Raw genomic sequence first — 57,671 nt, 5'->3', positions numbered from 1 at the left:
GACAAACGATCAACTTAATGTCTCTTTCAGGATTGGCTCTTGCAATTGGTATTTTGGTGGATGAAAGTACGGTAACGATCGAAAATATTCACCAGCATCTCGACATGGGAAAACCCAAGGCACTCGCCATTTGGGATGCCTGTCAGGAAATCGCTTTGCCTAAATTATTGATTTTACTTTGTATTCTAGCCGTATTTGCACCAGCATTTACCATGGTTGGTATTCCGGGAGCGTTGTTCTTGCCGTTGGCTTTGGCAATTGGATTTTCAATGGTGATTTCATTCTTGCTTTCGCAGACATTTGTTCCTGTAATGGCCAACTGGATGATGAAAGCTCATGCAAAACACGAACACGAACCGAATATTACAGATGATGAAGCCGAATTTAACGATAGCGGTATCACTCCAGAATCGGAGCAAAATCTGATTACTCAGAAAAAAGGTTATGTAGAAAAAGACGATACCAACAACAACGGAAAAATTAGTGGATTCGAACGTTTCAAGATTCGTTTCATGCGAACTTTAGATCGTTTGTTTGTTCATAAAAAAGCGACTACAATTATTTATTTAAGTGGTTCAATTCTTTTGGCTGTTCTGTTTATTGGATTTATCGGAAAAGATGTTTTCCCAAGAACTAATTCAAGTCAGTTTCAGTTGAGAATGCGCGCTGTTGACGGAACGCGTCTGGAAAGAACAGAAGAACAAGCCAGAATTGTTTTAAAAGAATTGGAAAAAATGGTGGGTAAAGACCATATCGGAATCACATCTGTTTATGTCGGTCAGCACCCTTCTCTATTCTCGATCAACCCGATTTATTTGTTCATGGCAGGCTCTCACGAAGCGGTTTTTCAAGTGAGTTTAAAAGACTATCACGAAGATATGGATGATTTTAAAGATGAATTTAGAGCAAGACTGAAAAAAGTATTGCCAGATACTAAACTTTCTTTTGAGCCAATCGAATTGACAGACAAAGTTTTAAGCCAAGGTTCTCCTACTCCAATTGAGATTCGAGTGGCCGGAAAAGACAAAAAACGAAATGAATTATACGCTACTCAAATTGTAGACAAACTAAAAGCAATTTCGTATTTCAGAGACGTGCAGATTGGTCAGCCCATTCATTATCCAGCAATGAATATTGATATTGACAGAACCCGTGCTGCCGAATTAGGAGTTGATATGAATGATATTTCGCGTTCATTGGTTGCTTCAACCTCATCTTCACGTTATACCGAAAAAAATAACTGGGTCGATGAAAAAGCAGGATTATCGTATTCTGTTCAGGTTCAAGTTCCGTTAAACAAAATGAAAAGTAAAACCGATATTGGAGAAATTCCAGTATTAAAAAATTCGCTTCGTCCTGTTTTAAGCGACGTTGCCAAAATTACACCGGGATTTGTAAGCGGTGAAAATGACAATTTAGGAGCCATGCCATACATTACCGTTACAGCAAACATCTACCAAACCGATTTAGGTACGGCTACAAAAGATGTAGGCAAAACAATTAGCGCTTTGGGCGAATTACCTCGTGGTTTGTTTATTACGCCAATTGGACTAAGTACTGTATTGACCGAAACATTAAGCAGTTTGCAAACAGGATTATTGGTTGCCATTTTTGTAATCTTCTTAATGTTGGCTGCTAATTTCCAATCGTTTAAAGTTTCGCTGATTATTTTAACGACAGTTCCTGCGGTAGTTTTAGGATCTTTATTAATGCTTACGATCACAGGTTCAACGTTGAATTTACAATCGTATATGGGAATCATCATGTCGGTTGGAGTTTCTATTGCCAATGCCGTTTTATTGGTTACGAATGCCGAACAGCTTCGAAAAATAAACGGAAATGCCTTAGAATCTGCACGTGAAGCAGCTGCATTGCGTCTTCGTCCAATTATCATGACTTCGGTTGCGATGATTGCAGGAATGTTACCAATGGCAATTGGTCACGGCGAAGGAGGCGATCAGGTTTCTCCGTTAGGAAGAGCGGTTATTGGCGGCTTATTATTTTCTACTTTTGCCGTATTATTAATCCTTCCGCAGATATTTGCGTGGGCACAAGAAAAAACATCGACACAATCTGTTTCTTTAGATCCTGAAGACGAAGAAAGTATCCATTATATCTCATCAATAAGTAAGTCGAAAGTTGGAAAGTCATAAAGTCGAAAGTTGAAAGTCATAAAGTCGAAAGTCAAAAGTCGTAAAGTCGAAAGTCGTAAAGTCGAAAGTTACAATCGCGAAAACACTTTGATACACTTTTATACTTTTCGAATACTTATAAAACATATATAAAACCAAAAAATGAAAAATAACATTATAAAATCTACAGCGATACTATTTACAGCTTTAGTTGTACTAAGCTGTGAAAAGAAAAAAGAAGAAACTGCGAAAGCGGAAATCGAACCTAAAGTAGAAACTTTCGCTTTAGCGAAAGAAAAACTAACAACAGAATTGCGTTTACCAGCCGAATTAACCGGTTTCCAACAAGTTGATTTGTATGCAAAAGTGAGCAGTTTCGTAAAATTATTGAAAGTTGATATTGGTACGAAAGTAAAAAAAGGACAGCTTTTAATTGTTTTAGAAGCACCAGAAATCAGTTCGCAATTGGCTGCAGCCGAATCGAGATTGAAATCTATGGAAGCGATTTACGCTACCAGCAAAAGCACTTACAACCGTTTGTACGAAACAAGCAAAGTGGAAGGAACAATTTCTAAAAACGATTTAGAAATGGCAAGCGGTAAAAAGAATTCTGATTACGCACAATACCAAGCAGCAATTGCAGCACACAAAGAAATCTCGATTATGAGAGGTTATCTAGAAATTCGTGCTCCATTTGATGGCGTTGTAGCAGCTAGAAATGTGAATTTAGGAACATTTGTTGGCCCAGCAGGAAAAGGTTCAGATTTGCCTTTATTAACGATTCAGGAGCAAAGCAAATTACGTTTGGCGGTTTCTGTACCAGAATTGTACACAGGATATTTACATCCAGGCGACGAAATGAGTTTTAATGTAAAATCGTTACCAGAAACTTTTAGCGCTAAAATTACCAGAATGTCTGGCGCTTTAGATTTAAAACTGCGTTCTGAAAGAGTTGAAATGGACGTTCACAACACCAAAGGAAATTTATTGCCTGGAATGGTTGCCGAAGTTTTATTACCGCTTAACGCGAAAGACAGCACATTTGTAGTACCAAAATCAGCAGTGGTGAATTCTGCAGAAGGTTTATATGTGGTAAAAGTAGTAAACCACAAAGCCACAAGAGTTGACATTAAAAAAGGAAGAGAAATCGAAGATAAAATCGAAATTTTCGGCGATTTGACTCCAAACGATAAACTGGTAAAAATTGCCAGCGAAGAAACTAAGGAAGGCGATGTCATAAACGAATAACCTGCGTTTAGTCTTCATTTTAGTGATTACCAAAAACTGTACGCATTCTTAGGAATGCAAATTTAAAAATTTGCCTAAAAGGGCAGTTCTTCTTTTTGAAGAGCTGTCCTTTTTTTTGTTATCCATTTAGAAACTTTATAAACACCCCCTTCAAATTAACCTTATTCTAATACTCTTTTGTCTTATAGTAGCTATTTTTCTATAATACTCTATTTACTTTTAGCATTCTCCTAAATTAAAATATTGATCAAATAATATAAACTATGAGCAAAATAACAATAGTTGAAGGAACACTTACCGAAATTGCTACAGGTAATATTGAAATACATGCCACAGAAGGAGATCTTACTATCGTGGCAGCTAAACATAATATACAGTACGGAAAAAAAGGCGTTAATTATTATGACTATGAACCTTTACATCCTTCTGACTCATTGGCTACTGACATCGATATCACATTAAACATTTTTTTCGATGGCACACAAAACAATAAAACCAATACAGAAGAAGGTAAAGATCATGCAGCTTCCAATCACGAAGACGACAGTTACACCAACGATTATAGCAATATAGCACGTGGTTACGATTCTATAGATACTACCATTTTCAATCAAGTGTCTGTTTATGTGGAAGGAATTGCCACTGAGGATTTAAAAAAAGATGACGTTGTACCTGACGTAGCAATGGGTATGGGAAGCCGTGGAATTGTTGCCAAAGTGACAAAAGCTTGTATTCAAGCTGGAAAAAAAGTTGGAATAGACGAATATAAGAATAAAAGAATAGATGAAATTAAAGTAAATGTTTTTGGGTTTAGCCGTGGAGCTGCGGCTGCCAGACATTTTTTACATATAGCCAATAGTCCTGCTAAACTGCTAGTGATTGATCGTGAATATTGTTATGCTGAACCTCCTTTTGTAAGCGATACAAACCCAGATTATATAAAAATAAAAAGAGATGAACCTCTTGTAAACAAACATGGCTATTTTGCCGCCTGTCTTTTGGATAATGAGATAAAACCCGAAAAAATCAACTTTAATTTTGTTGGTTTATACGATACAGTTGCCTCCCACGGAATTTATCATCGCAACGATGTTAAAGATTTGCATCTGGATGCAGTGGAAAAAGCTCATTTTGTTTTTCAGCTCTCAGCAGATGATGAATACCGTGAGAATTTTGATTTAACAGATATTATCTCTGCTGGTATTAATGGACTTGAATATACACTGCCTGGTGTACATTCAGATATTGGAGGTTCTTATAAAGATCGTGCTTTTGAAAGAGCTGTTTTGTATTATAAAAAAGAATCGCTCTACAATGAAATGATCCATAATTCTAAAGAAGAAGTAGCCAAATTTAAAGAAATTGTCATAAAGGAAGGCTGGTACAAGGATTATCAAATTAAAGCCGGGACATTTGCTGAATCTTTTATTAATCCAAAAAAGGAAAAAGAAAAATTTGAACATATGGAAGATTCCTATTACAGTGTAATAGGCTCACGTAAAATGCGAAACACCTATGATAAAATCCCGCTCAAAAAAATGTTTTTTTATTCCAAACAGTTTGGGGTAATTTATAATGAGAATAAGAGAAGTAAACTTCATGAAATTGAAGATCCTTTTTTACAAAAGGTCTACAATCAACTTTTAAACTACATGGTGACCTGCAATGATTTACGTAACAGTTACGTAAAGCAAAACTCTTGGGATTCTGAAAAATATTTGGCTGAACTAAGACAAATATCCTATTTAGATTATATTGATTTTGAAGATTTAAAAACACTAAGAAACGAATACTTACACTGGTCTGTAAAAGCCAATGAATTTGGATTAGGATCAAGAGAAAGTCAGGCGCCCACAAAAGAAGGAGCATTAGAACATCAGTACCGAAAAAGAGAAATTCATCATGGTTAAGAAAACAAACACACTATTATATTCCATACTATCAATTATTTTATTTCATCCATTAATAAGCTGCCAAATGAAAAAAGAACTGCCTGAATTTCACGTACAAATATCCCATCCCGAAAATAAATACCTAATCGAATTTGTATCTGACAGCATAAGGACACTTGAAGGTGTCAGAGCAGGATTACCATATGGTGGTACTTCTGGTGAATGGGGAGAATCACGCAAAGTATGGACGGAACAACATGGCACTCCCATTGGTGCTGATATTACATATTATGCAGGTTACGAAGATGCTTTTTATCATTTAGATGTAAATTTTCCTATTGACACTATAAAAGACTGGACAAAAAGATTTTATCCAAGTACAGAAGTTGAAGAAAATCATGATGAACTACAAGAATATATTTATGATCGAAAACCATCACAAAGAAGAGCTTACATAGAATTTAGGGATCTTGTTTTTGGTTTTGCACCAAAAGGCATGGTAGTGGTTTGGCTATGTTATGGCGGAACTCAAAAAGAAGTTGGACGTTACCAGGCACAAAGGGTTGAAGACGATCAGGCTTTAGAAGCTAAACTTTTTGCTTCATGGTCTATGAAAAGACCGGAAGTTAGAAAAATGTCGTTAATTCAAGATGCAAGTCCAGAAAAATGGGACAACTATCGTATTAAATACTTTTGGAAACCAGCAATTACTTCTGAGAATAAAAACTTCAGGCTTTTTTGGGTTTTGACTGAGTATTTTAATGCTGAATATGAAAATAAGTTACGCCCAATGGTATTACATCCTAAAAAAGAAAAAAGAGCTATTCCGAGTCTTATTACTTTTTTCTGGGAAACCGGTAAAGGAGAAAAATACGAAGGAAGAGCATTTTTTAATTGGCAGACGACCAACGAACAATTTAAAAATGAAGATAACAGAGATAATGAAATTCAAATAAAAATTGATGCCGACAATAGAGATTTTGAAGTTTTATTAAATGGTAAATCTTTAGAAACTGTTAATAAAAGAGTTTTTACAACAGATAGGGAGTTTAAAGAATCTTATAGATGAAAAATTTCTGCAAGATTTTGAATATTTAGCAAAACCTCGATTTATTTAAAATCGAGGTTTTTCATTTTTACAATTTACTCCCCCGCGCTGTGCGAAGTCTCCTGACTTCGTACACATCCCAATATTCCATTCCTAGTTGAAAACTTTCTAAAATTTGCCTAAAAGGGCAGTTCTTCTTTAATTGGAGGGACTGTCCTTTTTTTAGAAGCTAAAATAGCTCTTCAAATATTTGCGACGAATTACTCCAATTGTTTTGGCCAACCAAGTTTGTTTATTTGCTCAACAAATTCTTCTGCTTCTTTATTTGTTTCAATTACAAAGTCATATAATGAAAAATCAATTGATGGTTCTTTGGTTATTGCACCAAACTTAATGTCATGGTCTGTAATTTCAATTGATAATTTATGTTTACAATCCTCAGAAAAACAGTCTATCTCAAAAAAAATTAAAAATTCATTAAATTCTTCATAGTATGTTATTCTTGATTGATAAACATCATTTAAATAATTTTTAAAACTTTCCTTATTGATTTTTTTCATGTTACTAAAGTACTATATTTTTGAATGCATGTAGTTTGCATCTACATTTTTAAGTTAAAAAACACAAACGTGAAGCTATAGCTAGCTAGTGAAAATTGACATTAAAAAAGGAAGAGAAATCGAAGATAAAATTGAAATTTTCGGCATTTGACTCCAAACGACAAACTGGTTAAAATTGCCAGCGAAGAAATTAAGGAAGGCGATGTCATAAACGAATAACCTGCGTTTTAGTCTTCAATTTAGTGATTACCAAAAACTGTACGCATTCTTAGGAATGCAAATTTAAAAATTTGCCTAAAAGGGCAGTTCTTCTTTTTGGAGGGACTGCTCTTTTTTTGTTAAAATAAAATTTGAATTTGATATTAAAATGTTTTGAAAATTCTAAAAACATTCTTAGAATTTATTTTTGAGATGTTTTTTACATCTATTTATCTAAATCAGATTTAAATAATCAAGTAAAAATACCTACAACCGTTATAAAGAAAAAAAATATATTTGAAACCAATACCAAATGTTTCCTCTAACAATACAATCTAAGAAGAACTATAACTTTTATATAATCATCCCTTCAAATGAATTACAAAGTTTATTATATAATTATTTTAAGCATTCTGCTAATCTATTTAGTAAAAAGAAAGCAGAAAATAAATAAAGAAAGAGAGCGTGTAAGAATAGCGAAAGAAAAAGAAAGATTCGAACAAGAAAAAAGAAGACTACAATTAGCTGATATTGAAAGATTAAAAGAAAAAGAATATGTTAGTTCATTAATTAAAAAAAATTCAAATTTAAATAAAGAATTTGATTCATTTCTTGTATACAAAAATGGATACTTTAATAATAAAAAGATTTTCTCATGGAAGACAATTGCTAAATCACTTTATACAGATTTAGTAAAAAGAAATATTGAATCACTCGGTTTAGATCCAATTGTGTATTCGGAAATTAACATATTTAAAAAAAAATACCAACAAGGTGAAAAATTAAGGAAAGCATATAATCAATTATTTATAGAAATTGAACTTAAAGAATGTGAAGCTCTATTTTCAAATATTGATAATGCTTCTTTAGACAAGCAACAAAGACTTGCAATAATTAAAGATGAAGATAATAATTTAGTTATAGCAGGTGCTGGAAGCGGAAAAACAACAACTGTTGCTGGTAAAGTTACTTATATAACGGAACGCCTAAAAATAAAACCCGAAGAAATTTTATTAATCACTTTCACAAAAAAAGCAAGTGATGAAATGAAACAAAGAATTAGAAAAAAAATGAATATTGATATTGAAGTAAATACATTTCATTCATTTGGAAGAAAAGTTATTGGAGCCGTTACAAATGATATGCCGTCTGTGGTAGAGGAAAAAAAATTTTACTCCCAAATGAAAAGTATTTTTACTGAATTAATGAAAGAGCCATTATATGCAGAAAATGTCATCAAATTCGTCACAGAATATAATATTGAAACGAAAGATGTTAATGACTTTAAAAGTCATGGAGAATATATTAACTACATTAAAGACAATAATATAAAATCTTACAAGACAGTTGAAAAAATAATTAATGGAAAAACCACAATTTTAAGAGAAACCTGCAAAAGTATTGAAGAAGTCAAAATTGCAAATTACTTATTTCTTAATGGAGTTGATTATATATATGAAGCTGACTACAAGTTCAAAACTTCTGATGACAAGTATGCTCAATATAAACCAGATTTTTATTTACCCAAATATGATATCTATATAGAACATTTCGGATTAATTGATAGAAACAATAATGTTCCTAACTGGTTTAGTGGATCAGTTAACTTATCTGCTAAAGAAAAATATAATTCAGATATAGCTTGGAAACGCGAAACACATAAAAATTATCAAACAAAATTGATTGAAACATTTTCTTATGAAAATAACGAAAATGATTTATTCCAAAAATTAAAATCAAAATTAGAAAAAGCCAATGTTCAATTAAAACCTAGGAGTTCTGAAGAAATTTGGGAAATTTTAAATTCAATTGCAAAGGATGATGTTTCTGCTCTTGATACATTGATAAATACTTTCTTGAATCTTTTTAAATCAAATAATTTTGAAATTATCAAAATAAAAATGCTAATTGATAAAATTATTGACAACAGTACAAGGCTTCGATATTTTTTATTTCTATCAATATTTGAACCTATACTTGAGAGATATAATTCATTTCTTAAATCTAATAATCTAATAGACTTTAATGATATGATAAATGAAGCATCAAACTACATCTCTAAGAATAAGTTTAATAACAAATTTAAATATATTATTATTGATGAATTTCAAGACACATCCGTTGGACGTTTTAATTTAATTAAGGCATTACTAGATAATAACAAAAATTGTAAACTTTTCGCTGTTGGTGATGACTGGCAAAGTATTTATCGTTTTACAGGTAGCGATATTTCTTTATTCACTGAATTTGAGAAATATTTCGGTTTTACTGAATTTTCTAAAATTGAAACTACTTACCGCTTTAATAAAAACATGATCGATTTAAGTAGCAAATTTATTCTCGCTAACCCAAATCAAACACATAAAGAATTAAAACCTTTTTTTACTAATGATACTAATCCTTTAGAAATCCTATATAGTAACAGTTTTAAGAATGATGATCCTTTTCCATTAATTACAATATTAAAAAAAATTAACGATGAAAACTCCATAGACAAATTTAAAGTAAAAATAATAGCTTTATCACGCTACAATCACTTTATAAATTTATATAAAGAACGTAGAGATTTATTTTCCGTAACGTATAATGAAAATGAGAAAAATTATATTATAACTTGCTTAGCATTTCCAAATATGCCTATCGAATTTTTAACAGTTCATAGATCAAAAGGATTACAAGCTGATTATGTTATAATTTTAAATTGCGTTTCAGGCCATTATGGCTTCCCATCTGAACAGGCAGATGATCCAATTTTAAATTTACTACTTTCAAAATCTGATCAATTCAAAAATGGCGAAGAAAGACGTTTATTTTATGTTGCGATAACTAGGTCAAAAAGAAAGACTTTCATTATAACTAACAACACTTATAAGTCTAAATTTATTGATGAAATAGATCCTACTTACATTGAAAATCCCAGTATTAAATGTCCAAAATGTAAATTAGGTGATAAATTACGTAAAGAGGGTATTTCTCAGTTTGGTAAACCATATGTTAGATACACATGTTCAAATTGGAACTACGATTGTGATTATATTGAATGGAATAATAACTAATTTTTGTTGAAAACAAAAACCTCGATCATAAAATCGAGGTTTTTAAATTTAATTCTTATTCCTCACTCAAATAAGGATTCAAAATCTCCGCCAATTCATTGAGCCAATAATAATTGTTTTCAAAATTGGTTAGTCCAATTTTGAGGGTTTGGTGTTGTCGTATTACGCCGAGAGCTAAAATGCAATTTACTTGTATTACTATTTTAGTCCTATCTTCGGGATCTATGACATGGTTAAAAAATCTCTATCCTATTCTAAAAATTAAGGCCTGATTTTCATTTACTGCTATTTCATAAGCCTCTTTAATATTTTCAAAATATTTTACGACGAAAGCTCTATCCTGAGGTCTTGCATGGGTAAAATTTTCTTTTTCACCAGTTTCCCAAAATTCTAAAAACTTTTCAATTGTAATTTTGTCTAATATCGTTTCTTTATTTTTTTTAACTTCTTCAGAGCTTGAATAACCGATATAACCATCTTCGGGAGAAAATGAATTATCACCTTGAATTATCTTTCCTACTGCTTCACTGCCAAGTCCTGAGAACTTATTTAATATTTCTAGTAAATCAATCGCATAGTAGCTTAAATCTGCAGTTTCTTTCAAGGATTCTAACTCCGAAAATTTATTCTTTCTTTGGTTTTTTAATTCCTCGTTTGAAACTTTGTATAGTGAACCTGTTAATGCCATAATTGTTTTTTAATTAATAGTTTTTACAAAAGGTTAAAATGTCTAATAAGCAAATATAATATTTACAGTAAGACATTCATATTATTCATTTCTAATTTGGATTATGGTCACGAGCGGGCAATCGCGCAAGTATTACGAAACATACAAAAGGATTGCAAATAAAAAACCTCGACTTTCAAAAATCGAGGTTTTATCATTCTATAATCTCTACTCCTCACTCAAATAAGGATTCAAAATCTCCGCCAATTCATTGAGCCAATAATAATTGTCTTCAAAATTGGTTAGTCCAATTTGGAGGGTGTCGTGTTGTCGCATTACGGCGAGAGCTAAAATGCAATTTACTTGTCTTAATATTTTAGCCATATCTTCTGGATCTATAATATGGTTAAAAAAATCAATCAGCCTTGTTTCGGCTTCTTTGGAAAGGGTGTTGTTTTTCATAAAGTGAAGAATTTAAGAAAAAACCCTCATGCCTTAGTAGTCTTACGCTTCTTCACGGCGTCAAAGTCCTTTCGGAGCTTTACTACATAGCACGAGGGCAAATTTTATGTTGTCTTAATGTGAAGATTTAAGAGCTTCAAATGTAAGAAAAACTTCTTAAAAAAAGTAAGAAAAATATTATTTTAAAATAGTTTTAAAAAATAATTAAAATCTCTAACCATATATAAGAGAATAATCACGCCATGCTTCAAAAATCGTTGTAAAATGAAGAGTTAGGTATAATAAGATCAGGTTCGATAGCATTATCATTTTGCCAAGCTCTTGCATCTTTGTATATTTTTGTTTCCAAAATATTAATATCAGCAAAATATTGGCTTTCTGTAATTTCCCCACCTCTTTCTATTTCTCCATTTATAACGGTATAGATATTTTCGTCTAAAAATTTCTGAACTTCCTCTAATTCCTTATAGTTATTTATGTAAGCTGTTAACCATGTGTATTTAGTATTAATCATTTTACCCCACATAATATAGAATTGTACTTCATAGTCGCTGAGTATATCCATAGTTTTAGATTAAAATATACTACAAATATAAATTAAATATAAAATCTTATTTTTTACAAAAGAGAGAAAGTAGAAAAATGAAATATTGTAGTGATGTATATTCCGTTCATTAGTTTCTACGCTTGAGCGCTAGCAAGGGAAAATCTACATTACAGCAGGTATTTATAGCATTTTTGTCATTTCGACGTAAGGAGAAATCACACTAGGAACTCTGCAAAGTATTTCGACAATCTTTGTCGATATACGCGTGTGATTTCTCCCTTCGGTCGAAATGACAAACTAGACGTAAGACAGGAACGCTAACACTAGTAAAAGGCAAAAAAAATCACAAGAAACTCCACAATCATTTTAAAACATAGCCTCTGGTTTCAACCAGAGGAACGCAAAGATTGATCCTCAATTAATTAAAAGAATCAATTGCCTCCAGCTTTAGCTGGAGGTATAAATAAGAATCATAATAAGGCTTTAGCCAAAATGCGCGTTTTGGCTAAAGCCTTATTACCATTCAATCTTTTAGTCCCCTAGTTAAAACTAGGGGCTATTCAATAAAAAAATGCAAGACCAAAATTGATCCTGCATTTTTATATAATTTGATAAATCTAAATAGAAATTTCTTTTTTAGACTCCTTGGCGCTCATGTATTCCTTCTTTAATTTCTTCCACCATTTTTTTATTAAAAGCGGGTAAATCATTCGGGTTTCGGCTGGTAACTAATCCATTGTCTACGACAACTTCTGAGTCTTCCCATTGTGCTCCGGCATTTTTCAAATCGTTTTTAATAGAGAAGAACGACGTTACTTTTCGGCCTTCTAAAACGTCAGCATCTACCAGAATTTGAGGTCCGTGACAAATAGCGGCTACAGGTTTTTTACTTTCAAAAAAGGAACGTACAAAATTTACTGCAGCTTCTTCTCTTCTCAATAAATCAGGATTTATTACTCCTCCCGGAATAACCAAAGCATCGTAATCTGCTTCATTTGCCTGATCTAATACGACATCAACATTATATTCGTTACTCCAATTTCCGTCTTTCCAAGATTTGATTGTTCCAGATTTCAAACTGACGATATCTGCATTCCAACCTTGCTCTTCCAGATAGGCTTTTGGTGATGCTAATTCTGATTCTTCAAAACCGTTTGTTGCTAATATGGCGATATTCTTTTTCATAATTATACTATTTAAAATGTTATTAATTTTGATTTAAGATAAAATTAGTTATTTCAAACAGTGAGCGGAAACAGACGCTGTTAAAGCTTTCTTTAATAAAAGTTAATTAATTGGAAATCAAATTTTTATTAAAAATTAAACTGAAATTATGTAAAACTCCTATCAATTTGGTTTACTATTTTATACCATGAAAGCTAAAGAAATGATTGTATAAATTATGCCGCTCCGCTGGAGCTTTTGGTACGGTATGTTTTTATGAATCTATAAATATTTCATTCCTCCGGAATTCTCTTTTGCAGATTTAAAAAATCACATTTTAATTTAGAAAATCAATTGCCTCCATCTTTAGATGGAGATTCATTTGATCATGTATAAAAATGGCTTTAGCCAAAAAATATGCATTTTGGCTAAAGCCTTCTTATTGTAAATTATCAAATCCCCTAGTTAAAACTAGGGGCTATTCATTGCCAATCTTTGCGGAGTTTCTCGCGAAGATTTCTCCTAAGTCGAAATGACAAACTAAACCAATAAACAAACTGAATGAATTTGTCAGGCTGAGCGAAGTCGAAACCCCGAAATCATTTTAAAACATAGCCTCTGGTTTCAACCAGAGGAACGCAAAGATTTATCCTCATTTTAATTAAAAAATCAATTGCCTCCATCTTTAGATGGAGATTCATTTGATCATGTATAAAAATGGCTTTAGCCAAAAAATACGCATTTTGGCTAAAGCCCTATAGGGTGCAAATCTTTCAAACCTCCAGCTAAAGCTGGAGGCAATTCAATTAAAAACTTCAATAACTTCCCTGCACTTATATGGTTCAAAAAAATAAATGTTACTTTTGATAATCCTTATTTTTTTGAAAACAACTTATCAGAAGATTAAAACATTTCCGTTTTAGTCAAAACAACAACCATTATAATATACCATTTATGAATGTTTTACTCATTGAAGATGATAAACGCATCAGCGAATTTATAGTAAAAGGTTTGGAGGAAAACAACTTTACGGTGCATCTGGCCGAAACGGGCGAGATTGCCAGAGACCTCATCCAACAAGATATTTGGGATATTATTTTAATGGATATTATGCTACCGGGAATTGACGGCATTCAGTTGGTAAAACTAATGCGTTTCAAAAAAAATCATACGCCCGTTTTGATGTTAAGCGCTTTGAGCGATACCGATGATAAAGTAAATGCTTTAGATTCTGGAGCCGATGATTATTTGGTAAAACCGTTTCATTTTAAGGAATTAATTTCGAGAGTCAACGCGCTTACGCGAAGAACAAAATTTAATTATGACAAAGTAGAAACCTTATACAAATTAGGAACATTAACCATAAATCCTGAAGAACATAAGGTTACCGAAAATGATAAACTAATCGATTTATCGCCAAGAGAATATAAATTGCTGTTGTATTTATTAGAAAACAGAAACAAAGTAATTCCGAGAACGCAAATATTAAATGCCGTTTGGGGCATTAATTACGATAACAACACCAATGTTGTCGATGTTTATATTTCTTATTTAAGAAACAAAATTGAGCAAAACCATAAATTTATCCATACTATAAAAGGAACGGGATATATGCTTAAAGAAGAATCATGAAAATACGCAATAGGTTTACCTTAATATCGTCTCTTACGTTTAGCGTTGTCTTTGTCATTGCTTCCTTTATCACGTATTTTTCTTTCTACAGTTATTCGGAAAAAATTGTATATAACGAACTTCAAAAAACGTGTTTACTGACGGGCATTTTCTATCTCGAAAAAGATGAACTGCCCGAAAATCAGCATTTGCTAATCGGACAGCAATTCAGGGAAAATTCGCTTGAAATCATTACGCGTGTATACGACAATAAAAATCAGATTGTATATGGCGACAAAACGATCGACAACAATATCAATGTAGAAAGACTGGATTATATTCGGAAAAACAGAAAGCTTAGTTTTAAATCGAAACATCATTTCTATTTTGGAAGTTATTACCATGACAATCAAGGGGATTTTGTAGTTTTCGTAAAGAAAAACGACGTCGAATTTAAAACCATGACCGACCGATTACAAATCATTATGATAATGGTTTTAATCATCGGATTGATTACGATTTATATTGTGAGCCGTGTACTTTCTAATCTCGCTTACAGTCCGATAAAAAATATTATCGATCAGGTAAACGAAATTCAGGCTTCGTCGCTGGATCGCCAGATTGTTTCTCCAAATACCAAAGATGATATTCAGGAATTGGTAGAAACGTATAACAATTTGTTTACGCGTTTATCGGATACTTTTATCATTCAGAAAAACTTTATCAATTATGTTTCGCATGAATTTAAAACGCCTTTAACGGCTATTTCTGGAAACTTAGAAGTATTTGCTCAAAAGGACAGATCAAGTACCGAATACAAAGAAATGTCTGAAAAAGTATTAGAAAATGTCTATCAAATCGAAGACACCATGAATACTTTGATGATGCTTTCGGGCTTGCGAAACAATACAGAACTTAACGAAATTTTCAGGGTTGATGAATTGGTTTGGGATATTAACGATCAATTGCCTGCTATTTACGACTTAAAAAATACTCCGATACAAATCGTTTTGGAAGTGGTAAATGATAAACTGCTTTCGATAAAAGGAAATAGCAACGAAATCAAAATCGCTTTATACAATATAATAGAAAATGCCGTAAAATATTCTAACGGAAATCCTATAAAAATAAGTCTGTTGGAACAAAACAATCAGCTTAAAATAGTCATTGAAGACCGCGGAACCGGAATCAGCGAAGACGATTTAATCTTTATTAAACAAACCTTTTATCGAGGTAAAAATGTGAAAGATATAAAAGGAAGCGGAGTTGGACTTTCGTTGGCCAATATTATCTTCAAACAAAACAATATTGATTTTAGCATTGCATCCAAAAAAGACAAAGGAACAACGGTAACGCTACTATTTCCGAGACTCTAATCGTTTTCTAATGTTACTCTAACCGTCTTATAACACACATCAAATTAAGGGCTAATATGTCGCCAATAACTTTGCGCCATCATTAAAACTACTTAATTTGAAACGTTTACTTTTAACCTTACTCGTTATTGTATCGCACAAAGGTGTGGCGCAGATTGCTGCCATAAACGATACAATTGTGCTGTCCAGAACACAGGCCGAGGCTTTGTTTTTGGATAAGAACATTTCTCTTATTTCTGAAAAACTCAACATCGATATTGCCGATGCACAGGTTATACAGGCAAAATTATGGCCCAATCCTACGCTGACTATCGGCGAAATCAATCTTTGGAACAATGCAACTGCACAGCAATTGCCTCCGCTTTGGGGCAATTTCGGAAGAACTTCACAAGTCAACGCAGAACTGGAACAGCTTGTTCAGACTGCAGGAAAGCGAAAAAAAATGATTGCGATGGAAAAAGTAGGCGTTGATATCGCCAAAGAATACTTCAAAACTTTTTTACGTAATCTGAAAATCGAATTTAGAGGCAATCTTACGGAACTGCAACACAATCAGGCGCAGGAAGCGATTTATAAAAAACAGCTTTCCTCGATGCAGACTTTGCTGAAAGCTTACGGAAATCAGGTAAAACAAGGTAATGTTGGTAAAGGCGAATACATTAGGCTAAAAGCAACTGAACTTCAATTCTTAAAAGAAATAGCCGATTTGCAAAAGGAAAATAATTCGTTGCAGAAAGAGCTTAAGGTTTTAATGAATCTTCCGGCAACAAATTATATCAAACTTACCAATGATGGTTTTGTTCCTGATAATAAAAATATCGAAAACATCAATTTAGGTAATCTAATGACTTCGGCTGTAGAAAACCGACCAGATATGAAAGTGCTTAAACTCGGAAATGACTATAACGACAACAAATACAAATACGAAAGAGCCATGCGAACGCCAGATGTTACGCTTGGCGTGAGTTATGACCGTGGAGCGAGTTTAATGAATGATTTTGTGGGTGTTGGTTTCTCGCTAGATCTTCCGTTTTTTAATCGAAATCAGGGAAATATAAAAGCTGCAAAACTGGCAATTGATCAAGGGAAATTATTGGCAGAAGAAAAAACGATCAGCATACAATCTGAAGTATTACAATCTTATGAGGATTTATTGGTTACCAAAAAATTGTACGACAGCGTCGAAGCTGATTATGAAGGAGATTTGGATAAACTTCTGGAAGCGTATCGTAAAAACTTCCTTCAAAAAAATACCAGCATGTTAGAATATCTTGATTTTGTTGATGCTTATTTAGACAACAAATCAATCCTGCTGAATTCTAAAATGGACTTGAATAAAAATCTGGAAGAACTGCGCTATATCTCAGGTCAGGAAATCAACTAAATCTAATTTTCAAATACAAAAACAAATGAAGAAATATATTGTACTCCCAATTCTTGGGTTAATGCTCGTTTACGGATGTGGCAAAAAAGAAGAAGTTAAAGAAACGAAAGAAGAAAAGTTTTGCATCGATAAAGATTTAAAAGAAAAAATCACCATCGAACCAATTCAAAAACGTTCTGTGAGCGAATCGATAAATCTTACCGGAAATATTACGTACAACGGCGATCATGTGGTTCAGTTTAACAGTCTTGTGGAAGGAATTATAACCAAAACTACTTTCTCATTAGGCGATTATGTTCGAAAAGGACAAGTTTTGGCCGAGATAAAAAGTACCGAATTAAACAGCATGCAGTCTGAAAGCAAATCGCTTCAATCGCAGATAAATGTGGCACAGCGTAATTTACAAGGTATAAAATCAATGTTTGACGATGGAATTTCATCACAAAAAGATTTAATGCAGGCTCAAAGCGAACTGGATGTTTTAAAATCTTCACTTGAAAATGTAAAAGCCAATCTGGCCATGTTCAGCGCGAGCAGTGAAAGATCTGTTTTTCTAATTAAAGCGCCGACAGAAGGTTATATAGTAGACAAAAATATAAGTCCGGGAATGCAGATTACAGATGGTAGTGAACCACTTTTTACGATTTCTGACTTAAAAGAAATCTGGGTTATGGTGAATGTGTATACGAGTAACTTAAAAAATGTATCCGAAAATATGCCTGTTGATGTTACAACTCCGGCGTATCCGGGAGAAATTTTTAAAGGAAAAATAAAAATGATGTCCAAAGTTTTTGATGCCGACGAACACGTTTTGAAAGCTAGAATTGTAATGGAAAACAAAAACCTGAAACTAAAACCGGGAATGACTGCCGATATTATTATTGATAAAAGTCTGGGCGGAGATATGCTAGAAGCCGTTCCTGCAAAAGCCGTGATTTTTGACAACAACCGCGATCATATTTTAATTTATAAAGACGATTGCACTATCGAAACCAGAGAAATCAATCCGATAATTAAAAATAACGACTGGGTTTATTTTAAAGACGGTGTTAAAGAAGGCGAAATGGTGATTACCAAAAATCAACTTTTGATTCACGAAAGATTAAAAAACTAATTATCCTCAAAACGGATAAACACAATACAAGACATGAAAAAATTTGTACAAGGATTAGTTGCTTTCTCGCTAAAAAACTCCCTCATAGTTTTTTTCCTGACCGCTATATTACTAGTCGCCGGTATCGTGAGTTACATTCACACACCAATTGAAGCCTTTCCCGATGTAACCAATACAAGAGCAAGAATTATTACACAATGGCCGGGAAGAAGTGCCGAAGAAGTAGAGAAATTCATCACACTTCCTATTTCCAAACAAATGAATACGATTCCGAAAAAATCCGAAGTACGTTCTATTTCGCTTTTTGGGTTATCGGTGGTAACCGTATTATTTGATGATGGCGTTGAAGATTTTTACGCACAGCAATATGCCTCAAACCGTATGGGTGGACTTGATCTTCCCGAAGGAGCCGATGCAGAAATCGATCCGCCTTCTGGCGCAACCGGCGAGATATTCCGATATGTTATTAAAAGTGATTTGCCTATAAAGGAAATTCAGGCCATTCAGGATTGGGTTATTGAAAGAGAATTGGTTGCCGTTCCCGGAGTTGCCGACGTGGTAAGTTTTGGTGGTGAAGAAAAAATGTTCGAAATCAAAATTAATCCAACACAGTTAGAAAATTACAATCTTTCGGCTCTAGATGTTTACGAAGCCGTTTCGAAAAGTAATATCAATGTGGGTGGAGATGTAATTCAGCGTGGCGATCAGGCTTATGTCGTTCGTGGAGTTGGGTTAGTCAATAAAGTAGAAGATATTGGCAATATTTTAATCGAAACCAAAGGCGGAGCTCCTGTTTTAGTAAAACACGTAGCCGAAGTTTCCATCTCGGCAAAACCAAGATTAGGACAAGTAGGTCTAGACGGAAACGATGATGTTGTAGAAGGAATTGTAGTCATGCTTCGCGGAGAAAATCCGGGTGAAGTGATCAAAAAACTTAAAGAACGTTTAACTGAACTTAACGAGAGAGTTTTACCCGATAATGTAAAAATTGTTCCGTTTATTGATCGTACCGAATTGGTAAATACAACCGTAAAAACCGTTACTAAAAACCTTGTTGAAGGTATTTTACTGGTATCGTTAATCGTGTTTATTTTTCTTTACAACTGGAGAACATCGTTGATTGTGGCATCTGTAATTCCGCTTTCGTTTTTGTTTGCCATTGTGATGCTGAGAATTCAGGGATTGCCGGCGAATTTAATTTCGATGGGTGCCTTAGATTTTGGATTACTGCTCGAAGGAACGCTCGTTATTGTCGAACAGGTCTTTGTTTCGCTCGAAAAGAAAGCGCACAAAGTGGGAATGGAACGCTTTAACAGTATGAGTAAAATGGGATTGATCAAGAAAAGTGTCGGCAGTGTGGCGACTTATATTTTCTTTGCCTTAATCATTTTGATTGTCGCGTTGATGCCTATTTTCTCTTTCACGAAAGTAGAAGGAAAAATGTTCTCTCCCCTAGCCTTTACATTAAGTTATGCGCTATTAGGATCATTGCTTTTGTCACTTACGTACGTTCCTGCAATGTGTAAAGTCATGCTGACCAAAAACATTGTTGAGAAAGAAAATATGATTTCGCGTTTCTTTAGAGAAAACCTTTTTAAACTGTTTCAATGGAGTACCAAACATCGTAAAATTACTTTTTATGCCTTTTTAGCTTTGTTAGCGGTTTGCTGTGCAAGGTTTGCTTTTTACGGATCAGAGTTTATTCCGAAACTAAATGAAGGCGCTATTTATGTAAGAGCGACATTGCCAAACAGCATCAATCTTGATGAATCGGTGCGATTGACTAAGGAAATGAAAGCCAAGATAAGGAAGTTTGAAGAAGTAAAATTTATATTGACGCAAACCGGAAGACCAAACGACGGAACAGATCCAACAGGATTTTTTAATATTGAATTCCATATCGAATTAAAACATAAAGACGAATGGAAACACGATATTTCTAAAGAAGAATTAATTGCCGAAATCAAAAAAGTACTCGATGTATATCCCGGAATTGCCTTTGGTTTCAGTCAGCCCATTCAGGATAATGTCGAAGAATATGTTGCCGGAGTAAAAAGTCCGCTGGCGATTAAGATATTTGGAAGTGATCTTTTTCAATTGGAAGAAATGGCCGCAAAAGTTGCCAATTCGATAAAAGATGTAAAAGGAATTGAAGATATTAATGTCTATAAAAATATTGGTTTACCCGAATTAAGAATTCAGCTTGACGACGAAAAAATGGCTCGTTATGCTGTTACCACTGCCGATGCGCAAGCCGTAATCAGAATGACAATTGGCGGACAAGCAGCAACCAAGTTTTATGATGACGAAAAGATATTTGATATCACATTGCGTTTTGAAAAAGAATACCGTGATTCTAAAGAAAAAATTGAAGGCATTCTTATTCCAACCTTAAATGGTAAAAAAGTGCCGTTAAAAGAAATTGCAACGGTAGATTATAAAACGGGTCCGACCTTTATTTACCGTGAAGGAAACAGCCGTTACATTGCTGTAGGATTTAGTATTGAAGGGCGAGATTTAGGAAGCACAATTGACGAAGCTCAGAAAAAAGTAGCCGCCGAAGTCAAACTTCCGAAAGAAAACGTGATGAAATGGGCGGGAGAATTTGAAAGTAAAGAAAGAGCAACCAAACAATTGGCAATGATTATTCCTGTCGTTTTGGTACTGATTTTATGTCTGCTGTATTTCAACTTTGGAAATTTCAAAGACACTATGATTGCCGTAACCGCAATGCCTTACGCTTTTATCGGCGGATTCCTGTCGCTTTGGGTAACAGGAACAGTATTCGGAATCTCAGCGGGAATTGGATTTATTATTCTCTTTGGAGTGAGCGCGATTGACAGTATTGTCCTCATCGGAATGATTAGGGAAAATATGCGAAACGGAATGCATTTAAGAGATGCTATTTCGGAGGGAATTCACAGCAGAATTCGTCCTATTGTGATGATTGCCCTTATGGGATCTTTAGGATTACTGCCTGCTGCATTATCAACCGGAATGGGTTCTGAAGTACAAAAACCATTAGCTATTATGATTGTGGGCGGATTAATAACGTGTATGATTTTATCACTAACGGTTTTACCGCAAGTATTTTATTGGTTTTACCGCAAAAAAGATCCAAGTAACACAGCATCTTAATCTTACTTATATAAATTTAGAAAAAGCACCTTTAGACCTTTGGTTTAAAGGTGCTTTTATTGAAATAGGACGAATCGTAAATATGTCTTATAATAATACAATTAAAACTTTTACGGGTAGATTTTTTCTAAACACATCATCCAAACCACCAAATAAATGATTTAAAACAATCGTATTCCTTTTAAATTTTCTTTTTATGAAACAGAAAGCTGACCATCAAAAAGTTCAAGAAATAGCAGAAACAGAATTACTGTATCATGTGAGACTTAGTATCAATCCAAAATTTCAGGATTGGGTTTTGTTTAAAAACGGCACCTATATCATTTTTGAACATGCAGAGGAAATTCGCCATTTAGAAAGCGCAGCTCTAAAACTTATAAAAGAATTTGGTCCTGTTTATATAGGAGAACGTTCTGAGGATTTTGATGTCACCGATTTAAAAAATACAGAAGGCTGGATTGTTTCCGGACACGGCTACGGAATGTATACGTATGTAAGTCCGCATGAAATGAAATCTCAAACGCCAAATATTGCTGATATTGGTTTATTGGGTCGTGATAAAAGAGATTTAGACGGTAGAAATCCTGTTATTATTCATCTTAATCGAAAAGTAAAAGAATAAAAATTACCAGAGAAGAAACTAAAGAAAGTTTGCTTAAAGGGCAGTTCTTATTGAATTGAAGGACTGTCTTTTTTTGTTTATTATTCCTTTAAAAACTGCAACTCCAATTATTTGTAAGAATATTTAAATATATTTGAATCCCAATAAAAATTCAAATTAAACTAAGATCTAACATGAAACAAAAATTACTAATTGCGGCTCTGGGACTCTTTTTATTATCTAGCTGTGGCAAAAAAAATGATCAGTCAGAAAATCAAACTAAAACCGAAGCTGCGAAAAACATAATCTCAGAAGCGGATTTACTTCAAGAATTAAAAGAACTTACCCAAAACGATTTAAAAAAACTGCCTGAAATCGATCAGCAAACAGGTGAAGTCTCAACTGATAAATTTTATGATGGATCGTATTCTGAAACTACAGAAGATAAGGCTGTAGAAATTGTTAAAAAACTTAAAAGTAAATTTAGAGATAATGGTTATTTAATTTTTGTATTTGAAGGAGACGGCGATAAAAAAGGTGTTGCTGTAATTAAAGGGACAGATGATTTGGACATTATTCGTTACAGAAGAACCGATGGCATAAACTATTGTTTGGAAAATACAGATTTAGTAGCAAAAATCTCTGAATGGAAATCAAAATACGGTATAGTAGTAATTGGTTGTGGCAGAGACTGGGTTCATATAGAGTTTGATAAATTACCTTCGGATTTAGATTCTTTTGCTAAAGAAGTGTATAAATTCTGCCCAGATTCTGTTGATCAAGGTGTTGGGTCTGTAGAAAATCTAAAACCAGCAATTAAGGAAATGAATGGATTATGGTTGTGGTGGGATTAATGAAACCAAACCTAAAAAAAAATAATTAATGATTGATAACATTAGATTGCTTCTTCAAATTATAACTGTAGATTTTTTTATTGCATTTGGTTTGTATACCATTCTCTATTTGCTAATTTCAATTTTTATAAAGAGCCCAAAACTGTCAAAAATAGATGAAGAAGTGGTTCATTTTATTTCTTCGGCTGGAGTAGTATATTTCTTGGTCTGGATAATTGGACTATGTATTTTTTATGTCGAAAGTAATCTGGAGGAGCAAATCAGTATGACTAACAGAATGTTCGGGAAATATTGGGTTGGATTTTGGTTACAACCCATTTTATGGTTTGTTGTTACACAACTACTGCGGCTTAAAAAAGTCAGTAAAAATATTTTTTTCAGAGTTATATTTAGCTTTATCCTAATTATATCAATTGAACGATTTGTAATAATAGTTATCTCATTTCATGGTGATTATTTACCCAGTTTCTGGACTATGTATAATGACTTAGATATTTACCCGTCTAATTATTTGCTTGCTTTGTTGATGAAAATAATATTCTTTTTACTTTGTGTTGGAATATATTATCTGGTAAAAAATCAAATAATAATTTTTACCAAAACTAAAATTGAGAACTAAAAAATTAACTTCTGCATCAAATTAGTATTTCAAGACTTTAATTATATGTTCAGCAACAATTAAAGCTAATAAATCTTAGAAATGATAAAAAGAATACTTCCCATAATTATTGCTGTATCCTTTTCGTCGTGTAAGAAAAGTGAATTTGAATACCTACTTATAAATCCAGATAAAAAATGGTCTTATGTAAGCAGCAATACATTTAATCCTAATTCAATAGTTAGTTTTTACATGGAATTTCATCCAAATGGTGATTTAGATATATTTCAAATGGTGAAAGGCATATTCTTCTTGACGGTCAAGCAAAAGATGGTTACTGGAAATATTTAAAGAATGATAGTATATTAGAATTATGTGATTCAAAATATAAAATTTTAAAATATCAAAAAGATACAATTCATTTATTAGCATTGAAAGATAATTTCAAATGCCTTTTCATAAATTATCAACCTCAAAGCAAGAAATAATTTATCTCAAATCTTTCTTAATAACCAAATATTTTAAATTGGTATTTCCGGCATTGCTGATTCCATGTTCGGCATTTGGCGGGCAGTATAAACTTGTATTTGGACCAACGACAACCGTTTTTCCGTCTAAGAAAAAAGAAGCGGAACCTTCCAGAATATAGAAAAATTCTTCTTCGGGATGATGATGCGGTGCGTGAGTCGATTTTCCAGGTTCTACTATACTCATTTTAAGAGTATTTTCCTGAGTGAAGTTTTTATCTCCAAACCAATATTGATATCCCACTTTGGTTTTAGCGGCTTTATCAATTTCGAAATGATTGACACAGTTTTCGATTGTGTATTGCGGTGCTGCGGTTTCTTTTTTGGTTTCCTGAGAAAAGGTCTGCTGGAAAAATAAAACTGCAATTGTGGTTTTTAGGATGGTTAGCGTTTTCATTTTTTTTGTTGTAATGTTACAAAAAAAATCTATGCGATGATTTTTGGTTTTGGTTTTGTCATTTTTTTATTGCATTTTGAACTGGACTGAAGTCCAGCTCTACAATATAGATCATTCCTTTGGAATTTTATTTTCTTTACTATTTGGCAACGGTTTTCAAAAAGGGAATTTAATCCTATGCTTATCGCACAAAAAAAGAGCCAAAGACTCGAAAAATATTTTAGAGCTGGACTTCAGTCCAGTTTTAAGTGTATATTTTTTGTTTTATAATGAAAAATATATTTTTTTACCTAGCCCTGATCGAAACGGCATCCTTTTGCAGCGGGGTTCGCTGCAAAAGATATAGTGAAGAGCAGGACAAAACGTCTTGAAAAACCAAAAAATGTCTGCTCCTTAAAAAAATCACATCAAAAAAAATGTCAATAAAATAAACGCTTCACAACGTTTTTCAAACCAATCTATGACACGATAAGAAAATATTATGATAATTTTATTTCATAATTAGAAAAACCGCCATACATTTGCCTAACAGTGTTAAACAATTTAATACTCGAATAAAATGGCTAGCAAAGATCGAATTTTAAGACAAAAAGAAGAGACAAGGAACAACATCCTTGGCGCTGCTTATGATATCGTAAAAGAAGAAGGCTGGAATGGTTTGAGTATGCGTAAAATTGCCGACAGGATAGAATATACTGCTCCTATTATTTATGAATATTTCTCGAATAAAGAAGCAATATTAGAAGAACTGACTGGCAAAGGTTTCGTCAAACTGACTAAAGAATTGCAAATTGCAATAGATAAGTTTGAAAAACCCGAAGATCAATTAGAAGCCATGTGGATGACTTATTGGGACTTCGCTTTTACTAATACTGAAATGTACCAGTTGATGTTTGGTGTTCAAATGACCTGCTGCGCACAGCGATGTTCGGCTCAAGAGGGACCTTACAAATTATTCACTCATGTAATTGCTGAAGTAATGAAAGACAGCAATCCGAGTCAGGATATCATAAAGCAAAAGTATTTCACTTTCTTTTCTGTTATTCATGGTTTAATTGCCATCAACATCATTAATAAAAGTGATATTTTAGAAACAATAAATGCACAAATTTTGAAAGATGCCATTGGCGGTATCATCAAATCTATACAATAATTTTTTTTTCAATTTTTACTTAACAGTGTAAAATAATTTAATTGGATAATATAAAATCCTTTTTTTTGTAACATACACTTAACACTGTTAGAAAATTTAATCGAGGTAATAAAAGCCTTTTTTTAGACTTTTACTTAACACCGTTAAATATTTTAATAGTGATTTTAGAATAAAATAGAAAAAGCTTAAAGTAAGAAAGTTTGTGCACATTTACTTAACAACGTTAGATAATTTAATTTTATTAAATATGAATCCCGAGAATGCCAGAATACCTATGAATTTAATCCGAGAAAATGTTCAACCAATTAAAACCAATATGAAAATGAAAAATGTAATTATAACCAGTTTTATTCTGGCTTTAGTATTAAGCGGCTGTGGCGACAAAAATCAGGCGCCTACTGCTCCACCACCGCCAATTTTACCTGTGTTGGCTATAACAAGTGCAAATACAACTACTGATGCTGAATATCCAGCGGCTATCCAAGGAACTGTAGATGTTGAAATTCGACCACAAGTAAGCGGAAACCTTGACAGAATTTTTGTTGACGAAGGTGCTTATGTAACCAAAGGACAAACTTTATTCAAAATCAATGAGCGCCCGTTTCGCGAGCAGTTAAACAATGCTTTGGCAAGTCTTCACGCTGCAGAAGCCGCTTTGATTAACGCGAATTTAGAAGTAGATAAATTAACGCCGCTAGTTCAAAACAAAGTAGTTTCTGATTATCAATTAAAAACTGCTAAAGCTTCACAAAAAATTGCTGCTGCAAATATCGAACAGGCAAAAGCAATGGTAGGTTCTGCTAAAATTAATTTAGGTTACACCAATGTTACGGCTCCAGTAAGTGGTTACATTGGAAGACTACCTAAAAAACAAGGAAGTTTAGTTTCTGCTTCTGATGTTGAAGCGCTTACCACTTTATCTGATGTTCATGAAGTGTTTGCTTATTTCTCTTTAGGTGAAACAGATTTCATTCACTTTAAAGAACAATACGCTGGAAGTTCATTAGGTGATAAAATTAAAAAACTTCCTCCTGTTACTTTGATTTTGGCTGATAACAGCGCTTATCCAAAAACTGGAAAAATCGATATGGTTGACGGTCAGTTTGATAAAACTACGGGAGCAATCACGATTAGAGCGACTTTTCCAAATGCAAACGGAATTCTACGTTCTGGAAACACAGGAAGAATTCGTTTAGGATTAAACCACGACGATGCGATTTTAGTACCGCAAGCTGCTACAATAGAAATGCAGGATAAAATATTTGTTTTCACTGTAGGTAAAGACAACAAAGTGACTAAAATGCCTATTACAGTTGTGGGTAAAAGCGGGACGAACTATTTAATTAAAGACGGCGTAAAATCTGGTGATCAAATCGTGATAAGCGGTATTGACAAACTTCAGGATGGACAAGCGATTCAGCCAGAAAAATCAACTAAAGTTGCCGAAGTAACTAATAAAAAATAATCAGAAGAAATAATGTTCAAAATATTTATACAAAGACCTGTACTGGCAACCGTAATTTCCATTTTATTGGTAATTCTGGGAGTATTGGGTTTAACTAAACTGCCTTTACAACAGTTTCCTGATATTGCGCCTCCATCGGTTTTGGTAACGGCGGTATATCCGGGAGCCAACGCAGAAACGGTTTTACGTTCTGTGGCACCTTCTATCGAAGAATCTATAAATGGTGTAGAAAACATGACTTATATGAGTTCTACAGCAAGTAACGACGGTACTTTGGCGATTACTGTTTTCTTTAAATTAGGAACAGATGCCGATCAAGCAGCGGTAAACGTGCAAAATCGTGTTGCTCAGGCAACCAGTCAATTGCCTGCCGAGGTTGTACAGCAAGGTATTGTTACGGCGAAACAACAAAATAGTTTCATCATGGCAATTGGTATGTACACAGAGGATGAAACGAAATACGATCAAACTTTTGTTGCCAACTATGCGCAGATTAATATTATTCCGGAACTAAAACGTATTCCGGGTGTAGGTTCTGCCAGTATTTTTGGTGGTGTAAAAGATTACTCTATGCGTGTATGGTTGAATCCAACACAAATGTCAACTTATAAAGTAACGCCAAATGAAGTTATGGCAGCAATTCAAGATAAAAGTTTGGAAGCTGCGCCAGGTAAATTTGGGGAAAGAAGTAAAGAAGTTTTTGAATATGTAATTAAATACAAAGGAAAACTTACTAAACCAGAAGATTATCAAAACATTGCCATTCGTTCTAATCCTGATGGTTCTGTTCTTCATTTAAAAGATGTAGCTAGAGTTGAATTGGGTGCTTACTCTTACAACAGTTTAACGCGTTTAAATGGTAAAAAAGGAATTGTAATTGGAGTTATTCAGTTAGCTGGATCAAACTCAAATGATATTCAGATTGCCATTAACAAAATGATGGAAAAGGCTTCTAAAGATTTTCCTAAAGGTATCAAACACAATATTTTCTATAGTACAAAAGTATCTCTTGACCAATCTATTGAACAAGTTGAGCATACATTATTAGAAGCTTTTATACTGGTTTTTATTGTGGTATTTATCTTCTTGCAAGATTTTAGATCAACATTAATCCCGGCTATTGCTGTACCTGTAGCAATTTTAGGAACGTTCTTCTTCATGCAGTTATTCGGATTTTCGATCAACCTTTTAACACTTTTCGCATTAATTCTGGCGATTGGTATTGTGGTCGATGATGCCATTGTGGTAGTCGAAGCGGTGCATGCGAAAATGGAGCACAAACGCTTGTCTCCAAAAATCGCAACCCATGAAGCAATGCACGAAATAACGGGTGCTATTATCTCGATTACGCTGGTAATGGCTGCTGTATTCCTGCCGGTTGGTTTTATGGAAGGCTCAACAGGAGTTTTCTATCGTCAGTTTGCCTTTACGATGGCAATTGCAATTGTAATTTCGGCAGTAAATGCTTTAACATTGAGTCCGGCGCTTGCCGCATTATTCTTAAAAGATAATCACGGAGCTCACGATCACGATGCGCCTTATGTGAAAAAAGGATTTAAAGAGAAATTCTTTACCGCTTTCAACAGCAGTTTTGAATCTTTAACAAATCGTTACGTAGGCGGACTTAAATTCTTAATCAGAAGAAAATGGTTGAGTTTAGGCGGATTAGCTTTAATTGTTGTGGCAACTGTTGTAATGGTTAAAACAACTCCTGCAGGGTTTATTCCAACAGAAGATCAAGGATTTATTGCGATTGCAGTAAACACTCCATCTGGAACATCATTAGACGGAACTCAAAAAGTAATGACCGATGCTGAAAATACATTAAGAGGTTTAGATGCTTCAAGATTCGTAACAGCGATTTCAGGTTTCAACTTATTGACGAATTCTACAAGTCCATCTTCTGCGGTTGTATTCGTATTGCTTAAACCAAACGAAGAACGAGGAGAAGTAAAAAACATTGACGAAATCATGAATCAGGTTCGCGGTAAACTGGGCGCTATTTCTGGCGGAAGCTTCTTCGTATTCAGTTTCCCAACTGTTCCTGGATTTAGTAACGTTGAGGCTTTGGATTTAGTTCTGCAAGATAAAACGGGCGGAAAACTGGATAAATTCAGCGGAATCTCTCAAAACTTTATCGGTGAATTAATGAAACGTCCGGAAATTGCAGTTGCCTTTACTTCTTTCAAAGCAGATTATCCACAATTGCAATTGGAAGTTAATGACGAAAAAGCAAATCAATTGGGTGTTAATGTAAAAGACATTTTACAAACAATGCAGGCTTATTTTGGTAGCGCACAGGCTTCAGATTTCAACCGATTTGGTAAATATTACCGAGTTGTTGTTCAGGCTGATATCCAAGACCGAGCAGATCCAACAGCAATTGACAGAGTTTTTGTAAAAAACAAAACGGGCGAAATGGTGCCAATAAATACTTTAGTAAAACTAACTCGTATTTATGGTTCTGAAACCGCTTCACGATACAATTTATTTAACTCAATTTCTATTAATGCGATTCCGAAACCTGGCTTTAGTTCTGGAGACGCCATTAAAGCAATTGAAGAAGTAGCAGCACAACAATTACCTGCAGGTTACGGGTTTGAATTCTCGGGCCAGACTCGTGAGGAGATTTCTTCCGGAGGGCAATCGGCTACAATTTTCTTACTGTGTTTGATATTCATTTATTTCCTACTTGCTGCACAGTATGAGAGTTATATCCTTCCTCTAGCGGTTATTTTATCGATCCCTGCAGGTATTTTTGGAGTATTCGTTGCTATTGGTTTAACTGGAATCGAAAACAACATTTACGTACAAGTTGCTCTTGTCATGCTGATCGGATTGCTCGCCAAAAATGCCATCTTAATTGTGGAATTTGCGGTACAAAAAAGAAAATCAGGAATGGCATTAGTTAAAGCTTCAATCGATGCAGCCAAATTACGTTTGCGACCAATTATCATGACGTCTCTTGCCTTTATTGTTGGTTTAGTGCCAATGATGAGCGCCAAAGGACCATCAGCTCAAGGTAACCATTCTATTAGTATTGGTGCCGCCGGAGGTATGATTTCAGGAGTAATTCTAGGTTTGTTTATCATTCCTGTTTTATTCATCATCTTCCAGCATTTACAAGAAAAGGTTTCTGGAAAACCAGTTGCCGTAATTCATAACGAAGAAGAAAAATAATCAATGGAAAACTATATAACCACAGCTTTAGTAGCCATAATAATTGGCATTGCTTATATATCGTACAGAATCTCAAAAGATCTAGAAACAAGAAAAGATACTTGTACAGAAATTTAATAAAAGAAAGAATGAAAAATCATATAACCAAAATCGTGACCTTCGCCATTCTGATCACGACCTTAATATCCTGTAAAGTTTCGAAGGATATTGAAACTCCAAAAGATGCATTTCCTGAGAATTTCAGGAATGCATCGGTTTCGAGTGATACAACAAATATTGCCGATGTGGAGTGGAAAAACTTCTTTACTGAAAAAGATATTATCAAATTGATCGACAGCGCTGTTGCGAGAAACAACGACCTTCAGATTGCTGAAAAAAACATTGAAATTGCACAATACCGTTTTACTCAGTCAAAATGGGGAAATGTGCCTCAGGTTAATTTATTTGTAAACGCAAGTACAAGCAATCCGTCTGACAATAGTTTTACAGGATTAAACTTAAATCAGGCAATTGGTGCGAAACATATCGACGATTATTCTGCCGGAGCTTCACTTTCTTGGGAAGCTGATATTTGGGGAAAGATCAGAAACCAAAAGAAAGGGGCTTACGCAGGATATCTTCAGTCTGAAGAAGTAAAAAAAGCATTGCAGACAAATATTGTTGCGAATGTTTCGAGAGGATATTACAATCTTTTGATGCTGGATGCGCAATTGGATATTGCCAGACAAAATCTTCGTTTAAATGATAGTACAACCAATATTATCAAATTAAAATACGATGCTGGTCAGGTAACCACTTTGGCAATTCAACAATCTGAAGCACAGAAATTGAACTCAGCGCAATTGATTCCGTTATTGGAACAAAATATTGCGATTCAGGAAAACGCTTTGAGTGTTTTAACGGGTTCTTTTCCGAATTCTAAAGAGAGATCAGTTAAGTTAAGCGCACTTGAAGTAAATCATAATACGGCAATCGGAATTCCATCTGCCTTAGTAAGCAGAAGACCAGATGTAAAAAGTGCCGAATTGGCTCTTAAAGCAGCAAATGCAAACGTAGGAATCACAAAAGCAGATTTATATCCAGCTTTAAGAATCACGGCGCAAGGCGGCTTAAACTCTTTTGAAACCAGCAATTGGTTCAACATTCCGGCTTCATTATTCGGAACTGTTGCGGGAGGTTTAACTCAACCGCTTTTGAACAACAAAAGAGTCAGAACGCAATATAATATCGCTGTCGCGGAAAGAGAAAAAGCGGTTTTAAGCTTTAGACAATCCGTTTTGGTTGCCGTAAGCGAAGTTTCTGACGCTTTAGTTAAAGTGGAGAAATTACAGCAGCAAGAAACTTTTTTGAAAGAAAAGGTAAAAACATTGCAGCAAGCAATTAAAAATGCCAACCTTTTATTCAAAAATGGTATGGCAGAATATCTTGAAGTTCTAACGGCGCAAGCTAATTTATTGCAAAGCGAATTAGAATTAGCAGATTTAAAAAGACAACAACTTACAGCCAATACAGACTTGTACCGCGCTCTAGGCGGAGGCTGGAAATAATACCCGCTAATTACCCGTTAATTATTTATTTTTTGAGATGAAAACGCTGTGAGACCTTTGGGTTTCATGGCGTTTTTTAGTTTTGCCACGAAGATGCCAGGGTTCTAAGTTTTTTTTAAAAGAATTCAATAAAATTAAAAACCGTAAGAAATATTTTACTTATATAAATAAATAATTACATTTGCAAGAATAAAAACACCTTAATCATATAAGTAATACAGAATGAAACATTTACTAAGCATCATCATCATTTTAACTTTATCATTTCAGGCTTTTTCTCAAAAAAAGCAACAAAAGAAAACAAAATCCAAAGCAAATGACAATGCACAAATTGAAATGATTCAAGAAGCTATGCCAAAAATGGCGGCTACAGAAATTGACACTTTACACATATACAAAGGCAAAAGATATGTTTTTTTAGTTGATGTAAACAAATATTCAGGACAAAGTGATGTAGACTATGCCAGTAATAATAATTCCGAAGAAGCAGAATTAAGAAGAAATTTTGCCAAAGATGAATTAGAAATAATAAAAATTCACAGATATAGCTATGTAATTTTTGAAAACAAAAAAACATTAGATATCAGTAGTGATGGAGATTCTTATCAAGCTTTTGCTTATTGGAGTGGAAAATTAGGTGATAACATAGAAGTACAGGAAGGAACAAGAATGGCAACTGAATTTGTATCAAAAAATATTGGAGTAAATAAAGAGTCATCCTATAATCTTAATGCAATCAAGTACAAAAAAGAAGTTGCCATACTGGAAAACAAAAATAAAATTACTTCAAAATCTAAAGAAGTAATGAAGGCGGTATTAAGTAAGTATATTTTTCCAATTAATAAATTGAAAGATGATGATGTAATTTTATTTAAACAATCAAATGCTAAGATAAAAACGATTAATTCATATTTGGTTGAGAATGGAAAAGAAACCCGCTTGAGAACCATATTACTCAACGAAAATGGTTTACCTATAACAACAACTAATTATGATAAAAAAGAAGAACGCAAAACAAATTATATCTACAAAGACGACTTACTTATTAAAATTATGTCAGATGACAGAGTATTATCTTCAATAAATTATGATGATGGCAAAATGATATTTTCTGGAAGTTTTGGTGATGCAAATGAAACAGAAGTTAATTGGCTTGAAAATGGTGTATTATTAAAAAAATCATACATTTTAATGAGTGATAATAAGTCTTCGCATATGAATACTTTTGCAGAAGAGAAAATAGAAAACGATTGTAATTTACTTTACATAAATAATGTACTCTGGACAAAAAACTGCAGCACTAAAAAGAATGTTTTCCCTTTTATTCATAAATATACTTCTTATCAAGATGAAAAAGTACTACAATTTAGAAAATCCAAGCTAGAGAAAAAAGATGATAAAACATTTGAAAAATATTATTCAGATGCAGAATCTGAAGATCAGAAAGACAATTTCAAATTATTTGGAACTTTCTTTTTAAATGAATACAACTTGGTAAGCAGTTATAATTTTACAAAAGATAAAACTAACAGGATAGTGAAAATCGAATATACTTATTACCAATAAGCAAGTTAATGCTCAATAAAATTTGTGTAAATTCGCGGAATTAGTGGCAAAAAACTTTGTGACTTAGTGCCTTTGCAGTAAAACCATCATTTAAATAAATCAAAAAACATGAAAAAAATTGCAAGTATTGCGCTTTTAGCTTTACTATTTACAAATTGCAAGCAAAGCAATAATGAAGAATCAAAACCAATTGAAAAACCTGCAGCAATTGCAACTGTAAAAGAAGAAAAAAAGACAGTACCAAAAGAAGATTGTAAGGATATCGAAGTCGAAATGGGAGACGGAAGAGAATGTATAATACAGGATACCAATCTTGATGAAGTATATCAAAATATCATCAAAAATAAAGAAATCGAAGAATCGAATTATTTTTTAAGCACTATTCCAAACGAAAGCAAATCTGTTGAAGTAAATCAAAACGGATTAATCTCAATTGATTATAAAATCACCAAAGATAAAGTGGTAATTTCTATGAATTATCCAGGCGGTCTGACGGAAGTAACTCTTGAAAAAATAAATAATACAGTTAAAAGAAGTATTTATCATTATGCTGATTAAACTTAAAAACAATACAAAATTGTACCGAAAAAGTATAATATTCTTTTTTATTAAACCGCTAAAAGCTTCTGAGTTTTTGGCGGTTTTTTATTTATCGTGAAGGCACTAAGTTTTTTTAAAGTTTGTCGCGAATTTCACTAATTTTCACTAATTTCTATTATTTAAAATATTCATAAGTAATTCGCGAAAATTCGTGAAATTCGCGGCAGTAAACTTTGTGCCTTAGCGCCTTCGTGGCAAAACCAAAACAATCTATGAATTTCAATAAAGAAATATACCTCAATCAATTAAAACAAACTATCGAAAGTTACTATCCACTTTCTGATCAGTCTTGGAAATTGATTGAAAACATAGCCCAATTTCAAACCCTAAAAAAAGGAGAAACCTTATTACAAAATGGAGAAATCGCTAAAAATCTTCATTTCGTTGCGAAAGGTGTTTTAAGAGCTTTTATAACAGACCAGCAGGGAAATTTTTATAACAAAAACCTTTTTCTTGAAAATTATTTTGCAGGTTCTAAAGTTTCACTGATGTTACAATCTCCTTCTAATTTTACGATTGAAGCTTTGGAAGATTCCATTGTAATCAACATCAACTATAAAAAATATATGGAGCTGATTTACCAAAATGATGATCTTAAAAATTTTTATATTGCTCATTTAGAGAAAAACTGGATTATTGATAAAGAACAAAGAGAAGTCGCTTTGGTCATGCAGAACGCAACCGAAAGATATGTCAGTCTTTTAGAGAAACATCCAAGTATTGCGGATCGTGTGCCGTTATTGCATATTGCTTCGCATTTAGGAATTACGCCAACCCAGTTAAGCCGAATCAGAAAAAGTCTGGAAAAAGATTTGTAAATCAACATATGTAAAGGTTTTTCTAAAAGACCAGATTTATCTTTGCTTTATAATTCAAATTCAATATTACAATGACCAAAATAGACCTCATCAAAAACAATATTGACAATCTTACCACACTTTGGAAAACTGTTGCCACTCCTCTCCTTTCTTATCACAAAAATGATTTCTTAGAATTCAGTCAGATCAAAAATTCAGGCTGGCCAAATAGATTATGGTTTCGGGAAGATATTACGGAAGAAAATTTGCCGCAGATTTTGGAAACTATGAACCAAAATCGAGGTTTGGTTGTTCCGTATTGGGATATTTTTGGAAGTAATTCAAATGAAATTTTTGAAAAAAACGGGTTTAATATCCGAATTCAGCTGATGGCTATGTTTTTAAAATTAAATAAAAAATTACCGCTTCAAAACAAACTTACTTTTAGAAGAGTTTTAAATGAAGAAGATGCCAAAACCTGGTCTGATATTTATCCGTTGTCTTTCAGTTATGTAATCAGTAAAGAAACATTGGTTTCTAATTATGAGAATGTAAAATTCTATTTAGTTCATTTTGAAGAAAAACCAATTGGCACGCTTACGCTTTTCCAAACCGACAAAACAATGGGAATTCATGGTGTCGGCGTTATTCCTGAAATGCGCAAAAGAGGTTTCGCAGAAGAAATCATGAAATTTGCGATCAATGAAGCGATTGATGCGGATTGTGAATATGCACAGTTGCAAGCTTCTGCTTTAGGAAAAGGGATTTATACCAGATTGGGTTTTGAGGATTTGTTTTTGATTACAAATTATCAACTTCCTTAAATTGCATTTTTTTTTAAAATTCAAATTCCAAAATATTATTGTAAACCTTTGTCAAAGTTTGAAATTTTGGCAAAGGTGTTTTTATTGTTTTTTTGTCATCCTGAGAAACGAAGGATGACAAATAGTAAGATAAGTTCAATACTAACAACTAACAACTAACAACTAACAACTAACAAGCAACTTGTCCAAAATGCCCCTAAAATAGTCTTAAATGTATATTTCATTAAAAGGAAAACATTATTAGATTTGTAATACATTAACTAATAACCTTTTAAAAAATACCCGATGAAAAAAGCAAAAATTATTTTTTGGATTACAACAATTATTATTTTTCTATTTGAAGGCGTTATGCCGGCTTTAACTTCTCAATCAGAAATGGCTAAAGAAGGAATCAGACATTTAGGTTATCCTGAATATTTTGGGGTTGCTTTAGTCGTTTTCAAAATTTTAGGAGTCTTAGCATTAGTAATTCCTCAGGTTCCCAAAAATGTAAAGGAATGGGCTTATGCTGGATTTGGTTTCGATTTTATATTTGCTTCAATTAGTCATTTTGCTGTGGACGGAATCAATTTTCAAAGTTTCTTTCCGTTGATTTTCTTAGTGATTCTGGCAATTTCTTATATCTATTATCATAAAATAGAGCGATACAAAAATATCGCTTTGTAAATCTCTAAAACGATGATAGAAGTTTTCAAAACCAATGTTCAGGAAGTCGAAGAATCTATAATGATTCTTGGGAAACTTCTTGAACATTTCCCAAACAGCATTGTGAATTTTGATCTCGAAGATTGTGATAAAATCCTTAGAGTTCATGGCTCTTCTATTCCAAATCAGAAAATAATAGAACTTCTAAATTCGCACGGTTTTCAATGTGAAGCACTCCCTTAAACATAATTTACTGATTTACAAAATATTAAAACAAAATTTCGTAATTTTAAAATCCTAATTTTTAAAATATCAAAAAATGAATATTCCTGCAGAACATCAAACCATAATGCCGTATTTGATTTTACAAGGTGCATCAAAATTCATTGACTTTACCAAAAAAGTTTTTGGAGCAACTGAAACCAATACAAAATCATTACGTGAAGACGGAACTATTATGCATGCCGAAATTACCTTAAACGGAAGCACTATAATGATTACTGATGAAATTACAGACTGGGCAAAACAAACCTCAAACTTATTTGTCTACGTACCCAATGCCGATGAAACCTATAAAAAAGCTTTAGAAAACGGAGCCGTTTCTTTAATGGGATTAAGCGATCAGGATTATGGAAGAACCTGCGGTGTAACAGATCCGTTTGGAAATGTCTGGTGGATAACATCTGTATAATAATCCATTTAAGAAATCAATAATATGAAAACTGAAGCTGCAAATGATATTGTTGAAACATTCAAAAAATTAAATGAATCAATTTCCAGATTTTCTGAAGACGAATTGAATCTTGTTCCGTATCAGGGAAGCTGGACGGCCGGACAAGTAACACAGCATATTATTCTGGCCTCCTCTGGATTTCCGGAATTGTTTGCAGGAAAAACGGAACAAACCACCCGAAAACCCGACGAAAAAATCAAAGATATTGAAGGTCTTTTTTTAAACTTCGATATAAAAATGGACGCACCCGTTTTTCTTATACCCGAAAAAAAAGAATATATCAAAAATGATTTAAATAGGAAACTGCACAAAATCGAATCAGAATTATTGGATTGTGCCGAAAAGTACGATTTAACGCTGACTTGTTTAGATTTTCAGGTTCCGGGTTTTGATACATTTACGATGTACGAATGGATTGATTTCGCATTAGTTCACACTCAAAGGCATACGCATCAATTAAATCATATTTTTAAGTATATAACTAAAGGCTAAATTAATGAGATCAAAATCTAAAACTATTTTATACTCTGGTTTTTTATCCGGTACGCTGGATATTTTGGCAGCAATTTTAATTTATTCAGTTATATTACATCAAACAACCGCGGTAAAAATTCTACAATCTATTGCGAGCGGTATGTTTAAAAAGGAAGCTTACACCAACGGATCGCAAATGGCTCTTTATGGTTTGCTGCTTCATTACTTTATTGCTTTTCTTTTTGCTTACATTTATTTTAAAATATATCCTTATCTTCCATTTCTTCGGCAAAACTTTTTACTGTCGGGAATTATATATGGTATCTTCGTTTGGATTGTAATGAATCTTATCGTACTGCCTATTGTGTTTCCAGAGCTTCCTGCAAAACAATTTGATTTCCCTTTATTGCTTTCTATATTAATTTTGATATTCTGTATTGGCCTTCCCATTGCATATGTAACCAAGAAGTTTTATACCAGACATTAAAAATAAATTTAAGTTCATTTCAACCTGAAACCTGAAGCAAAAAAAAAGCGAAATCAACATTCAATAGTTAATTTCGCTTTTTTTCGATTAAAATTTAAATCTAAACTCTGCTTCTGCCGCTTATTAATGAGATAATAAACAAAACTAAGAATATAAAGAATAAGATTTTTGCGATACTAGCGGCTCCAGCGGCAATTCCTCCAAAACCAAAAATTCCGGCTACTATAGCTAGAATTATGAAAGTGACTGTCCATCGTAACATAATAGTGTAATTTAAATTAAAAAATATGACTTTTTTGAAAGTCTGATTTGTTTGTTTCTCAAAGTTCCAGTTTACTTACAAAAACGATTAACTCAAATGCGATATTTTTTAGCGCAATCAACTACAAATCATAAATTTATCGGCCTTTTCCAGAATTTCAATTTGAACCTTATACAATTCCCATGTAAATGCTTTAGAGTTAATTTTTTGATCGATTGAGTTAATTCCCGGTCTTTTCCCAAGGTAATTTTAACCTATAGAAATTTAGGTATGGAAGCAGTGATTAATCAAAACACTTTAGCAGCAAAACTGGGTGTTATTTTAGAGAAAACAGAACGCCCTTTTGAAGAATTAGGTGTTTTAAATCCTGCGATATATCAAGATGGAAACAGCGTTCATATGTTTTACAGAGCTGCTAAAAGAGGTAATTTTTCAACTATTGGTTATTGCCGTTTCGAAGGCCCTGTAACTTTAGCAGAACGTCATACTGAACCCATTTTTGTACCCGAATATATTTATGAAATTCATGGTGTAGAAGATCCAAGAATTACAAAAATTGGCGATACCTTCTATATGACATATGTAACATATGACGGCCTTAATGCGTGTGGAGCTATTGCAACATCAAAAGATTTGACTTCTTTTAAAAAGAAAGGAATTATAACACCAAAATTCATTTTAAATGAATTCACTAATTTGATTCGCAAACACTTACAAAACCCAAGTATTGCCAGCATATTAGCTTTTAATACCGCCAGAAATTATCCTTTGAGCGAAACAATGAAGGAAAATTTATTAGTGTGGGATAAAAATGTAGTTCTTTTTCCAAAAAAAATAAACGGAAAATTTGTGGCTTTACACCGCTTATTTCCTTCTATTCAAATTGTTTCATTTGAGAAGAAAAAAGAGCTGACGGTAGATTTTTGGAAAGAGTATTTAAAAAACCTGCCGGATTATATTATTATGGAACCCAAATATGATCATGAAACAAGTCATATTGGACCAGGCGCTCCGCCAATTGAAACTAAAGAAGGATGGCTGTTGATTTATCATGCTGCCGAAAGACGTGAAAAAGGTCTTGTTTATCATGCCTGCGCCGCTTTACTGGATCTTAATGATCCAAGCAAAGTAATAGGACGTTTAGCAAAACCTATTATTACGCCATCAGAATATTACGAAAGACACGGGTATGTAAATTATGTTGTTTTCCCCACGGGAACAGCCATTTTTGATGACCTATTATATATTTATTACGGTGCCGCCGATGACAAGATTGCGGCAGCCTCTCTGAACCTTAACGACTTATTAACAGAACTAAAACAGAACTCCCATGAAGAAGATATCAAATAAATCGAAAATTGTTTTTCTTTCTACATTTCCTCCAACACAATGTGGTATCGCAACTTATACCCAAGATACAATAAAAGGAATTACCAATGTTTTTGGTAAATCGATAACTTGTGAAATTTGCGAATTGGTCAATGAACCAAAAGCAAACCCAACACAAGCCTTTACATTAAATACCAAAGAAAGAGCCGAATACACAAAAGTTGCCGAGGAAATCAATCAGGATGAAAATGTAAAATTAGTGCACATTCAGCATGAATTTGGTTTATTTGGAGGCAGCTACGGAGATCATTTATTAGATTTTTTAAATACTATAAAAAAACCGGTAACCTATACTTTTCACAGTGTTATTCAAAACCCGAATAACGAATTGAAAACTTTTGTAAAATTACTTCTAAGCTACAGTAATTCTGTTTTTGTAATGACTAACCAATCAAAAGAAATTTTGATGCAGCACTATGATATCAATGAAGAAATAATTACTTGTGTACCACACGGAACTCATATTGTAATTTATGAAGCTCCAGAACAGGCAAAAGCAAAATTCGATATTCAAAACAAAATTGTATTGTCGACTTTCGGACTTTTGGGTGAAGGAAAAAACATCGAAACCGGTTTGCAGGCTTTGGCAAAAATCGTTAAAAAAGAACCAGACGTTTTGTATTTAATCATTGGCAAAACACATCCAAATTTAATTAAAGAAGGCGTTGACGCTTATCGCGATAAACTGGAAGCGCTTGTTGATGAATTGGATTTACGCAAAAATGTTCGTTTCATTAACCAATATTTAGATACTGATGAGCTTTTAGAATATTTAAAAGCTACTGATATTTATTTGTTTACATCTAAAGATCCAAACCAGGCCGTAAGCGGTACCTTTGCTTATGCCATGAGTTGTGCATGCCCAATGGTGGCATCTAAAATTCCGCATACCAGAGAAGTTTTAACCGAAGACTGCGGTGTTCTAGTTGATATTGGAGATGTCGATCAATTTGCAGAAGCAACTTTAAAACTAATTGCCGACGAAAATCTTAGACACGGAATGGCAATTCAGGCTTTAACTAAAATGAGAGCTTCATCTTGGGAAAATGCAGGATTAACACACATAAATACATATAAAAAACTAATTGAAAATCCAGCTGATATTAAATACAGCTATCCGGATATTCAGTTACGACATATCAAAAAATTAACGACAGATCTTGGTATCATTCAGTTTAGTAAAATTTCAGTTCCAGATTTAGAATCGGGTTATACTTTAGATGATAATGCACGTGCTTTGATTGCCTTTTGTATGCATTATAAACTAACAAAAGATAAAGATGATCTTCCTTATATTTTAATTTACCTGGATTTTATCGAAAGATGCCAGAAACCGAAAGGAAACTTCATTAATTACGTCGATAAGGAATATCGTGAACACGTTGAGCAAAATGCCGAAGTTAATCTGGAAGATTCAAACGCAAGAGCTATCTGGGCTTTAGGAACAGTAGTTGCAAATGCCGACATTCTTCCTGAGAATATTTCTAAAAAAGCATCAAACTGCTTCCTGAATTCACTAAAATGGGCAGAAAATATTCAGTCTCCGCGTTCTATTGGTTTCGCTACAAAAGGCTTGTATCTGTATCATAATGCCATTCCAAATTTATATGTTGCGGCTATTATCAATAAATTAAATGCGAAACTGCTTTCTAATTATGAAGATACCGCTTCTGAAGACTGGCAATGGTTTGAAAACTATTTAACATACGGAAACGGAATTCTTCCAGAATCAATGTTATACGCTTATTTAGTGACCAATAAACCGGTTTACAAAAAAGTAGCTTTAGATTCATTAGACTTTTTAATGTCAAAAACTTTTGTTGATGGTAATTTTAAAGCTATTTCCAATCAAAGCTGGTATCACAAAGGATCTGAACCACAGGAATATGGAGAACAGCCAATTGATGTAACTTACACGATTCAGACTTTAAATGCTTTTTACCAAGCTTTTAAAACTCCAGAATATAAAAAGAAAATGAAAACAGCGTTTAATTGGTTTTTAGGAAAAAATCATTTAAATCAAATTATGTATAATCCGGTAAGCGGAGGCGGTTATGACGGTCTTGAAAAAGAAAATGTGAACTTAAACCAAGGTGCAGAATCTACTGTATGTTATTTAACTGCAAGATTGTTAATGGAAAAATTTGCACTTTCAGAGTCTAAGGTTATTCCCTTAATGAAATCCAGAGCCGGCATCGCTATAAACTTATAAAGGAATTTCAATTCTTTAAAAACAATAGACTGACCAAAATTCTATTAAACCCGGAAAATCCCTTTCTTAATGAAAGGGATTTTTTGTTTTGTTAAAATAAACAAATAAATTTGCCTATCTATTAATAGGTAGTATATTTGTTTAAAAAATTACTGCCATGACAACACGGGAAAATATTATAGATAAAGCAGATCAATTAATTCGAAATAAGGGTTACAATGCTTTTAGTTTTAAAGATATTTCAAATGATATAGGTATAAAGACCGCTTCTATTCATTATCACTTTCCTACAAAATCAGATCTGGGGGTAGCAACTATTAAAGAGCATATTGCCAGATATGAAGCTTTAAAAAAAAAGGTTGCTACAGAATCTCCATTAGTAAAACTTGAATCATTTCTAGCTGTTCATATACAAATTAAAAAGGAAAACAAAGTCTGCATTGTTGGATCACTGGCAACAGACTTAAATACACTAGATGAATCAATAAAAAACGAACTAAAAATATTTGCCGCATTGGTAATTAACTGGCTGACAGAAGTACTTACTGAAGGAAAAGAACAAAAAATATTTGAGTTTCAAAGTTCTGCAAGAACAAAAGCATTAATGATAATAACTAATATGGTAGCAATAGTCCAGCTTTCAAGACTAACAAACGATGATGATTTTGAATTGGTAAGAGAAACAATATTAACAGAATTAAGAACTAAAAAATAATGAAAAGAGTTGTAGTAACAGGCTTAGGAGCAGTAACTCCTATTGGCAATAATGTTGAGGAATATTGGAATTCATTAATTAACGGAGTAAGCGGTGCCGCTCCTATTACAAGATTTGACACCACACAATTTAAAACCAAATTTGCGTGTGAAGTTAAAAACTTTGATGCTTCGCCTATTTTTGAAAAAAATGAAATTAGAAAATATGATCTTTTTACGCAATACGCTTTGCATGCAGCAGACGAAGCAATAAAAAATGCCAACATTGATTTTGATACTTTAAACAAAAACCGAATTGGAGTAATCTGGGGATGCGGCGATGGAGGTATTTCGACTTTTGAAGAACAATTTGGAGAATATAAATTAGGAAACGGCACACCACGATTTAGTCCGTTTTTTATTCCGAAAAGAATTGTCAATATTGCTTCAGGTGTTATTTCTATTAAATATGGTCTTCGCGGCATTAACTATACAACAGCTGCTGCCTGCTCTGCCAGTAATACTGCCATTATCGATGCCTTTAATTACATTCGCTGGGGCAAAGCAGATATGATTATAAGCGGTGGTTCTGAAGCCTCAGTTTCAGAATCTTCAATTGGAGGTTTCAATGCTTCAAAAGCATTGTCTACTTTAAATGAAGATTATACTAAAGCTTCTCGTCCTTTTGATGCTGCAAGAGATGGATTTGTTTTGGGTGAAGGTGCAGGCGTTGTCATCTTAGAAAGCTACGAACATGCTGTAAAACGAAATGCTGTAATCCTAGCCGAAATTGTGGGAGGCGGTTTAGCGTCTGATGCATATCACTTAACAGGAACACATCCTGAAGGTGAAGGCGCTGTTTTAGGTATGGAACTTGCTCTTGAAGAAGCCGGAATTACTCCGGATAAAATTGATTATATAAATGCTCACGCTACCTCTACTCCAGCGGGTGACTTAAGTGAACTTAAAGCAATAGAAAAAGTATTTGGAATAAAACCTAATGCAAATATCAGTGCTACAAAATCAATGACGGGGCATTTGCTTGGCGGCGCAGGAGCAATTGAAGCAGTTGCTTGTATAAAAGCCCTTCAGGAAAACATTGTACCGCCTACTATAAACACACAAACTGTTGAACAAGATTATGGAGATAAATTTAATCTGACACTTGGAAAAGCTCACTCAAGAGAAGTCAATTATGCCATGAGTAATACTTTTGGTTTTGGCGGACATGTAGCCAGTTCAATCTTTAAAAAATTTACAGAATAAGTTACAGCAAAAACGGCAATACTACACAATATTTAAAAATCCCTTTCATGAAAAAAGGGATTTTTTTGTTTTTCAAAAACTGCAACGTCACTTTAGTAGAAATATTGTGATTTAATGAAAATTATATAAGGCTGAAAAAAAGTTGTGTAAAATTTTTTAACAAGTATTGAGGTAACTTTCATATATAATTTAAAAAGCAGAAAAAACTGTTAAATAATTGATTTTGAAACTACAACTAACTTAAAACAAAACATTTTGATTCTCAGCTTAAAAAATACATTCGCACAAATTGGTGATGTAACATTGTTTGCCAAGAGATTTTTTAAGGAGGCTTTTATTCCTCCTTATGAGGCAAAAGAGTTTCTAAAACAATGTTATGTCATTGGTTACAAATCATTGCCTTTGGTGGCAATTACCGGTTTTATTATGGGCTTGGTGCTTACGCTTCAGTCAAGACCCACTTTAGTCAAATTTGGAGCCGAAAGCTGGCTTCCCGGAATGGTAGCACTTTCTTTAATTAGAGAAATTGCGCCGGTTATTACAGCACTGATTTGTGCCGGAAAAATTTCATCTGGAATTGGTGCCGAATTAGGCTCTATGAAAGTAACAGAACAAATCGATGCCATGGAAGTTTCTGCCATTAATCCTTATAATTATTTAGTGGTTACCAGAATTTTAGCCTGTACATTAATGGTTCCAATACTAGTGTTTTTTGCAGATGCGGTGGGCATTATTGGCGGTTATGTGGGCATAAACATTCATGGTGATGTTAATTTCTATCGTTACTTAACCCAGATTATTCAGTCGCTGGAATTTTTAGATTTATTTCCAGCTACAATTAAAACCTTCTTTTTCGGATTTTTTATTGGAATGATTGGATGTTATAAAGGATTTAATGCCGCAAACGGAACTGAAAGTGTAGGACGCGCTGCAAACTCTGCCGTCGTTACAGCCTCATTAAGCATATTTATTATTGATATGGTAGCCGTACAAATAACTGATTTATTTTTTTAAGATGATAAAAGAAGAAAAAAATATCGAAGCCAAACCAAAAGAAAAAAATAAGACTCCAATCATTGAGATTAAAGATCTGCATAAAACTTTTGGTAAAGACAACACCATCTTAAAAGGCGTAAATCTTACGGTAAACAAAGGCGAAGATTTAGTGATTCTGGGGCGTTCCGGATCTGGAAAATCTGTTACCATAAAATGCATTGTGGGATTAATTGAACCAGACCAAGGCGAAATAAACGTTTTTGGCGAGAACATACTCAATATCTCTAAAAAAGAACTAAACGAAATACGAGTCAAAATTGGATTTCTATTTCAAAGCGGTGCTTTATACGATTCTATGTCGGTTAGAGAAAACCTGGCCTTTACATTACGCGCGCACAAAAGAGATTTAAGCGAAGAGGAAGTTGAAAAAGAAGTGATAGAAGCTCTTGAAAGTGTAGGTCTTGGCGATGCCATTGACAAAATGCCGGCAGAATTGTCAGGCGGGATGAGAAAGAGAATAGGCTTGGCTAGAACCCTGATTTTAAAACCGGAAATCATTTTATATGATGAACCCACAACAGGTTTAGATACAATTACTTCGAGAGAAATCAGCGAATTAATTCTAGATATCAAACACAAACAAAAAACCTCGTCGATCATTATTACTCACGACATGGCCTGCGCCAAAATGACGGCTGACAGAATTATGGTTTTGAAAGACGGTGTTATTCATGCCGAAGGAACTTACGAAGAATTAGAAAAAGACGAAGACGAATGGGTACGCTCATTTTTTGAATAAAAAAAGCAAAATAAAATACTAGAAATCATGGAAAAGCAATCTGGATATACTTGGAAATTAGGAATGTTTGTAACAGTAGGACTGTTGCTTTTTATAATCGCCATTTATTTTATTGGAAAACAAAAAAATCTATTTGGTTCAACATTCCACATCACATCACAATTTAAAACGGTCAGCGGTTTAGAAGTTGGAAACAACGTTCGTTTTTCAGGTATTAACATTGGTACCGTTGAAGAAATCAGATTGATAAATGATTCTTCGGTAGTAGTTTCAATGGTTATAAAAGATGAAGTCCGCGAATTTATAAAAACAGATGCCCGTGCCAGTATTGGTTCTGACGGATTAATGGGCGATAAAGTCCTTACTATTACGCCGGGTGTAAAATCTACAAAAATTATCGAAAACAATGGAGCCATTGCCTCTATCAACGGGATAGAAATGAATGACATTATGAAAAGTGTCAAAAAAAGCGTCGATAATGTAGGAGTTATTTCTGAAGAACTGGCCATTTTCAGCCATAGCATGAACAACGGAAACGGTGCGCTGGCAAGATTAGTAAGAGACGATAAAATGGCAAACAGCGTTTCGAACACGCTTTCAAATCTTGAAAGCGGAACAAAAGGTTTCAGCGATAATATGGAAGCTGCAAAAAGCAATTTCTTGCTAAGAGGCTATTACAAGAAAAAAGCGAAAGAAAAAGAAAAAAAGCAAGAAGAAATAAAAGAGAAAAAAGAAGAACAGCAGGAAAAAGCAGAGAAAGAAAAAGAAGCCAAAGCTAAAGAAGAGAAAGAAAAACAAGAAAAAGCCAAAGAAGAAAAGGCGAAGGAAGAAAAACAAAAACAGGAAAACGCTAAGAAAGAGCCTGAAAAGAAATAACTAAAAATTCTGCGCCATGAAAACTTCGTATAAAAATATAAGCCTTAAAATATTAAAATGGACGGGAATAGTAATAGCAGGAATTCTGCTGTTACTTTTTTTGATTCCGCTCCTATTTCCCGGAAAAGTAGCCACAGAAGTTAAAAAAATTGCAAACGAACGTTTAGATACAAAGTTGGATTTTTCGAAGTCCAAACTTTCGTTTTTTACGCATTTCCCTTCTTTGACGGTTTCGCTTGACGATTTATCGATGACTGGTTCTAAACCATTTGGAAACGACACTTTAATAAAAGCAGATCAGGTGGCATTTGGGATAAATCTGAAAAGACTGATTTTTGACAGCGAAGTTAAAATCAATAAATTATACGTTTCTAACGCTTTAATAAATGTAATGGTAAATGAAAAAGGACAAGCCAATTACAACATTTATGTCGCGCCCGAAGATCGAAAAAATGTAAAAGAAGATCCAAATGCACCGGAAGAAGGAACTGCAATAAAACTAGAGCGAATTGATTTAAAAAACTGCCGCGTAAAATACAACGATCGTTCGGCTAAGATTTTAATTGATGCGAAAGGTTTTAATTATGTTGGAAAAGGAAATTTAAGCGATGATATTTTTGATTTAAATACCGATGCAAAAATTGATACTCTGGATTTCTACTACAACAGAACCGCCTATCTTAGAAAAAAAGCTGTTCGTGCTGATTTAATTACCAGAATTAATACTCATGCCTTATCATTTATTCTTCAAAAAAATGAATTGCAGATTAATAAACTGCCTTTAACCTTTACCGGATTATTTACCATTTTAAAAGACGGATATAAAATCAACATTAAAGCAGCTTCAGAAAACACGACCGTAAAAGACTTATTATCAGTTATGCCACCGGAATATTTAACCTGGCTGGATGAAACTGAGATTTCAGGAAAAAGTGATTTGGTGCTTTCTTTTAAAGGAGATTACAATGTTTCAAAAAAGCAGAAACCCAATTTGGCTTTTAATTTAAAAGTAAAAGACGGCGCGGTAAATTATCAAAATGCACCCGTTCCCTTAACCGATTTTCAAATGGATTTAAATGCCATTCTGCCTTCTCTTGATACAGAACAATTGTTGGTAAACCTTAGAACGTTACGATTTAAAGTAGGCGAAAAAGATTATTTTAACGCCTATCTGCGCAGTAAAGGTTTAAGCGAAATGACTGTCGATGCCAGTATAAAAGGCGCTTTGGATCTTGCTGTAGTTGATGCCGCAATAGGTCTTGAAAAAATTGATTTAAAGGGAATTCTCAAAACTAATATTCAGGCAAAAGGACTTTTCAGTACATCCAAAAAGCTGTTTCCAAAAACAATTGGCGGTATTTCGCTTAGAAACGGATCATTAAAAACAGACTACTACCCTAACCCAATTACGGATATTACGTTTGTTGCCAATGTTTTAAACAAAGCCGGAACATTTCAGGATTTAATTGTAGCTGTTTCGCCCGCCTCATTTGTTTTTGAAGGAAACCCAATGTATGTAAATATGGCTTTATCAGATTTTAGTGATCTGGCTTATAATGCCAAAATTAAAGGAGAATTAAATGTGGGTCGAATTTATCAGGTCTTTTCACAAAAAGGTCTTGACGTAACCGGTTATGCAAAAGCCGACTTGTCTCTTAAAGGAAAACAAAGCTACGCCACAAACGGACAATATAATAAGCTGGATAATCGAGGCACTATTCTGTTAAAAAATATAAAAGCAACATCCGAATTATTTCCGAAAGCTTTTTTTATCAAACAGGGAAATTTCCGTTTTCAAAATGAAAAAATGTGGTTTGAAAAATTCTACGCTTCTTACGGTAAATCTGATTTTGATATTAACGGATATCTTTTAAATACGATTAACTATTTTCTGGAATCACACGGAACCTTGAGCGGCAACTTCAACATGAAATCTAAACTGATTAATGTAGATGAATTTATGGCGCTTGAAAAAGGCGAAAATAAAGACCGTAAAGTAGAAGTAGAATATGCCAAAGAAGATCATCCAAAAATGAGCGGTGTGGTTATGGTACCTCAAAATTTAAATGTTTCGCTTACCGCAAATGCAGATAAAGTAGAATACAACGGACTTAACTTACACAAACTTACCGGAAAAATAGGAATTGCAAAAGGCGGTTTTTATTTAGAAAACACCACATTTAATATCATCGATTGCATTCTTGGAGTTAATGCGGGTTATAAAGATGAGTCGCCTACTTCTGCGCATTTTGATGCGCATTTCACGGCGAAAGATTTCAGCGTACAGCGTGCTTACAAAGAAATTCCAATGTTTCATGATATGGTTACAGCGGCCGAAAAAGCAGAGGGAATTATTTCTGTTGATTATAAAATAAAAGGAGATTTAAACGGAAATATGGGACCTATTTATGAATCACTTGAAGGCGGCGGAACGATCAATCTTCGTGATGTAAAAATTAAAGGTTTAAAATTATTTGAAGGAGTAAGTTCTCAAACCGGACAAAAAGGTCTAGATGATCCAAAAATGGAAGGAATTGAAATTAAGTCGAATATCGATAATAATTTAATTCATATTGAGCCATTTACTTTTAGCGTGGCCAGTTTTAAACCTACAATTAAAGGAACTACGAGTTTTGACGGACTTTTAGATTTACGTATGCGTTTAGGGCTTCCTCCCGGCGGTATTATTGGTTTTCCAATTGTAATTACCGGAACACACGAAAATCCTAAAATTAAAATATTCAGCAAAACCGGTCAAAAAATTGTTGGAGCTGTCTACGATGAAAAAAACAATAAAGTCATTAAAAAAGAAAAAGTAAGCAAGAAGAAGAAATCCTAATTAATAATGCAATGAAAAACAAGAAACAAAATGGCGGAAGTGCATTTGAAAGATTTGCTTCAAAAGTTTCAAAAGCAGCCGGAAGCACAACCGCTTTTATAGGCGCTTTTGTAATTGTTTTGGCGTGGGCTGTTTCTGGACCTATTTTTAATTATTCTGAAACCTGGCAATTGGTCATCAATACCGGAACAACAATTATTACTTTTTTGATGGTTTTCTTAATTCAGAAAGCACAGAATAAAGATTCATTAGCGATTCAACTAAAACTAAATGAATTAGTCGCTTCAAACGAACGTTCCAGCAATAGTCTGGTTGATATTGAAAACATGACCGAAGATGAAATGATTGTTATTCAAAAATATTATCACCGTTTAAGTGAACTCGCAAAAAAAGAAGAAAGCATAAGAACTTCTCACTCTATTGCCGAAGCACATTCGCAACATGAGTACAAAGATAAAAACAGAACCAAGCATCGTGCTGCACGAAATACAGATAAAAAATGAAATTACGTTCAACAGAAACTTTCTGGCCTTTAAAAAATGCCATGAATACCAGTTATCCTTCAATAAATGCCGATATTAAAACTGAAATTTTGATTATTGGCGGAGGAATAACAGGCGCTCTAATGGCTTATAAATTAATTACGCAGGGAAAAAAAATAGTATTAGTAGACCGACGCGACGTATGCAATGGAAGTACGGCCGCGAGTACGGCTCTCCTTCAATATGAAATCGATGTATCTCTGCATGAACTGATAAAACTTCGCGGCGAACAATGTGCTGTTGAAAGCTACAGAAATGGTAAAAAAGCCATTTTTGACCTGCGAAATATAATCGATACGGTAGAAAGCGAATGTGGATTTGAATTTAAAAAAAGTATCTATTTTACTTCTTATAAAAAAGATATTCCGTTTTTAAAGAATGAATTTAAAACCCGAAAACAACATGATTTTGATGTTACCTGGCTGAACAAATATGAACTTGAAAAAATGGGATTAAATGCCATTGCAGCAATAGAATCTAAAACGGCAGCGGTTATGGATCCGTTTAAACTGGCGAGTGATTTATTGTATTATTGCTACCAAAACGGCATGCAGATTTTTGACAGAACCAATGTTACATCTGTTCAAAATCAAAAAGGAAAATGCATAGCCCACACCGAAAACAGATGTACGATAACAGCTGATCATGTTATTCATTGCAGCGGTTATGAAAGTACAGAAACTGTTCAGGAAAAAATTGTCGATTTAAAGAGCACCTATGCGCTCGCATCTGAAACTTTACCGGAATTACCTGCGATCTTAAAAAACGCTGTTATTTGGGATACTTCATCACCATACTATTATTATCGTGCCACTTCTGACAACCGCATTATTATGGGCGGAGGTGATGAAGAATTTAAAGATGCAAAAAAACGTGATAAACTTCTTCCGAAGAAAGAAGCAGCATTAATAAGACAATTTAGAAGAAGATTTCCTAATATGAACTTCAAATTAGATTATTCCTGGGCCGGAACTTTTGGCGAAACGAAAGACGGTCTTCCCTATTTTGGAAAACCAAATCCGAAGAAAAATGAACATTACGTTTTAGGCTTCGGAGGCAACGGAATCACTTTCAGTGTAATCGGAATGAATTCAATTGTAGATTCTTTAAACAATAAAAAAAATCCAGATTTAGAATATTATAGATTTGGGCGTTAATTTAGACTCTAAGCTGCTAAGGTTCTAAGTTGCTGAGAAAAAACTTAGCATCTTAGAACCTTATTAACTTACTACCTCTCCTAAAGAACTAACTCCATCTGTATGTTACATCGTTTGTATGGTGTTTTCAGACCAAACACTTTCTCGAAACCTAATTTATAATATAAGTTTATCGCAGGTTTTAAGATTGTGTTGCTTTCGAGGTATATCTTTTTAGCTCCGAGTTCTTTTGCTTTTGCAGCGATCGCCAGACCTAATAACCAGCCTATATTTTTACCTTGTGCTTTTGGTGAAACCGCCATTTTTGCCATTTCATAATCGTAATCAGGGTTGTTCATTTTTATAAGTGCACAAACCCCAACAGGTTCATCATTATATAAAGCTACCAGAATTTTTCCGCCTTTATTTAAGATATATTCTTCAGGATTATCCAAAGCTTTATAATCTGTCTCTTCCATTTCAAAATAAGTCGAAATCCATTCTACATTTAAAGACCTAAAAGCTTCATGATATTGAGAAGTATATTCTACTATTTTAACATCTTTACTTTCTCGAAGTTTTTTCTGATCGTTTACACGTTTAAACATAGACTTTTGTTCCAATAAAAATTCCCACTCCTCAAGCGCTGCCCAAAGATTGTGTTTCGATTCAGAAATTAAACCCTCTATCGCTACATCAATATCTTTAAGCTGCTGCTGTATCTTCTGCGAAAGCAAAATCCCTTTTTCGGTCAAAACAACATTGTTTTTTCTTTTATCCTCCGTTTTGCTTTCCTGAATAATTCCTGCCGTAATCATCTCCTGAATAATTTTGCTTACCGAAGGCTGAGAATGCCCAATTTCATTTGCAATCTCGGTAATAGTAAGTTCCCTTTCTTCTGTTAAAGTATAAAAAACCGGAAACCACTTTGGTACAAAATCCACACCATACAACTCATAAATCTTAGAAGCATCATCTGTAATAACTGCCGTCATTAAACGCAAACGGCTTCCTATAGCCGCTTTGCCTACTTTATTAAAAAATTCCATATTATAATTAATTATATAACCAGTTATGCAAATATATAAAAAAAATTCTTTGCCGGATTTTTTTTGTCCCAAAAATTCTGAGTTACTAAGATGTTAAGTTTTAACTTATATTCTACGGATTTTATCTAAAAAAAAAATAAGATTCTAAATCCTCTTTCATTAAGCTTTTACTTAAATCAGATAGATTTAGAATCTTATTTTTTTGGAATATATCTTGCTTAAAGCTAACGACATTATTTTTTCAAAGATGTTAAGCGGCTAAGTTTCTGAGAGAGTAAGTTTTTAGAAGCTTAGTATCTCAGAATCTCAGCAGCTTTATATATATCTTGCTTAATAGCTAACGACATTATTTTTTAAGATGCTAAGTGGCTAAGTTCCTGAGATACTAAGTTTTTATTAACAGCTTAGTATCTCAGCAGCTTTATATATATCTTGCTTAATAGCTAACGACATTATTTTTTTCAAGATGCTAAGTGACTTAGTTACTGAGATGCTAAGTTTTTCTTAGCATTTTAGTATCTTAAAAACTTAGCTCCTCCGATCAAGCTGTAATGGCCAGCGGATTCAAGTTAAACTTATACTCTTTTGGACTGCAGTTGAATTTTTGTTTAAAGATTTTAGAGAAATAACTTCTGCTGGTAAAACCAATGCAGTAGACGATTTCGGAAATATTTAAATCAGAAGTTCTAATAAGAATTTCGGCTTTTAGAACACGCATATGAGTGATATAATCATTTACGGTTCTGTTATGAATCATTTTGAAACCTTCCTGAAGTTTGTTTGGAGAAAGACCTGATTTTTTACTTAATGATTTGATGGTGAAAGGCTCTTCCGGATTTGCTTTTATAACTTCCGAAAGTTCTTTAATTTCTTCCATTTCTCTTAAGTTCAAACAATTAGTTTCCTTAGAAAATGAATTCACATCGTCTGTATGCTGTTGAATTTCCATTGCCAGAATAATTCTCAAAATTCCTTCTTTCAATAAATTTCGAACCACACCTGTTTGCGTTACGGCATTTAATTGTTCAATTTTTTCACCAATTTTCAAATTATAAGAACCCGCATAGAAAAATTCTTCATTAAGGTTTTCTTCAAAAAAAGTTTCTCTCACCATTTGGTTCAAAGAACTTGCATGACTTGGTTCAGTTTGTGTTCCTACAATAATTAAAGTGAATTTTGTTTTTTTATCTTTTTCAAAATACAAAACATTATCCTGATTTAATTTTGAAGTTACAATAGCAGTCTGAAATGTTTTTAATTTTCTTTCTTCGCCTGAAAGTCCAAAACTATGCGAAAGATTTCCTTTAGAACAATAGGCAAAATATATCGGTGACGAAATTCCGTTGATAACATTCAGCTTTAAATCAGCTGAAAAAGTCATATCAAACTGAACATACGAAATATTATCATTAAAAGAAGCACCCATAATAGATCCTTTAGCAAAACCATTATTTACTTCAAGTGCATATTCATCAACGTCAAAAGTTACTTTTCCGCCGAAGTTTTTATTCAATTCTTCAAATATGTTTTGAATTTTCTCTGTATGTATAGTAACTATTTTCATCTTGTTTCGATTTAAATTCTGTAATTTTAAATGAGATTTTTAAACCCGCATTATTACGTTTAAAAAGCAGATTCAAAGTTCGCTCAATCGTAAACCAAAAATGTTATATAATTTTCTACAATTGTTTTATAATTACTTATCATTGAAAATTTTAACTCAAACAAACTATTTCTTAATTCAATAAATGAAAAGCTATTCTTTTTCTCCCATAAGCTCTCCAGATTCTAACTTATTGATTTTAGGCACAATGCCAGGAACTAAGTCTTTAGAATTAAATCAATATTACGGACACAGCCAGAACAATTTCTGGAAATTTATGTTTACAATTTTTAAAGAAGATCCATCAGCCAATTACGAAACTAAAAAGGCCCTTCTTTTAAAAAATAAAATTGCACTTTGGGATGTACTCCAATATTGCGATCGTGTAGGAAGTTTAGACAGCGCCATAAAAAACGAAATCGCCAATGATTTTGAAACCTTTCTAAAACAGCACCCAAAAATAAAAACCATATTATTTAACGGACAAAAAGCTGCCGCGTTCTTTAAAAAGTATGTGCATTTAAAAAAAGAATATACGCTTATTACACTTCCGTCAACAAGTCCTGCAAATGCCAGTAAAACATTTCAGTCAAAATTAGACGAATGGAAGATTATTAGTTCTTTATAAACTAAATAACAGCCACAAATTAACTATTATTTTTAAAACCGCATTGTAAATAAAATTGTGAATTTACGGCTGAAAAAAACTAAATATTGAAATAATGTAACTTTTGAACTTTAAAATATAACACGAAATTTCGCAGGATGCTATAATTTTACAATCAAGAAATCAAAGCCAGGATTTACACGGATTGATGATGAAGGAAGGCTTTTTAAAATTATAGATATTACTAAAACAAACTGTTACAAGTTTAGATTATAAAGAGAACATTGGTTATGTTAGTTTATTTTTGAGAAAAAAGCTATTCTAGATTTCTAGGGTAGCTTTGTTTTTTATATACATTTTTCAAATCACCTAATTATGAAAATTCAAACTTATTACAATCATATTCGATTTTACACACCGCACCATTTTGTGTATTATCCCGTTTTAACGCTCTTTTTAGCGTTTAGTATTTACTTTGCTTTTACTACAAACGACTATCTTATTTGGTCGTTTATAAGCGTTGTTTTTGTATTCTTGTTTTGCCTCGCATTTATGCTCCGTCAGCATTATGCCCTTATTTTACAAAACCGAATCGTGCGTCTGGAACTGCGCTATCGCTATTTCACCTTAACCGGAAAACGTCTCGAAGAGTTTGAACACAAATTAACAGATGATCAGATATTTGCACTGCGATTTGCACCAGACGATGAAATCCTGCCATTGCTGGAAGACGCCCTGAAAAACAACTTAACTGGAGACGCCATCAAAAAAGCAATCGTTCACTGGAGAGCAGATTATAATAGAGTTTAGGCTGTAGATTTTAGAATCAAGCGAAAAAATCTAAAGTCTAAAATTCTTTAAATATCTTTCTGTTTCTTATTATTAAACAAAATATAAAATAGAAATAAAACGATCCAAACCGAAAATACTACGGCAAAAAATAGCGGCAGAATGGTGGGATGGAGATAATTTGGTGTATAGAAATAGCGGTCTAAAGTCTCGAATTTTTCATGGAGAGCTTTGTGATCAAAATTATTATCCAGTCCGCCAAATAACCTGTTCGGATTTTCTACATAATAGAAAATTTCAGGCACAAGCACTTTTGGTTTTACGTGGCTTTCAATATTGTATTTTTTAAACAAAGTATCCAATTTTGCAAACTGATATTCAAGCGAATCCTGCTTATATTTATACAATAATTTATATCGCTTTACTGCAGCATTGTATTGCTGTCTGCTTACAGAAAAATTATGTACCGGCTTAAACAAAGATTTATTTTCCAGAAAAATGCAGATCTCATCATCATATTCAGGACTCACTTCCTTACCTTTAAAAATAACCTGAGTACTGTCTCCAATAACCGTTTTTTTGATAATTCTGTCTTTCTTATTCTTTTTATCAAGGTCCATAAGATCAAGAACCAAATCGATTTTTTCAGAAACTTTATTGTACTCCGCAGTCAAAACTTTCAATGTATCAATGCTGTAGTATATCGTTTCGGTACTAAACTGATCGTGGTAAATTAAAACCTGTTTTTCTTCTTTAACTACCGGATAAGGTTTTGGATATAAAATGTTCTCGTAATTGAATAATTTCTCTGAATGATAAGAACTTGACTCGTACAAAAACGGAGTCAATACATTCAATAATGTTTTATCTTCATTGTAACTTTCCTGAGACAATTCTGTCCTCAATTTTGCATTTTGACCAAAACTGAAACTAATAAAAAACGTAAAAGTAAAAAAGGAAATCAGCAGTAATAAAAATCCAATTTGGAATACTTTACCAAAAGAATAACGCTGTCTTGCATGATTCTTCAATAAAAAAATCAAAAAGAAAAACAGAAATAAACCACTCACAAAAAAGTGCGAAATCGAAACATCATCATAAAACTTAAACCTGTAAAACTCCGAGTAAATATCGACTTTATTAATTCCTGCAAATGTAAAATAGCCGTATAAAAAATAAGCCAAATGCACTATTGCCAAAATAATAAAAGACTTAACGAAGTATTGTTTCAGGTTTTTGTTCATATCACAGAGTTAAAATTCAAATATAGACAATGACAATGATTTTAACAATAAAAACTTTATTTTCCATTAATCCTTTTCATTGCAAATGATGCTCATCTGGGCGTGCCACCATCCTGATAAGAGGGCAATCTGCTTTGCGTTTATTCGCCCTCTTATCAGGACGCTGTCGGGCTATCCACGCTGCTTCGGCAGCCAGCTCCTATCCCTCACGCAAACTCGTTTTTACAAATAAAAATCATATCTATTTGAAAATCAAAATAATAAATTCCATAAACTCATTTTGAATGATTTTTTTTGTTAACTTTATTTGTTAAAATTTCATTAATAACCTAAATATCAATCTCATGAAAAAATTAGTTTATTTATTGATAATTCCCCTTTCCTTCATTTCTGCAAAAGCACAAACTACTGCCGAAATAACCAACGAGATTACGCTAATCGAAACTCAAAACAACGACAGAAAAATTCAGGATTATCACACTGACGATCTTCCGTGGCACGGAAGAAGATTTAAAGCAACCGCAGGTGTTTTTTTTCCTGTAAACAATACTGAGGTTGAAGTTAACGGAACGAATGGAAACATTGGAACTGATATTGATTTTGAGCGAGATTTAGGTTTTCAAAACAATACCGTTTCCTTTTTTGGAACCTTTGAATGGCGTGCTTCCCGAAGATCACGTTTTAATCTGGAGTATTTTTACTTAAAAAGAGATTCTGAAAAAACGCTTCAAAAAACAATCGAATTTCAGGATCATACTTATCCTGTCGATGCCAGGGTTTCGGCTTTTATGAATAATGAAATGATTCGTTTTGCCTATGGTTATGCCATTATTTCTAAACCAAAATATGAATTGGGTTTATTAATTGGTGCACACGTACTCCTTGCCGATGTTGGTTTAAGACTTGAAGGAACTACACAACAAGTCGAATATCGAGATAGAGTTGATTTTACTGCCCCTCTGCCCGACATTGGAATCTGGGGTGAATTTGTACTCGGAAAAAAAGTGGGTTTGTATGCCAACATCAATTATTTTGCCCTCAAAATCGATGAAATAGACGGCCGAATCATCAGCTACAATTTATCGGTTTTATATAATGTATATGAAAATTTCAGTTTAACGGCAGGATACACAGGTTTAAATTTCAGACTTGATGTAACCAGACCCAGAATTGACGGTTTCTTTAAATGGGGTTACAATGGTCCCACTATTGCGGCAACCTACAGCTTTGGAAATCATGTGAAGTTTTATAAACACTAAAAAATTAATGGTCAACTATAATTGTGAATTATATAAATATGCTTGTGATTAACCGCAAAGCACAC

The 57,671-nt window shown here is 33.4% G+C and carries 49 protein-coding genes (1 of these 49 cut by a window edge); 39 read left to right on the top strand and 10 right to left on the bottom strand.

Features of this window, described 5'->3' with window-relative positions:
• From L1276_RS18660 to L1276_RS18645, 4 genes are all read left to right on the top strand, one after another.
• Nucleotides 1-2,153: the 3' portion of an efflux RND transporter permease subunit gene (locus tag L1276_RS18660; protein WP_253790489.1), read on the top strand. The gene continues 1,138 nt to the left of window position 1, outside the view; the window shows 2,153 of its 3,291 coding nt (coding positions 1,139-3,291); its start codon lies beyond the left edge, outside the window; it ends in the stop codon at nt 2,151-2,153.
• 141 nt (nt 2,154-2,294) lie between these two features.
• Nucleotides 2,295-3,380 (top strand): efflux RND transporter periplasmic adaptor subunit, encoded by a 1,086-nt coding sequence (locus tag L1276_RS18655; protein ID WP_253790488.1) that lies wholly within the window; start codon nt 2,295-2,297, stop codon nt 3,378-3,380.
• A gap of 263 nt (nt 3,381-3,643) precedes the next feature.
• Nucleotides 3,644-5,290, top strand: a complete 1,647-nt coding sequence (locus L1276_RS18650; RefSeq protein ID WP_253790486.1) for a phospholipase effector Tle1 domain-containing protein — start codon at nt 3,644-3,646, stop codon at nt 5,288-5,290.
• 67 nt (nt 5,291-5,357) lie between these two features.
• Complete coding sequence (locus L1276_RS18645; protein ID WP_253790484.1) at nt 5,358-6,341, top strand: DUF2931 family protein; 984 nt, start codon at nt 5,358-5,360, stop codon at nt 6,339-6,341.
• A gap of 239 nt (nt 6,342-6,580) precedes the next feature.
• Here L1276_RS18645 and L1276_RS18640 read toward each other — a convergent pair whose 3' ends face one another.
• Entirely contained in the window at nt 6,581-6,880 is a 300-nt protein-coding gene (locus L1276_RS18640) for a hypothetical protein (protein ID WP_253790482.1), read from the bottom strand.
• Between the two features lie 572 nt (nt 6,881-7,452).
• Here L1276_RS18640 and L1276_RS18635 point away from each other — a divergent pair.
• The gene (locus L1276_RS18635) at nt 7,453-10,134 is read left to right on the top strand and encodes a UvrD-helicase domain-containing protein (protein WP_253790480.1); all 2,682 of its coding nucleotides are present in this window, start codon (nt 7,453-7,455) and stop codon (nt 10,132-10,134) included.
• Nucleotides 10,135-10,378: 244 nt separating this feature from the next.
• On the opposite strand, the gene L1276_RS18630 is transcribed toward L1276_RS18635, so the two are convergent.
• The 4 genes from L1276_RS18630 to L1276_RS18615 form a co-directional block, all read right to left on the bottom strand.
• Complete coding sequence (locus tag L1276_RS18630) at nt 10,379-10,822, bottom strand: DUF1877 family protein (RefSeq protein WP_253790478.1); 444 nt, start codon at nt 10,820-10,822, stop codon at nt 10,379-10,381.
• A 207-nt stretch (nt 10,823-11,029) separates the two neighbouring features.
• Nucleotides 11,030-11,263 (bottom strand): hypothetical protein, encoded by a 234-nt coding sequence (locus tag L1276_RS18625; RefSeq protein ID WP_253790476.1) that lies wholly within the window; start codon nt 11,261-11,263, stop codon nt 11,030-11,032.
• 247 nt (nt 11,264-11,510) lie between these two features.
• On the bottom strand, nt 11,511-11,828 hold the full coding sequence (locus L1276_RS18620) for a hypothetical protein (protein ID WP_253790474.1): 318 nt from the start codon (nt 11,826-11,828) through the stop codon (nt 11,511-11,513).
• 618 nt (nt 11,829-12,446) lie between these two features.
• Nucleotides 12,447-12,995 carry a type 1 glutamine amidotransferase domain-containing protein gene (locus tag L1276_RS18615; RefSeq protein WP_253790472.1) on the bottom strand — a complete coding sequence of 183 codons (549 nt, stop codon included), beginning with the start codon at nt 12,993-12,995 and terminating at the stop codon, nt 12,447-12,449.
• 933 nt (nt 12,996-13,928) lie between these two features.
• Here L1276_RS18615 and L1276_RS18610 point away from each other — a divergent pair.
• The 8 genes from L1276_RS18610 (at nt 13,929) to L1276_RS18575 (ending at nt 23,671) form a co-directional block, all read left to right on the top strand.
• Nucleotides 13,929-14,606, top strand: a complete 678-nt coding sequence (locus L1276_RS18610) for a response regulator transcription factor (protein WP_109194004.1) — start codon at nt 13,929-13,931, stop codon at nt 14,604-14,606.
• Entirely contained in the window at nt 14,603-15,961 is a 1,359-nt protein-coding gene (locus L1276_RS18605; protein WP_253790470.1) for a HAMP domain-containing sensor histidine kinase, read from the top strand. Before L1276_RS18610 ends, L1276_RS18605 begins: the two co-directional genes overlap by 4 nt.
• A 97-nt stretch (nt 15,962-16,058) precedes the next feature.
• Nucleotides 16,059-17,345, top strand: coding sequence for a TolC family protein (locus L1276_RS18600; protein WP_253790468.1), 1,287 nt, complete (start codon nt 16,059-16,061; stop codon nt 17,343-17,345).
• 25 nt (nt 17,346-17,370) lie between these two features.
• On the top strand, nt 17,371-18,459 hold the full coding sequence (locus L1276_RS18595) for an efflux RND transporter periplasmic adaptor subunit (RefSeq protein ID WP_253790466.1): 1,089 nt from the start codon (nt 17,371-17,373) through the stop codon (nt 18,457-18,459).
• Nucleotides 18,460-18,492: 33 nt separating this feature from the next.
• Nucleotides 18,493-21,597 carry an efflux RND transporter permease subunit gene (locus L1276_RS18590; RefSeq protein ID WP_253790463.1) on the top strand — a complete coding sequence of 1,035 codons (3,105 nt, stop codon included), beginning with the start codon at nt 18,493-18,495 and terminating at the stop codon, nt 21,595-21,597.
• Nucleotides 21,598-21,793: 196 nt separating this feature from the next.
• Nucleotides 21,794-22,219 (top strand): hypothetical protein, encoded by a 426-nt coding sequence (locus L1276_RS18585; RefSeq protein ID WP_253790461.1) that lies wholly within the window; start codon nt 21,794-21,796, stop codon nt 22,217-22,219.
• A 173-nt stretch (nt 22,220-22,392) separates the two neighbouring features.
• On the top strand, nt 22,393-23,052 hold the full coding sequence (locus L1276_RS18580) for a DUF4253 domain-containing protein (protein WP_253790459.1): 660 nt from the start codon (nt 22,393-22,395) through the stop codon (nt 23,050-23,052).
• Between the two features lie 28 nt (nt 23,053-23,080).
• Nucleotides 23,081-23,671: a hypothetical protein gene (locus L1276_RS18575; protein ID WP_253790457.1), complete on the top strand. Its 591-nt coding sequence runs from the start codon at nt 23,081-23,083 to the stop codon at nt 23,669-23,671.
• Between the two features lie 468 nt (nt 23,672-24,139).
• Here L1276_RS18575 and L1276_RS18570 read toward each other — a convergent pair whose 3' ends face one another.
• Nucleotides 24,140-24,574 (bottom strand): cupin domain-containing protein, encoded by a 435-nt coding sequence (locus L1276_RS18570; protein WP_253790455.1) that lies wholly within the window; start codon nt 24,572-24,574, stop codon nt 24,140-24,142.
• Between the two features lie 559 nt (nt 24,575-25,133).
• On the opposite strand from L1276_RS18570, the gene L1276_RS18565 reads away from it, so the two are divergent.
• From L1276_RS18565 to L1276_RS18505, 13 genes are all read left to right on the top strand, one after another.
• Nucleotides 25,134-25,727 (top strand): TetR/AcrR family transcriptional regulator, encoded by a 594-nt coding sequence (locus L1276_RS18565; protein ID WP_253790454.1) that lies wholly within the window; start codon nt 25,134-25,136, stop codon nt 25,725-25,727.
• 247 nt (nt 25,728-25,974) lie between these two features.
• Nucleotides 25,975-27,192: an efflux RND transporter periplasmic adaptor subunit gene (locus L1276_RS18560; RefSeq protein WP_253790453.1), complete on the top strand. Its 1,218-nt coding sequence runs from the start codon at nt 25,975-25,977 to the stop codon at nt 27,190-27,192.
• 12 nt (nt 27,193-27,204) lie between these two features.
• The gene (locus L1276_RS18555) at nt 27,205-30,372 is read left to right on the top strand and encodes an efflux RND transporter permease subunit (RefSeq protein WP_253790452.1); all 3,168 of its coding nucleotides are present in this window, start codon (nt 27,205-27,207) and stop codon (nt 30,370-30,372) included.
• Between the two features lie 128 nt (nt 30,373-30,500).
• Nucleotides 30,501-31,919, top strand: coding sequence for a TolC family protein (locus tag L1276_RS18550; protein WP_253790451.1), 1,419 nt, complete (start codon nt 30,501-30,503; stop codon nt 31,917-31,919).
• Nucleotides 31,920-32,141: 222 nt separating this feature from the next.
• Nucleotides 32,142-33,485, top strand: a complete 1,344-nt coding sequence (locus tag L1276_RS18545; RefSeq protein ID WP_253790450.1) for a hypothetical protein — start codon at nt 32,142-32,144, stop codon at nt 33,483-33,485.
• A gap of 108 nt (nt 33,486-33,593) precedes the next feature.
• Complete coding sequence (locus tag L1276_RS18540) at nt 33,594-34,043, top strand: hypothetical protein (protein WP_253790448.1); 450 nt, start codon at nt 33,594-33,596, stop codon at nt 34,041-34,043.
• 254 nt (nt 34,044-34,297) lie between these two features.
• Complete coding sequence (locus tag L1276_RS18535) at nt 34,298-34,903, top strand: Crp/Fnr family transcriptional regulator (protein WP_253790447.1); 606 nt, start codon at nt 34,298-34,300, stop codon at nt 34,901-34,903.
• Nucleotides 34,904-34,974: 71 nt separating this feature from the next.
• Nucleotides 34,975-35,706, top strand: a complete 732-nt coding sequence (locus L1276_RS18530) for a GNAT family N-acetyltransferase (protein WP_253790446.1) — start codon at nt 34,975-34,977, stop codon at nt 35,704-35,706.
• Nucleotides 35,707-35,991: 285 nt separating this feature from the next.
• The gene (locus tag L1276_RS18525; protein WP_253790445.1) at nt 35,992-36,372 is read left to right on the top strand and encodes a DoxX family protein; all 381 of its coding nucleotides are present in this window, start codon (nt 35,992-35,994) and stop codon (nt 36,370-36,372) included.
• Nucleotides 36,373-36,384: 12 nt separating this feature from the next.
• Nucleotides 36,385-36,594: a hypothetical protein gene (locus tag L1276_RS18520; protein ID WP_253790444.1), complete on the top strand. Its 210-nt coding sequence runs from the start codon at nt 36,385-36,387 to the stop codon at nt 36,592-36,594.
• A 76-nt stretch (nt 36,595-36,670) separates the two neighbouring features.
• Nucleotides 36,671-37,042, top strand: coding sequence for a VOC family protein (locus L1276_RS18515; protein ID WP_253790443.1), 372 nt, complete (start codon nt 36,671-36,673; stop codon nt 37,040-37,042).
• Nucleotides 37,043-37,066: 24 nt separating this feature from the next.
• On the top strand, nt 37,067-37,576 hold the full coding sequence (locus L1276_RS18510) for a DinB family protein (RefSeq protein ID WP_253790442.1): 510 nt from the start codon (nt 37,067-37,069) through the stop codon (nt 37,574-37,576).
• A gap of 4 nt (nt 37,577-37,580) precedes the next feature.
• Nucleotides 37,581-38,045, top strand: a complete 465-nt coding sequence (locus L1276_RS18505; RefSeq protein WP_253790440.1) for a DUF1440 domain-containing protein — start codon at nt 37,581-37,583, stop codon at nt 38,043-38,045.
• A 100-nt stretch (nt 38,046-38,145) separates the two neighbouring features.
• Here the strand turns inward: L1276_RS18505 and L1276_RS18500 are convergent, their stop codons facing one another.
• Nucleotides 38,146-38,307: a DUF1328 domain-containing protein gene (locus L1276_RS18500; RefSeq protein WP_071638579.1), complete on the bottom strand. Its 162-nt coding sequence runs from the start codon at nt 38,305-38,307 to the stop codon at nt 38,146-38,148.
• A gap of 270 nt (nt 38,308-38,577) precedes the next feature.
• Between L1276_RS18500 and L1276_RS18495 the strand changes: the two genes are divergently transcribed.
• From L1276_RS18495 to L1276_RS18450, 10 genes are all read left to right on the top strand, one after another.
• Nucleotides 38,578-39,657, top strand: coding sequence for a pesticidal protein Cry7Aa (locus L1276_RS18495; protein WP_253790437.1), 1,080 nt, complete (start codon nt 38,578-38,580; stop codon nt 39,655-39,657).
• Entirely contained in the window at nt 39,638-41,908 is a 2,271-nt protein-coding gene (locus L1276_RS18490; RefSeq protein WP_253790435.1) for a glycosyltransferase, read from the top strand. Before L1276_RS18495 ends, L1276_RS18490 begins: the two co-directional genes overlap by 20 nt.
• A 157-nt stretch (nt 41,909-42,065) precedes the next feature.
• Nucleotides 42,066-42,623, top strand: coding sequence for a TetR/AcrR family transcriptional regulator (locus L1276_RS18485; RefSeq protein ID WP_253790433.1), 558 nt, complete (start codon nt 42,066-42,068; stop codon nt 42,621-42,623).
• On the top strand, nt 42,623-43,867 hold the full coding sequence (gene fabF, locus L1276_RS18480; RefSeq protein WP_253790431.1) for a beta-ketoacyl-ACP synthase II: 1,245 nt from the start codon (nt 42,623-42,625) through the stop codon (nt 43,865-43,867). The genes L1276_RS18485 and fabF overlap by 1 nt, the downstream gene beginning before the upstream one ends.
• A 255-nt stretch (nt 43,868-44,122) precedes the next feature.
• Complete coding sequence (locus L1276_RS18475; RefSeq protein WP_253790429.1) at nt 44,123-44,881, top strand: ABC transporter permease; 759 nt, start codon at nt 44,123-44,125, stop codon at nt 44,879-44,881.
• Between the two features lies 1 nt (nt 44,882).
• Complete coding sequence (locus tag L1276_RS18470) at nt 44,883-45,662, top strand: ABC transporter ATP-binding protein (protein ID WP_253790427.1); 780 nt, start codon at nt 44,883-44,885, stop codon at nt 45,660-45,662.
• A gap of 27 nt (nt 45,663-45,689) precedes the next feature.
• Nucleotides 45,690-46,538 carry an MlaD family protein gene (locus L1276_RS18465; protein WP_253790426.1) on the top strand — a complete coding sequence of 283 codons (849 nt, stop codon included), beginning with the start codon at nt 45,690-45,692 and terminating at the stop codon, nt 46,536-46,538.
• Between the two features lie 16 nt (nt 46,539-46,554).
• Nucleotides 46,555-49,377 (top strand): AsmA family protein, encoded by a 2,823-nt coding sequence (locus L1276_RS18460; protein ID WP_253790425.1) that lies wholly within the window; start codon nt 46,555-46,557, stop codon nt 49,375-49,377.
• An 11-nt stretch (nt 49,378-49,388) separates the two neighbouring features.
• Entirely contained in the window at nt 49,389-49,880 is a 492-nt protein-coding gene (locus L1276_RS18455) for a low affinity iron permease family protein (protein ID WP_253790424.1), read from the top strand.
• Entirely contained in the window at nt 49,877-51,076 is a 1,200-nt protein-coding gene (locus L1276_RS18450) for an FAD-binding oxidoreductase (RefSeq protein ID WP_253790423.1), read from the top strand. Before L1276_RS18455 ends, L1276_RS18450 begins: the two co-directional genes overlap by 4 nt.
• 80 nt (nt 51,077-51,156) lie before the next feature.
• Here the strand turns inward: L1276_RS18450 and L1276_RS18445 are convergent, their stop codons facing one another.
• Together L1276_RS18445 and L1276_RS18440 are read right to left on the bottom strand one after the other, a co-directional pair.
• The gene (locus L1276_RS18445; protein WP_253790422.1) at nt 51,157-52,104 is read right to left on the bottom strand and encodes a helix-turn-helix domain-containing GNAT family N-acetyltransferase; all 948 of its coding nucleotides are present in this window, start codon (nt 52,102-52,104) and stop codon (nt 51,157-51,159) included.
• Nucleotides 52,105-52,645: 541 nt separating this feature from the next.
• Complete coding sequence (locus L1276_RS18440) at nt 52,646-53,668, bottom strand: AraC family transcriptional regulator (RefSeq protein ID WP_253790421.1); 1,023 nt, start codon at nt 53,666-53,668, stop codon at nt 52,646-52,648.
• Nucleotides 53,669-53,852: 184 nt separating this feature from the next.
• Here L1276_RS18440 and L1276_RS18435 point away from each other — a divergent pair, with 184 nt between their 5' ends.
• Complete coding sequence (locus L1276_RS18435; protein ID WP_253790420.1) at nt 53,853-54,335, top strand: DNA-deoxyinosine glycosylase; 483 nt, start codon at nt 53,853-53,855, stop codon at nt 54,333-54,335.
• Between the two features lie 354 nt (nt 54,336-54,689).
• Entirely contained in the window at nt 54,690-55,124 is a 435-nt protein-coding gene (locus L1276_RS18430) for a DUF6526 family protein (protein WP_253790418.1), read from the top strand.
• A 47-nt stretch (nt 55,125-55,171) separates the two neighbouring features.
• On the opposite strand, the gene L1276_RS18425 is transcribed toward L1276_RS18430, so the two are convergent.
• Nucleotides 55,172-56,347: a hypothetical protein gene (locus L1276_RS18425; protein WP_253790416.1), complete on the bottom strand. Its 1,176-nt coding sequence runs from the start codon at nt 56,345-56,347 to the stop codon at nt 55,172-55,174.
• 344 nt (nt 56,348-56,691) lie between these two features.
• Between L1276_RS18425 and L1276_RS18420 the strand changes: the two genes are divergently transcribed.
• Nucleotides 56,692-57,606, top strand: a complete 915-nt coding sequence (locus L1276_RS18420) for a hypothetical protein (protein WP_253790414.1) — start codon at nt 56,692-56,694, stop codon at nt 57,604-57,606.
• The last annotated feature ends 65 nt before the right edge of the window (nt 57,607-57,671 follow it).

The sequence above is a fragment of the Flavobacterium sp. HSC-32F16 genome (genome assembly GCF_024171645.1).
GTDB lineage: Bacteria > Bacteroidota > Bacteroidia > Flavobacteriales > Flavobacteriaceae > Flavobacterium.
The sequence above is the reverse complement of the archived record's forward strand: the minus strand, read 5'-3'. Positions and strand labels throughout refer to the sequence as shown.

Coding starts and splice junctions, on each gene's coding strand:
- L1276_RS18655 (WP_253790488.1), top strand. CDS start 2,295: ATGAAAAATAACATTATAAAATCTACAGCGATACTATTTACAGCTTTA.
- L1276_RS18650 (WP_253790486.1), top strand. CDS start 3,644: ATGAGCAAAATAACAATAGTTGAAGGAACACTTACCGAAATTGCTACA.
- L1276_RS18645 (WP_253790484.1), top strand. CDS start 5,358: ATGAAAAAAGAACTGCCTGAATTTCACGTACAAATATCCCATCCCGAA.
- L1276_RS18640 (WP_253790482.1), bottom strand. CDS start 6,880: ATGAAAAAAATCAATAAGGAAAGTTTTAAAAATTATTTAAATGATGTT.
- L1276_RS18635 (WP_253790480.1), top strand. CDS start 7,453: ATGAATTACAAAGTTTATTATATAATTATTTTAAGCATTCTGCTAATC.
- L1276_RS18630 (WP_253790478.1), bottom strand. CDS start 10,822: ATGGCATTAACAGGTTCACTATACAAAGTTTCAAACGAGGAATTAAAA.
- L1276_RS18625 (WP_253790476.1), bottom strand. CDS start 11,263: ATGAAAAACAACACCCTTTCCAAAGAAGCCGAAACAAGGCTGATTGAT.
- L1276_RS18620 (WP_253790474.1), bottom strand. CDS start 11,828: ATGGATATACTCAGCGACTATGAAGTACAATTCTATATTATGTGGGGT.
- L1276_RS18615 (WP_253790472.1), bottom strand. CDS start 12,995: ATGAAAAAGAATATCGCCATATTAGCAACAAACGGTTTTGAAGAATCA.
- L1276_RS18610 (WP_109194004.1), top strand. CDS start 13,929: ATGAATGTTTTACTCATTGAAGATGATAAACGCATCAGCGAATTTATA.
- L1276_RS18605 (WP_253790470.1), top strand. CDS start 14,603: ATGAAAATACGCAATAGGTTTACCTTAATATCGTCTCTTACGTTTAGC.
- L1276_RS18595 (WP_253790466.1), top strand. CDS start 17,371: ATGAAGAAATATATTGTACTCCCAATTCTTGGGTTAATGCTCGTTTAC.
- L1276_RS18590 (WP_253790463.1), top strand. CDS start 18,493: ATGAAAAAATTTGTACAAGGATTAGTTGCTTTCTCGCTAAAAAACTCC.
- L1276_RS18585 (WP_253790461.1), top strand. CDS start 21,794: ATGAAACAGAAAGCTGACCATCAAAAAGTTCAAGAAATAGCAGAAACA.
- L1276_RS18580 (WP_253790459.1), top strand. CDS start 22,393: ATGAAACAAAAATTACTAATTGCGGCTCTGGGACTCTTTTTATTATCT.
- L1276_RS18575 (WP_253790457.1), top strand. CDS start 23,081: ATGATTGATAACATTAGATTGCTTCTTCAAATTATAACTGTAGATTTT.
- L1276_RS18570 (WP_253790455.1), bottom strand. CDS start 24,574: ATGAAAACGCTAACCATCCTAAAAACCACAATTGCAGTTTTATTTTTC.
- L1276_RS18565 (WP_253790454.1), top strand. CDS start 25,134: ATGGCTAGCAAAGATCGAATTTTAAGACAAAAAGAAGAGACAAGGAAC.
- L1276_RS18560 (WP_253790453.1), top strand. CDS start 25,975: ATGAATCCCGAGAATGCCAGAATACCTATGAATTTAATCCGAGAAAAT.
- L1276_RS18555 (WP_253790452.1), top strand. CDS start 27,205: ATGTTCAAAATATTTATACAAAGACCTGTACTGGCAACCGTAATTTCC.
- L1276_RS18550 (WP_253790451.1), top strand. CDS start 30,501: ATGAAAAATCATATAACCAAAATCGTGACCTTCGCCATTCTGATCACG.
- L1276_RS18545 (WP_253790450.1), top strand. CDS start 32,142: ATGAAACATTTACTAAGCATCATCATCATTTTAACTTTATCATTTCAG.
- L1276_RS18540 (WP_253790448.1), top strand. CDS start 33,594: ATGAAAAAAATTGCAAGTATTGCGCTTTTAGCTTTACTATTTACAAAT.
- L1276_RS18535 (WP_253790447.1), top strand. CDS start 34,298: ATGAATTTCAATAAAGAAATATACCTCAATCAATTAAAACAAACTATC.
- L1276_RS18530 (WP_253790446.1), top strand. CDS start 34,975: ATGACCAAAATAGACCTCATCAAAAACAATATTGACAATCTTACCACA.
- L1276_RS18525 (WP_253790445.1), top strand. CDS start 35,992: ATGAAAAAAGCAAAAATTATTTTTTGGATTACAACAATTATTATTTTT.
- L1276_RS18520 (WP_253790444.1), top strand. CDS start 36,385: ATGATAGAAGTTTTCAAAACCAATGTTCAGGAAGTCGAAGAATCTATA.
- L1276_RS18515 (WP_253790443.1), top strand. CDS start 36,671: ATGAATATTCCTGCAGAACATCAAACCATAATGCCGTATTTGATTTTA.
- L1276_RS18510 (WP_253790442.1), top strand. CDS start 37,067: ATGAAAACTGAAGCTGCAAATGATATTGTTGAAACATTCAAAAAATTA.
- L1276_RS18505 (WP_253790440.1), top strand. CDS start 37,581: ATGAGATCAAAATCTAAAACTATTTTATACTCTGGTTTTTTATCCGGT.
- L1276_RS18500 (WP_071638579.1), bottom strand. CDS start 38,307: ATGTTACGATGGACAGTCACTTTCATAATTCTAGCTATAGTAGCCGGA.
- L1276_RS18495 (WP_253790437.1), top strand. CDS start 38,578: ATGGAAGCAGTGATTAATCAAAACACTTTAGCAGCAAAACTGGGTGTT.
- L1276_RS18490 (WP_253790435.1), top strand. CDS start 39,638: ATGAAGAAGATATCAAATAAATCGAAAATTGTTTTTCTTTCTACATTT.
- L1276_RS18485 (WP_253790433.1), top strand. CDS start 42,066: ATGACAACACGGGAAAATATTATAGATAAAGCAGATCAATTAATTCGA.
- fabF (WP_253790431.1), top strand. CDS start 42,623: ATGAAAAGAGTTGTAGTAACAGGCTTAGGAGCAGTAACTCCTATTGGC.
- L1276_RS18470 (WP_253790427.1), top strand. CDS start 44,883: ATGATAAAAGAAGAAAAAAATATCGAAGCCAAACCAAAAGAAAAAAAT.
- L1276_RS18465 (WP_253790426.1), top strand. CDS start 45,690: ATGGAAAAGCAATCTGGATATACTTGGAAATTAGGAATGTTTGTAACA.
- L1276_RS18460 (WP_253790425.1), top strand. CDS start 46,555: ATGAAAACTTCGTATAAAAATATAAGCCTTAAAATATTAAAATGGACG.
- L1276_RS18455 (WP_253790424.1), top strand. CDS start 49,389: ATGAAAAACAAGAAACAAAATGGCGGAAGTGCATTTGAAAGATTTGCT.
- L1276_RS18450 (WP_253790423.1), top strand. CDS start 49,877: ATGAAATTACGTTCAACAGAAACTTTCTGGCCTTTAAAAAATGCCATG.
- L1276_RS18445 (WP_253790422.1), bottom strand. CDS start 52,104: ATGGAATTTTTTAATAAAGTAGGCAAAGCGGCTATAGGAAGCCGTTTG.
- L1276_RS18440 (WP_253790421.1), bottom strand. CDS start 53,668: ATGAAAATAGTTACTATACATACAGAGAAAATTCAAAACATATTTGAA.
- L1276_RS18435 (WP_253790420.1), top strand. CDS start 53,853: ATGAAAAGCTATTCTTTTTCTCCCATAAGCTCTCCAGATTCTAACTTA.
- L1276_RS18430 (WP_253790418.1), top strand. CDS start 54,690: ATGAAAATTCAAACTTATTACAATCATATTCGATTTTACACACCGCAC.
- L1276_RS18425 (WP_253790416.1), bottom strand. CDS start 56,347: ATGAACAAAAACCTGAAACAATACTTCGTTAAGTCTTTTATTATTTTG.
- L1276_RS18420 (WP_253790414.1), top strand. CDS start 56,692: ATGAAAAAATTAGTTTATTTATTGATAATTCCCCTTTCCTTCATTTCT.